This window comes from Paenibacillus sp. JT31N11 (assembly GCF_056269285.1).
On sequence record NZ_JBWDNQ010000010.1, the window covers coordinates 115,343 to 173,013 of the forward strand.

A 57,671-nucleotide genomic window follows, 5' to 3' on the forward strand; every position below is an offset into this window, starting at 1 on the left:
CTTGATTTTGACCCCGCGAATGCCGTCAATGGAATCAATAAGCAGATCTACAGCCATGCGGGCCAGCTGCTCCTTGTCGACATGAATGGTCGTCAGCTCCGGCGTGACAATAACGGACTCGCTAATGTTGTCAAAGCCGATCACAGAGATATCCTCCGGAATCCGGAAGCCAAGCTCGGTCAGCGTCTTCATTGCGCTGATCGCAATATAATCGCATTCGCAGAACAAGGCTGTCGGCAGCTTGCCGCCCTCCTGAATATAACCTTCCAGCTGCTTGCGCATTGCCTCCTGAGAAGAAAGTATCGTAGGCGCGACATAGAAGGTATGATCCTCCGCCACACTGAGCCCGCGCTCGGCCAGCGATGCCATAAACCCCCGCCTGCGCGCATCAAAATTATGAATGCGCACATCCGAAGCCACATAACCGATTTCGCGGTGGCCGATGTCGCACAAGTAAGTTCCCGCCTGATAAGCGCCCATCACATTATTGATTTCCAGAAAATGAACAGGCAGCGTCTCGAAGCAGGTATCGAGCACAACGAGATTCGGCCATTTGTCCGACAGATTCTCAACGCTGTGGCGGTCCAGATTCGTACCCAGCAGGATGACGCCGCTGGTCTGGTTCTCATCCGCAATCGACTGGACGTCGCTGTCGAAGGATTCCATATCCACAGAGGAAAATACCAGCGAATATCCCTTCTGGCGGCAGCGCTCTTCGATAAAATGAATCAATTCCCGAAAGAAAGGCTGCTGGTAATACTTCTCCAGGACGATTCCGGAATTGGAGAATACAAGGAACAGCAGGGATCGGCCGCTTCGATCCGCCGGCTGGCTTTTTGCTTTGAGGGTGTAGCCTTGGTCCCGGGCGATTTGAAGAATTCTCTCGCGGGTCTCCGGACCTATGCCGGGCTTGCCGCTCAGCGCGAGAGAAACGGCGGATTTGGATACCTGGGCCAGCTTGGCGATATCTTCCATTTTCACAACAGGTTACTCCATTCCTGATTAAGCTTTCGTTTATGAAGATTTAGTTGAGTTTAGTGTACAACGTTTTATGACAACTTTGCAAGATGGAACTAAACTAATTACGTGTTGTTTAGTTGATACAGTTTAATAAATGATCGAATTTACTAAATAATCGTATTGACGGAGCTAAAAACCGGTGATAGGATGAGTTTAAGGAGAAAGTGAAAGTGGTTTTGTTGAATCCGTAAAGTAGGAATGATGACTGTGTTCAGTTAAATTATTTAGTTATTTTTCTTAATTTTTTAATTTTGTTTAGTGGATCTGTGGTAGGAAAGTTATTGGATACCTCAGAGAGCATTCCGTACTTGTAATGCTCTGAAGTTTACTGGAGATGAATCTTTCTCCGCGCCAAGGTTACTGCATGGCATCATAAGCAGAAGGAGACCGCCATTAATGAAAAAATTAAAGCTGGGTTACGCGCCTACCCGCCGTTTCGTGTTTAGCGCCGAGGATGCCTTCAAGTATAAGGTGCTTATCCGCGAGAAAATACAATCCTTCGGCATGGATATCGAGATTGTCGATCTTGAGGGGCTGAATGAGGAAGGGCTTCTGTACAACGATAATATCGGGGCCGATCTGATAACCGACCGGTTCCGTCAGGAGAAGGTGGATGCGGTATTTTTCCCGCACTGCAATTTCGGGACCGAGGATACGGTTGCCCGTGTGGCCAAGGCGCTTGGCAAGCCGGCGCTGCTCTGGGGACCGCGTGACGAGGCTCCGCTGGAGGATGGCATGCGTCTGCGCGATACCCAGTGCGGGCTGTTCGCGACAGGCAAGATTTTGCGCCGCTTCAATGTCCCTTACACCTATGTGACCAACAGCCGGGTGGATGATCCGGTATTTGAGCGGGGCTTCAAAAATTTCGTCGCCGCCTCGAACGTGGTCCGGCATTTCCGCTCGCTGCGGATTCTGCAGATTGCCCCGCGACCCGCATCGTTCTGGACGATGATGGTCAATGAAGGCGAGCTGCTGGAGCGCTTCGGCATCGAGATCCATCCCATTACGCTGGTGGATATCACAAGAGCCGCACAGCGCCAGGAGAAGAAGAACAGCAGCGAAATGCTGGAGGCTGTGGACTTCATCCGCTCCCGGATGGATATTACCGAGGTGACTGATGATGATGTGCGGCGCGTGGCTGCGCTGAAGGTGGCGATGAAGCAGTTTGCCGTCGAAACCGGCAGCAGCGCAATCGCGATCCAGTGCTGGTCTTCTCTGCAGGAAGCGATCGGCATCATGCCGTGTCTGGCCAATGCGCTGCTCACCGATGAACAGATCCCGGTTACCTGCGAAACGGATATTCACGGTGCGATTACCTCCATCATGGTGCAATCCGCAGCTATGAACGAGGCGCCGACCTTTTTCGCCGATCTGACGATCCGCCATCCGGAGAATGCCAACGGCGAGCTGCTGTTCCACTGCGGCAACTTCCCGGTCTCGCTGTCCGTGGAGGAGAAGCCGAAGCTGCGCAAGCATTTTCTGTTCGACGATCATTCTCCGGGGACCCATGAGGGCGAGATCCGCGGCGGCGATATGACGCTTGCCCGCTTCGACGGCGACCATGGCGAATATTCGCTGTTTCTGGGCAAGGCGCGCGGAATTCAGGGACCTTTTACACGGGGATCCTATGTCTGGGTGGAAGTCAACGATTGGCCGCTGTGGGAAGAGAAGCTGGTTACCGGTCCTTATGTTCATCATTCCGTAGGTATTCATGCGAACGTCATCCCGCCTCTGTATGAGGCATGCAATTATATTCCAGGTCTGACGCCTGATCCGGTGGATCCGACGGAAGCGCAAATCCGGGCGTGGCTGAGAGGAAGTGTCTAAAACATGACAGCAACACTGGAGCTCAAACGCAAATCGCTGCAGATCCGCATGGACCTGCTTCGCATCATCCATCGGGCCAAAATGGGGCACACAGGCGGGTCGCTCAGCAACACGGATGTGCTGACAACGCTTTATTACAGCGTCATGCGGCATGATCCGAAGAATCCGAAATGGCAAGGCCGCGACCGTTTTATCGCCAGCAAGGGCCACTCGGTGGAATCATTGTGGTGCATACTGGCCGATCTGGGCTATTTTCCAAAAGAAGAGCTTGAAACCTACTGCCAGTTCGGCACGCGGCTGATCGGGCATCCCAACAACAAAGTGCCGGGTATCGAGATGAACACCGGCGCGCTGGGGCATGGCTTATCCGTCTCTGTCGGCATGGCGCTGGCAGGAAAGAAGGACCAGCGGGATTACCGGGTGTTCTGTCTGATGGGCGACGGGGAGCAGGCGGAAGGCTCCGTGTGGGAGGCGGCTATGGCAGGCGCGCATTACGGGTTGGATAATTTGATCGGTATGGTGGACCGCAACCGTCTGCAGATTAGCGGCAGCACGGAGGATGTGATGGGGATGGATCCGCTGGACAACAAGTGGGAAGCTTTCGGCTGGCGGGTGGAGCAAATTGACGGCCATGATTTCGGACAGCTGCAGCGTTCGCTTTCCCAAGCACCGCAGGAGAAGGGCAAGCCAACCATGCTAATTCTCAACACGGTCAAAGGCAAAGGGATTTCCTTCGCCGAGAACCGCCCGGAATGGCATCACCATGTGCCAAATGACGAGCAGCTGCGGCTGGCTATTGAAGAGCTGGAGTCGGCGCTTGGCGCGCTGGCCCCGGAAACAGAAAGGAGCGGAGCCCATGCAAACCATTCCTAATCGTCAGATTATGTGCGAAACGCTGCTGGAGCTTGCCCAAGAGGATCGGGATATTATGGTGCTGGCCAGCGATTCGCGCGGATCGGCCGCTATGGCGCCGTTCGCCAAGGCCTTCCCCGAGCAGTTTGTGGAAACAGGCATCGCCGAGCAAAATATTGTCGGCATCGCGGCAGGTCTCGCGCACAGCGGCAAAAAGCCTTTCGTTACTTCGCCTGCCTGCTTCCTCAGCATGAGAAGCATCGAGCAGGTGAAGGTTGACGTGGCTTATTCCTCCACGAACGTCAAGCTGGTCGGCATTAGCGGCGGCGTCAGCTACGGAGCGCTTGGCATGTCCCACCATTCCCTGCAGGATTTCGCGGTCATGCGGGCGATACCGGGACTTACAGTTGTGGTTCCGGCTGACCGTCACGAGACGAAAGCGATGACCAGGGCATTAGCCGGCCATGAGGGCGGGGCTTATGTGCGCATCGGGCGCAACCCCGTTGAGGATGTTTATGAATCGGACGATTACGAGTTCCAGCTCGGCAAAGCCGTGCAGATGAAGGCAGGCAGCGATATTACGCTGATTGCCGTAGGCGAAACCGTGCGCATTGCGCTGGATGCCGCTGCGCTTCTGGAGAAGGAAGGCATTCATGCACGCGTGCTCAACATGCACACGATCAAACCGCTCGATGAGGCGGCTATTGTGGCGGCAGCATCAGAGACGGGTGCCATTATTACGCTGGAGGAGCACAGCATCTTCGGCGGACTCGGTGCCGCCGTTGCGGAAGTAACCGCGGGCAGCAGACCCGTTCCGGTCCGGATTCTGGGAATTCCCGATGAACCGGCGATTGCGGGCAAGACGTCGGAAATCTTCGACCACTACGGCCTCAGTGCCGGTAATGTAAGATCGATTGCCCAGGAGATGGTGCAGGCCATGGTGAGCCAGGGATGACGGTTAGTCCGGCTGAGTATGAACAGGCGGGAGAGCCCTTGTACCTGCTGACCGTGGATCAGAGCACAACAGCGACCAAGGCGATCGTAACGGATCGCGGTGGAAGAATTGTCGGCCGCTGCTCGAAGATTCACAGGCAAATCTATCCGCGCGAAGGCTGGGTGGAGCATGATCCGCTGGAGCTGTATGAGAATGTGAAAGCGTCGATCCGGGGAGTGGTGGAGGAGGCGGGGGTCCCGCTTCATCTGATCGCCGGCATAACCATCACCAACCAGCGGGAAACCGCGCTTATATGGGACCGTGTGAGCGGACTCCCGGTCGGCAATGCCATCGTCTGGCAGTGCCGGCGAACGGCCGATTACTGCGACCGCTTGAAGCGTGAAGGTCATGAAGCTCTTGTGCAGGCCAAGACGGGACTGCCGCTTGACCCGTATTTCTCCGCCAGCAAATGGCGGTGGCTGCTGGAGCATGCCGATCCTGCTATTCCGAAGGAACGCCTGCTGGCCGGCACGGTGGACAGCTGGTTGATCTGGAAGCTGACTGGAGGCCGTGTCCACGCAACGGATTATACCAATGCGAGCCGCACGCAGCTGTTCAACATTCATACGCTGAGCTGGGATGCGGAGCTGGCTGCATTGTTCGGCATCCCGCTCGGTATGCTGCCCGAGGTGCGTATGAGTGACAGCGGATATGGATTCATTGCCGATGCGGCTTTGTTGCCGCTTGAAGTAGAGATGCCTATTGCAGGTGTGATCGGTGACTCGCAGGCGGCGTTGTTCGGACAGCAGTGTACAATGCCGGGAATGGCGAAGGGAACCTATGGCACAGGAACATCTGTCCTGATGCATATCGGCACGCAGTCGATTATGCCGGGCAGAGGCCTGGTACTGGCTGTTGCCTGGGGATTGAACGGCATCATTGAATACGCGCTGGAAGCGGTGATTCATTCAACGGGCGACTGTCTGAACTGGGCCCGCGACCAGATGGGGCTTTATCAGACCTTTGAAGAGCTGGAGCAAGCCATCACTTCTGTAGACGGGGCAGGCGGCGTGTACCTGGTGCCGGCTTTTGTCGGGCTTGGGGCGCCGCATTGGAATCCGCATGCCAGGGCCGCGATTATGGGGATGAACCGCTCGACAGACCGGCGGCATATTCTAAGGGCTGCTCTGGAGAGCATCGCGTATCAGGTTGCAGGCGCGGTCCGGCTGCTTGAGGAGGAGACGGGAATGCCGCTCAGCGAGCTGCGTGTGGATGGCGGCGCTACTGCCAACGGTCTCTTGATGCAGCTTCAGGCGGATCTGCTGGATGCTCCTGTCGCCCTTCCGGAGGCGGCGGAATTATCCGCTCTGGGCTCTGCCTATATGGGCGGCCTTGCTCTCGGGTTCTGGTCCGGTTCCGATGAGATAGCCGCCTTCTACCGGCAAAATCAAATCTTTGCCCCGCGGATGGAAGCCGATAAGCGCCGGGAGCTGATGGGCGGCTGGAACGCCGCAGTAGCGGGTGTCCTCGCAGCCGAAGAGGCGGACCGTAGCAGCGGTGCAGCGCCGCAGTAACTGGGCAGCTGGCAGCCGAAGAGGCAGGCTGTATCGCGTAGCCGCCGCAGGCTGGGCAGCTGGCAGCCGAAGAAGCAAGCCGTAGCAGCGGACTTCAGCGGTAGCTGGAGCGCTGGCAGCCGAAGAAGCAGACCGTAGTGCGTAGCGGCCTGCCGCCCCACTGGCTGGCCTGCTGGCAGCTGAAGAAACAAGCCGTAGCGGCGGACTGCCGCAGTAAGAGGTATGCTGGCAGCCGCAAAAACATGCTAGAACGTTGAAGCGCCTTCTGGAGGCTGAGTAAGTGGCCGGTAAACGTTGAAATGCCGCAGTAGTTGGCGTACTGACGGCCGAAGAAGCAAGCCGAGGCGGCGCACCACACTGTGGTGGAGAAAAATAGCTTTTGTCTAGATGATTTATTAGCTTGTATTCTTGAATGCGATACGAAGCCAGCTGTTTGCCCGGTAAGTCGGGTAAGCGCAGATCGGGATGAAGTCCCGATCTGCTGGAGAATCCACTCAAGCGAGCAAGCTTGGATAATAGTGGGGAGTATTCGCCACAACACGGTTTTTACTTCTTGCGGTGGAGATTGCAGAGGTACAGTGGCTGCAAGGAGGATTTTCCTTGCTGGAGCAGCCTTTTGCATCTTTCAAGCACTATATGCCAGATGCAGTAAGGTTTTTTCTTCTTACACGGGATACCCGAGGGCTGAGGTGCACATAAGAAGGATATTCCTTATTAGAGCAGCAATTTGAGCTTTGCGACTACTGTCATTGCAGACAGTACCCCTCATCCAAGTTCTGAACGTCGATATTGTCCAACGTTTGATTTTGATGTTGATTTTTACAATGATTAAAAAGCGGAGCGGGCGGAAGCATTCTGGAGAAACGAAGTGTTCGTTTGTCCACGGGATATCCACCATTAGAGGATTCATACATTCAAGGAAATCTGGGGACAACAGTGATCACCGACAGGTGACAAGCTATTCACCTGCTTGCAGCACATGCGGATTTTGTAAGAAGCTTCCGTATGCGCAGCTATGTTTTTTATTCCCTGGTTTTCCATAAGTATTGCTACTGTTAAGACATTTGTTTGTTATTGCTGTCCTTATGAATTTTCCAATTGAAGGCCAGAATTGTGAAGAGGGGAATGGATCATGATGAACTTTCCGTACGAGGTTCCGGAGTCCAAGAAAATCCGCCTGATCGTCAATACCGATGCTTACAATGAAGCCGATGACCAATACGCGATAGCCCATGCGCTGCTGACGCCGAGATTCCGGATTGCCGGCCTGATTGGCGCGCATTTCGGCACCCGGAGCGCAACCTCCATGGAGGATTCCTATGGGGAGATTCAGAAGATGCTGAAGATCATGCAAATGGAGCAGCAAGTCGGCGTGTACAAAGGGGCGGAAGCCGCTCTCCCGGATGAAGTGACAGCGCTTCCCTCCGAAGGCTCCGAGCTGATCATACGGGAGGCCATGAAGGATGATCCCGCTCCGCTGTTTGTGATTTTTCTGGGCCCACTGACCGATATGGCCTCTGCCTACCTCCAGGAGCCGCAGATTGCCGGGCGACTGACTGCGGTGTGGATTGGAGGGGGCGTCTATCCCGAGGGATCGGATGAATTTAATTTGGGCAATGATATTGCGGCGGCCAATGTGGTTTTCCGATCGCCGATCCCGCTGTGGCAGGTGCCGAAAAATGTTTATTCCATGATCCGTGTCAGTCTGGCGGAGCTTGCCGTGAAGGTCATGCCGCATGGAGAATTAGGCGCTTATTTGTTTCAGCAGCTGGTAGAGTTTAATATGAAGTGGGGAGACAAACCCTCCTGGCCCAAAGGCGAGATGTGGATGCTGGGCGATTCCCCTGCTGTGTCGCTGCTGTTGGATGATCATGCCTTCGAATATGATCTGCGTGAAGCACCGTATATCCTGCCGAATATGCGTTATGAATTCGGTCATGGCGGCAGAGACATTCGTGTCTACCGTTATGTGGATGCCCGCTTCACCCTTGAGGATCTGTATGCCAAGCTGGAATTGTTTCATCGGTACAACAAGCTGAACGCTTAAGGAGGACTTTCTATTATGCCCATTCGGGTTACAGTTTGCAAAACGGAATATGCCACCAACCCTCTTGGGCTTGATGTTCTGGAGCCGCGCCTGTTCTGGCGCGTAGCCGCCACTCAGAATGCCACGGTTCAAAGCGCTTATCAGGTGCTGGTCGCCGAATCGGAAGATAGCCTGAATCAGGATCAGGGTACGATGTGGGACAGCGGCAAGGTGGCCTCCAGCGAATCTATCCATATTGTCTACAAAGGCAAGCCGCTTCAGGAGGAAGGCCGTTATTACTGGAAGGTCCGCGTTTGGGACGGCAAGGATCAGCCTTCAGAGTGGAGCGTAATCTCCTTCTGGACGATGGGCCTGCTGTCGCGTGATGCCTGGAAAGCCAAATGGATCGGCCGCAAAGCGCAGCCTGATCTGGAGTTCCAGCCTTCGCCCTATTTGCGCAAAACCTTTACGCTGCGGGGCAAGGTGCGCCGCGCATCCGCCTATGCGACAGCGCTTGGCGTATACGAGCTGTTCATCAACGGGGAACGCGTCAGCTCGCTGTTCGCGCCGGGCTGGACAGATTACGATACCCGCGTTCAGGTTCAGACCTATGACGTCACTCATCTGCTTGAGGAAGGTCCCAATGCCGCAGGCGTCATTCTCGGAGACGGCTGGTATGCCGGCACGGTTGGCTTTCTGGGCAAGCATGTTTACGGCGAGCGCCCTTTTGGCCTGCTGCAAATTAATATTGAATATGAAGACGGCACCCGGGAGAGCATCGTAACGGACGGCACCTGGAAAACCTCGAGTGGTCCCATTGCCTACTCCGATATGATCAAAGGTGAAACCTACGATGCCCGCCAAGAGCTGCAGGGCTGGAGCTATGCGGATTATAACGATGCGATGTGGGAGCAGCCGGATGTGCGCTCCGGCTACAATGGACTGCTCGTATCGGCTGTAGAACCTCCCATTCGGATCACCAAGACGATCAAGCCGGTTGATATCTGCAAAACGGCAGCCGGTACTTACATTTATGATATGGGTCAGAATATGGTCGGCTGGACAGAAGTGAAGGTGAAGGGCAAACGGGGCACGAAAATCACGCTCAGCCATGCCGAGATGCTGAATCCGGATGGAACCTTGTATCTGGATAACCTTCGCGTGGCGGTGCAGCAGGATCATTATATTCTCAAAGGAGAAGGCGAAGAGCGTTATGAGCCGCACTTTACTTTTCACGGCTTCCGCTATGTAGAGCTGATCGGTTATCCCGGAGAGCCTGGGGATGATACGATTATCGGGAAAGTCATCCATTCCGATACTCCGGAGAATGGACGTCTGGAGACGTCAGACCCTATGATCAATAAATTATATTCCAATATTACCTGGGGCCAGCGCGGCAACTTCCTGTCGGTGCCGACGGATTGTCCGCAGCGCGACGAGCGGTTGGGCTGGACGGGCGATGCCCAGATTTTTGCCCGGACGGCTTCGTACAATATGGACGTCTCGCGCTTTTTCACCAAGTTTATCGGGGATATGATCGATTCCCAGCAGCCGTCGGGCGCATTTACGGATGTCGCTCCGGATGCGGGCTGGATCCGCCACAAAATGTGGAATACCCGCCTGAACTGGTTTGCGCCGGATAATGCCGGTTGGGGAGACGCCGGAGTCGTTATTCCATGGACGCTTTATCTGATGTACGGGGATGTCCGCATTCTGGAAACCCACTATGACGCCATGGTGCGCTGGGTGGAATATTTGCGCCAGAGCACGGATAACCTGATCCGGCCGGATTATGCGAATTACGGCGATTGGCTCTCGATCAAGGCGGACACGCCGAACGAGGTGCTGGCTACGGCTTACTTCGCGTATAGTACCAGACTGCTTGCGAACATTGCCGGCGTGCTTGGCAAGCACGGGGACGAGAGACGCTACAGCTCGCTTTTCGCGGATATCGGCGAAGCCTTCCGCGGCGCATTCGTGGATGAGGAAGGCCGCATTCACGGCGAAACGCAGACGGTATACGTGCTGGCGCTGCAGTTTGGCCTGCTGACGGAGGAGCTGCGGCAGAAGGCGGTCCGCCATCTGGTTGATAATATCCGGAGCAACGGCGACCGTCTGTCGACGGGCTTCCTCGGAGTCGGTTACCTGCTGCCGGCATTGACGGATAACGGACAGCTGGATACGGCCTATACGCTGCTGCAGCAGGAAGCTTTTCCATCCTGGATGTATTCCATCAAGCATGGCGCAACGACGATTTGGGAGCGCTGGGACGGATGGACGGAGGAGAGCGGATTCCAGACGCCGGAGATGAATTCGTTCAACCATTATTCGCTTGGCTCCGTCGGCGAGTGGATGTTCCGGTATATGGGCGGCATTGAAGCCGATCCCGGTAGGCCGGCCTTCCGCCACACGATCATACGTCCGCAGCCGGGCGGGAAGCTGACCCGGGTCAATGCCCAATACGAATCCCTGTACGGTACAGTGGCGACAGAATGGCATTTGAACGAGGAAGGGCATTTCCGCTTGTCCGTGCGGATACCAGCCAACACAACGGCTTCCGTTCATGTGCCGGGCCGCAATATCCGTCTGGTGGACGCTCCCGATGCCATTGGCGCACCGGCGCTTGGCGGACAAGCGCTTGGACTGGCAACGGCAGACCGCGGACCGGATGCCGTAAGCAACAGTCTGGTTGGATGCGAGCTTGTAGCCGAATCCGAAACCGGCTCGGAATATCATATCGGCTCGGGACAATTTACTTTTTTAAGCGAGCTGAACAGCATTTAAGGCAGAATAGTTTGAAACAAGCCAGAGTCTTATAAAGAGGATCGCAAGCGTAAGCTGCGCCGCCTGTTTGGGCTCTGGCTGTTTTTTTCGGAATGTATAAGTTTGAGAGGACGGCGACAGCCGTTTCTTCCAGATCGTTGTGACAGCGGTTTCTTTTCTTGAAGGAGGCTTCCCCCCATGCTGAATCTAAAGCGGGAACGGTGGCTGTCGGGTCGAATCCGCCCCTTCTTTTCCCGGCTCCGCACGCGCCTGCTGCTTAGTTATTTTGTCATCATTTTATTATGTATTGCCCTGGTGGGCGCGGTGTCCTTCTATATCTCCTATCAAACGATGGCGGAGCGGGTGGAGTCGGCCAGTCTGCAGATTATTCGCCAAATCGAGAACAATATGGATAATGATTTTCACAGCAAACGCAATATATTGCTGGCTCCTTATTACACGCAGGAATACATCGACGGCATTAACGCCTACAGGGAAATGAGCGAGGAAAACAAGTTTCTTTTCCGCCAGGAGCTGGGCAATTTATTCCTCAAGAGCTTTAACATTACGCCGATCCGCGATTTCATCCGCTTCCAGATCTATTACAGCGGGGGCGAGCTGATGGGAGCTTCGGATGATTTCAAGCCGGAAAGCGCCGCACAGGTGCGGAATTCGGAATGGTATCTGCGCACCGTGATGAAGGACGGAGAGGTGTTCTTCAGCGGAGAGGTCGGAGACAGCGCGCCGGGCGCCGCCAAGCAAACTGCATACTCTTCATCCATTCTCATTCGCGACTTCTCCAATCCCGACCGGTTCATTGTGGTCCGTGTGGAATATGCCGCTGATCTGTTCAGCAGTATCGGGCAGAATGACGGGCTTTCGCCGCACAGCAGCATTCTGATTCTGGATGAAAATAACAAGCTCGTGTACGCCTCGGCTGACAGCTCGCAATATGAGTCCGATACCGCTCTTCTCAGCCGGATGAACGATGATACGGGGAAGTTCTGGTATAAAAAAAACGGCAAGGACGACATGCTCGTCTCGTACACCCGTTCGGCCTACTCGGACTGGAAAGCCGTGCTGGTCATGCCGCGCAGTGACATTACCGGTCCGCTCAACCGGATCAAGACAACCGTTATCGCTACCGCCATTATCGCATTTGTCGTTACCTTTCTGATCTCGCTGCTGTTCGGACGCAGCATAACAAGGCCGATCCTGAACGTCTACAAAACCGTAAACCGGATCAAGAGAGGGGACTTCTCCATCCGTCTGGAGGTGGGGCGCAATGACGAAATCGGCAGAATCGCCAGCAATTTCAACGCGATGCAGGATGAGCTGCAGCATCTGATTGAAACCAAATACATGAACCAGATCAAGCTTCAGGAAGTGGAGCTGGCCATGCTCTATTCGCAGATCAATCCCCACTTCCTGTATAACACGCTGGACAGCATTCGGGCCATGTCCGATTACTATAAAGTCAATGATATCGGCGAGATGGCCCAGGCGCTCGCGGATATGTTCCGCTACAACACGAAAACCGGCGACGAAATCGTCACGCTCCAGGAGGAGCTGGTGCAGATTGACGCCTATATGAAAATCCAGGGTATCCGCTTCGAGGACAAGATTGCTTACGAGCTGGATATCGAAGAGGATGCATACCGTTTCCCCCTGCTAAAAATGACCCTGCAGCCGCTGGTGGAAAATGCCGTCTTCCACGGCATCGAGCGCAAGCGGGGCAAAGGCACCATCCGCATCTGTGCAGCAGCTGCGGGGGAGCGGCTCCGCCTCACGGTCAGCGACGACGGAGTCGGCATATCCGAGAAGCGGCTGGGCGAGCTTCGCACCAGGCTGGACTACCCGCTTCATCAGGAGCCGTTCACAGCCTCGGCGGCTGAAGGAGGAATCGGAATCGGCAATGTATACGCCAGATATGCGATCCGTTATGGCGCTCTTTTCGAGTTCTCGATCGAAAGCAGGAAGGGGACAGGAACAACGATTACTCTGTTATTCCCCGAGGCTTGACGGAGGCATCGGGGAAATAAACAGCTGCCGGCCTCCGGCAAAGGTAAGAATATTCAACATTTTGGGTCAAAATCGTGGATAGGGCGGGGGAAAGCGCTTCCTTATAATGAGGATGTAAGCGATCTCAACTATCGAGAGGGTGTCCAAATTGAGAAAAATGAAGACTGCAGCAGCATTATTGACGATTTGCCTTGTTGTCTTGTCGCTGGCCGCTTGCGGAAGCAGCAATAACAACCAGCAAAACAATGGCAATTCGGCAAACGCTTCCAACGCACCGGCAAACAATGCGGCAGGAGCGGATGAAGGAGAGAAGGCGAAGGATCCGGTTACGCTGTCCTTTGTAATCTCCAACACAGAGGATACGGTACCGTATACGAAGATCTTCGAGGCTTACGAGCAGAAGACCGGCAACAAGGTGGAGCTGCAGGCCCTGCCCGGAGGCGATTATGACAATCTGATCAAGACGCGATTCTCCACCGGCGACTTCCCCGATCTGTTTCTCATGCAGCCGGGAACGAAGCAGTATGTCAAGCTCAGAGCTGACGAGACCTTGAAGGACTGGTCGGGCGAAGCGGGCGTGTGGGATAACGTTATCGAGTCGATCAAGGAGTTCCAGACGGATACGAATGGCAAGGTTTACGGCGTGCCGTTCGGCAATACCGGCATGATGGGTGTATTTTACAATAAAGATGTTTTTGCCAAAGTGGGCGTTGCGCCGCCGAAGAATTACGCCGATCTGATTGAAATCGCCAAGAAAATCAAAGCGGCGGGCATTACGCCTTTCTATGAAGGGGTCAAAGACGGCTGGCCGTCGCAGGTCTTTTATTTTACAGGCTGGGTGTCGGATGTAGATCCGGCCGTTGGCGACGAGGGTGTCAACAAGCTGAACGCCAATGCGCTTAAGCTGAATGAAATTCCCGAGCTGAAGACGCTGTTCGAGAAACAGAAGGAATTGAAGGATCTGGATCTGTTCCAGAAGAATGTCATGGCGGGCACCTACGATGAGCTGCAGAATGAAATGGGCGACGGCAAGGTTGCGATGGCGTTCATGCTTGACGGCATTGTGCCTCAAATGGAAAAGAAATTCGGCAAAGAGTTCGTTACGGACAAATTGGGCTTCTTCCCGTTCCCTTCGGATACGGATGAAGGCACCGCCATGATTACGCCTCCGAACCAGCTGATGGTTCCGACGAAGTCCAAGCATTACGATGCGGCTGTGGATCTGGTGAAGTTCATGATTGAGAAGGATAGCGTCAATATGTTCTATGCGAACCACCCGGGCATTCCGATCTTCAAGGATGCGACAAGCGTCTTGTACCCGGTGCAGGAAACGGTGCAAAAGTTTATCGATGACGGAAAATCGAAGGTGAATGTACAGAACCGTCTGACCGCCTCCTTCGGTGATTTCGCCAAAACGCTGCAAAATTTCTTCCTGAGCGGCGATGTGGACGCAGCGATCAATGAGTTCTCCGACAACTATCAGAAGGATGGCAAAGCCAAACGTCTGGCAGGCTTCGAATAAGCTTCACCCTAGAGCAAATTAACGTCCCCCAAACATAAAAGGAACAGAAGGCGACTTGGGCCGACAGCTGTGCAAGCCCAAGTCAGCCTCAGCCTAATGAAAGCAAAGGAGGGGGTGGCATGGAGAGACGCAAATACCCGCTTTATTTTGTTTATCCGGCGCTTGTCATCTTTCTGATTTTCTTTATCGTGCCTACTCTGTCAGGCGTGTATTACAGCTTTACCGATTGGAATATCAATGCGGATACGATCAAGTTCATCGGCTTTGACAACTACACGGCGCTGTTTCATGAGCCCCGGCTGAAGACGGCGCTGCTCAATACGCTTATATTTGCGGCTGCGGTGACGGTGCTGCAGAATGTGCTGGGCATCGCGCTGGCACTTGTCATGAACGAGAAGCTGGCTTTGCGCAATCTGCTGCGGATGGTATTTTTCATGCCGTATGTGATTGCGCCGCTTATTATCGGATATATTTTCCGCGCGATTTACCACCCGGAGCATGGGATCGTCAATCAGATACTGGATGCGGTTGGCCTGGATTTCCTCATGCAGGATTGGCTTAATGATCCCAAATATGCCTTGTTCTCCGTTGTTGCCACCGATCTGTGGCGAGTTGCCGGGTTCTCGATGGTGGTATATCTGGCCGGTTTGCAGTTTATTCCGAAGGATCTGACCGAATCGGCCTCGATTGACGGGGCCAACTACTGGAGCCGCTTCCGGCATATTGTATTTCCGCTGCTGGCGCCTGCGTTTACGGTGAATGTGCTGCTGTCGCTGATCGGTTCCATGAAGGTGTTCGAGATGGTGATGGTGCTCACGGACGGCGGTCCGGGCTACTCGACGGAGGTATTCAACACGTATATCCGCAGAATGTTCAGTCTCGGTGAATTGGGATCGGCAACGGCGGCTAATCTTCTGCTGTTCGTCCTCGTAACCGCGATCGGTGTTCCCGTGCTGATGGCGATGAAGAAAAGGGAGGTTGAACTGTGATGCAAAGAAGCGGAAGGCTGATCGCGCTTGAGGTTGTGGCCATCCTGCTGGCGCTTGTTATTTTGCTTCCCTTTATTATGATTCTGATCAATTCGGTCAAGGATATCCGCGAGTCCGCGCTGTTTGGCTTTAACCTGCCGGGCAAATGGGTGTTTAAGAACTATGCGGATGTCTATGATCAGGCGAATATTCTGCGGGGCTTCAAGAACAGCGTGCTGATCTCCGGTCTCGTCATTGTCTGCGTGAACCTGTGCGCTTCGATGGCGGCGTTTGTGATTCAGCGGCGCAACAGCCGATTTCTGCAGGGCGTCTATTACGCTTTTATTATGGGCCTCATCGTCCCGGTATCGATCATCCCGACCATCAAACTGATGGGCGATTTGCATATCAAAGGCACGTATTTCAGCATCATTATGTATTACACGGCTGTCCTGCTGCCCTTCTCTGTGTTTCTGCTGGTCGGCTTCATGAAGTCGATTCCCCGGGAGCTGGATGAGGCGGCTCTCCTGGAGGGCTGCGGATTTTTCCGGCTTTATTTCCAAATCATCCTGCCGCTGCTGGTAACGATTCTGGTCACGGTCACCATCGTGGTCATGGTCTCGGTGTGGAATGATTTCTTCGGGCCGTTCTATCTCGTAACGGACAGCACCAAGTGGACGATCGTCCTTCAAATATACAACTTTGTCTCCTTATACAGCACGAACTGGGGCATTGTGTTTGCTTTTATGGTCATCGTCGTTGCGCCGGTGCTGATTATTTATTTGCTGCTGCAGCGTTTTATTATCGACGGACTGACAGCCGGGTCATTGAAAGGCTAGCCGCCAAGGGAGGAGCAGGAGATGCGCAGTGTAATGGTTGTGGATGACGAACGCTGGATTCGCCGGGGCCTGATCCAGTCCATCCCTTGGGAGCGGCTGGGTCTTGAACTGGCCGGAGAGGCGGGCGATGGCGAGGATGCCTATCAGATGGCGCTTGAGCTTGCGCCTGACTTCCTGTTTCTGGATATGCGGATGCCGGGATTGGACGGCAAAGAGCTGCTTGGCATGCTGAGCCGCGCCCTGCCCAGGCTGCTCACGATCGTGGTCAGCGGCTATTCGGATTTTGAATATACCAAAGAAGCGATCCGCCACAACGCCTTTGATTATTTGCTGAAGCCGGTGAAGAAGGATGAGCTTGCTGGCGTGCTGGAGAAGGCTCTGGCGCAGCTGGAGCAGCTTGACCGGCAGGAGCAGATGCAGCGCAGGGCAACAGACGGGCAGCTTGAAACCTGGCTGTCGCAGGCGCTGTTCCATGAGGATGCGACAGCCGCACAGGAGCAAGCCAGAGAGGAAGAGACGGATGAGGGGATTCCCGCCTGCTGGAGGGAAGGGGAATTTGCCGTTTGGGTGGGCAAGCCGGACCGCTATACGGATGATAACACTGATCCGCAGCGTCTTCTTGCCTGTATGGAGGAAAAGCTTGCTCAATCGCGCGCTTTCTTCTTCGGCGGCCAGTGGGCCTTTGCCCTGACCCGGTCTGCGGGAGGAAGCGGGGAGCTCGTGGCCACAATAGCCGCCGGCCGGCTGTCTCAGCCGGAGCTGTCTGTGCTGCTTGCGGATGTGCAGAGCAGGCTGAAGCAAGCCTGCGGAATCAGCGTAAGCTTCGGCGTCAGCGGGAAGGCGGACCGTCCGCAGCAGCTTCGGCAGGCTTACCTGCAGGCGCGAAAAGCGCTGGCGGACAAAAGGCTTGGCGATTGCGGCGTTGTGCTCCCGGCGCGGGAGACCGCAGCTGCCCGGGCCTTCGTTTACCCGCATCACCTGGAGCAGAGCTTTCTCCTCGCGCTGCAGATCGGCAATGGAGAAGCCGCCCGGCAGGAATTCGAGAAGCTTTTCGCCGCCTTGTCTGGACCGGAAATGACGGTCGGGCAGCTGCAGCGTGGAGCATCCATTCTGATTCATTCCATTGAGAAGCAGCTGCAAACGGCGGAGAAGAGCCTGGCTGAGCTGTGCGGCAGCTTTTCGCTTGCGTTGTCCGAATTGTTCCAAAGCCGCAATGACGCTGCATCGGTGAAAGCCGTGTTCACCCGGGAGATTATACCGGCGGTACTGCATTATTATGAGCAGCAGGGCGACAACCAGGGAGAGAAGATTGTCCGCGAGGTGGAGAGGCTGATTCAGACCCATTATGACCAGACGCTTTCACTGCAGCAGATTGCCGAGAGCCGCTACCTGAACCCGGATTATTTGAGCAGGCTGTTCAAGAAAACGACAGGCAGCAATTTTGTCGACTATCTCACGGATACCCGTATCCGCAAATCGATCGAGCTGCTGCAAATCCCCGGCTACAAAAACTATGAAATCGCACAGCTGGTCGGCTACGAGGATTACCGCTATTTCAGCCAGATCTTCAAGAAGAAGACGGGCAAAACCATTGGCGATTACCGCCACTCGGGTTCACATTAACGACAAGGAGGCAGCAATGATGAAAACACGCCAAATACCGGATACGCTGATGCTGGAGGAACGCGCCGGCCATGCCCTGAATGCCATTATGGGAATGGCGGACGAGGACTTTAACGGCATACCTTTTTTTGCCGCCAATCTAATGACCGATCCTGCCAACCTGACACACGGGGATTGGGATTACGGATCCTCCCACGGCCGCATGATCGATGGATTTATTCTGGCCCGGCATATGTCCGGCGAGACGATTGGCGCAGAACAGGAGGCGCAGTACCGCGCTAATTTTCTCTCTTTCTTCCATGAGGACGGCCTCAGCTACAGGCAGGTGAATCCCAATGGAAACTGGGAGCCCAATGCCAATCTGATCGATCAGCGAGCCGTCATTTTGTCCCTCACCACCTGGTTCATGGAAACAGGCGATCCCAAGGTTAAGGAAGTGGCGGATAAGCATGTGGCGGCGCTGAAGCGCATCGCGATCAAGGAACGGGATGTGTGGTACTATCCGGCATCCGAGTACAAGGAAGAGGGCTGGCCGTCCAAAAACGCCATGCTGCTGCGGCTTGCGCCCGATCCGGCGGCATTCTGCGGCAGGCTTGTCATGCCCCTGCTGAAATATCATGAGCTGACCGGCAACCAGGATGCCTTTGAGCTGTGCCAGTACTTTACCGCGCTTATTATTCAGCGCAGCGGCGTGTTCAACGAGGACGGAAGCTTTAATGATGCGCTTGCCTATCGCAGCGGACATTTTCATACGCGTCTTGGCACGCTGGATGCCATCGCGCGATTTGGCGTGTTCACCGGCGATGCCGCGCTGATCAGCTGGGTCAACAAAAGCTATGAATGGGCATTAACCAAATGCACGGCTTTTGGATGGACCCCTGGGGACCTGAAAGAGCAGGCCTATGAGCATGAGACCTGCTCGCTGGTCGATCTGATCGCAACGGGCATCACGCTCGCCAAGAGCGGCTACACCAAATATTGGGGAACGGTTGAGCGTTTTATCCGCAACCACCTGACCGAGTCGCAGCTGCTGGAGATGGATTGGGTGAAGGAAGCCGACGATCGTTCCGGCGATGTTCCGGGATGGCTTACGCATCATAATATCGCCCAGCGTACGCGCGGCGCGTTCGCCGGCTATTCGGCGCCAAATGATTTCTGCTGCGATGTGAGCCATGGCCGGGGGCATACGAATGACTTGCAAATTTGCTGCCTCGGCTCCGGAACGCGCGGCTTGTTTATGGGATGGAGCAATACGATTACCGAGAAGAACGGTGCAATCAGCGTCAATTTTCTCTTGAACCGCGGCTCGGTATGGCTGGATGTGGACAGCTATTTGCCGCATGAGGGAAAGGTTGTACTGCATATTCACCGCGATCTTCCACGGCTCCAGATACGGATTCCAGAATGGGCAGGTTATGCCAAGGTGAGCTATGTGCGCGAGCGTGAAGGCAACGAGGCAGTCAGCGGCCGCGGCAGCGATTCCAGCATGTGGGTCAATGAGCATTTTCTAACGCTGGGGGCCGCGCAGGCCGGCGAGACGATTACGGTTACGTTCCCGCTGTCCTCGCGCACAACGATTGAGAACGCCATTGGCCAAACCTTCGAGACGCATTGGCGGGGCGACGATGTCGTGAATATTTCGCCGAAGGGAACCCAGCATCCCTTCTACAGCGGCCGCAAGGTATACGATGAGGCGCCGCTGAAGGAGGGCGATTACCGCCGACTGGAGCGGGAGTTTGTCTGGTAGGGGTGTTGGTCAAAGGATAATGGCGCTTATTGACGGAGATGCCGGCGATGCGGCCCGACCGGGACGCCGCGGTATGGAGGAATCGTCGGATAGTCCAGTGCGATGAGACTGGCAGCAATGGTCCAGTGCAATGAGGCTGTCACGGATAGTTCAATGCGATGAGACTGGCAGCAATGATCCATTGCAATGGGACGGATTGCCCGGTGCTGCGACAGGTGTTCTGTCCTGATGCGACAGGCTTGGGGCGATTCGTCTGAGATAATACCGACTGAATTCAGAAGCTTTCTGGACCGGACTGTAACAAATATGAGTCGCAGAGGCCAGAACCCGGTTATGCCCGGAGGTCCGCCTCACGCGCGGACTCGGGCAGCAGGAAATCCGCTGCATCAGGAGAGGGGAACGACAGGGATGAGAACGGTTGTAGCTATTTATACAGGCCAGGGTCTGGCCGAGCCGCTGAAGGCGGTTTTCAAGGAAATGCTGCCGGATTGCCGGCTGGTTAACATTATCGACGACAGTCTGATCGGCGATGTGGTGAAGGCGGGACATGTCCCGCCCGGCGTCGCCCGGAGGCTGGTGCAGTATTATCATAACGGGGAAGAACTGGGCGCGGACGTGATTCTGAACACCTGCTCATCCGTCGGTGAAATCGCGGATGACGCCCGCAAACTAATCGGAGTGCCAATTGTCAAAATCGACGAGTCGATGGCGGCAACTGCCGCCGCAGGTTATGACCGGATTGCGGTGCTGGCGACGCTGCCTTCCACCCTGGACCCGACGCTTCGCCTGATCGGCAAGCAGGCGGAGCTTGCAGGCCGATCCGTCACGCTTATCAGCGGACTCGCCGAGGGAGCCTTCGATGCTCTGGTTGGGGGACAGCCCGAGGAGCATGACCGCATTTTGCTTGAAACCGCCATTCGGGTGTGCAATGAAGCCGATGTGCTGGTGCTGGCGCAGGGCTCGATGGCCAGAATGGAGAAGTCACTCACGGATGCTACGGGCAAGCCGGTGCTATCCAGCCCGCGCCTGGGTGTCCAGCAGGTGAAAGAGGTGCTTGACCGGTTGGATGAGGAAGAGCGCCATGTCTGAGGATATGAAGGAACATCATGTAAGCAGCGACCGTGTCACGGCAGTCTATCTGGTCGAGACGCCTTATTCGCTGGAACGGGCAGCCGAAGTGATCGCAGGCGAGCAGTCGACAGGCACCTTCACGGCAGTGCCGGGAGAAACCGCGCGGCTCAAGGAGCTGCATGGAGCAAGAATCGAGCGTATAGAGCCGCTGGGCGAGAGCGCTCAGCCGTCGCTGCCCGGGGCCAAGCTGCCTGCCGGACATGACGGCAGGTATAATCGCGGCCTCATCAGCGTATCCTTCCCGCTGCATAACTTCGGGCCTTCGATTCCCAACCTGATGTCGGCGGTTGCGGGCAATCTGTATGAGCTGCAGGAGCTGTCCGGCCTGCGGCTGATGGATCTGGAGCTGCCGCAGGCGTTCGCGGACCGCTATCCGGGGCCGAAATTCGGCATAGCCGGAACCCGCAGGCTTGCCGGCGTCTATGACAGGCCGATCCTCGGCACGATTGTGAAGCCGAGCATTGGCCTTGCCATGGAGGACCTGCAGCAGCTTGTCGGCGACATGGCCTTGGCAGGAATGGATTTTATCAAGGACGATGAGCTGAATGCCAATCCGCCCTATGCTCCGCTCCCAGTGAAGGTGAAGGCGGTCATGGAAGCGGTGGAACGCGCTGCCGACAAGACGGGCCGCAAATTGATGTATGCCTTTAACATCACCGGGGATATCGAGGAGATGCGCCGCCACCACGAGGTCGTGGTGGAAGCAGGCGGCAGCTGTGTCATGGTCAGCATCATGAGTGTCGGGCTTGCGGGCCTGGCGCATCTAAGCAGCTACAGTGAAGTGCCGATCCATGGCCACCGCAATCAGTGGGGGTTAATGACCCGCTCGCCGCTTCTGGGGATGGAATTTACAGCATTCCAGAAGCTGTGCCGGTTGGCCGGGGCCGATCATCTTCACGTCAACGGATTAAACAGCAAGTTCTATGAGAGCAATGAGTCGGTTGTCCGTTCGATTCAAGCCTGCGCGGCCCCTCTTCTGGGTGGCTATGAGACCATGCCTGTCGTCTCCTCTGCCCAGTGGGCGGGCAGCGCTCCGGCAACCTATGAAGCGATCCGGTCCGTTGATGTGATGCATCTGGCCGGGGGAGGCATGCTGGCCCATCCCGATGGTCCGGCAGCCGGATTCCAGAGCATGAAGCTTGGCTGGGAAGCGGCGGTGCAGGGCATCGGACTGAATGAGTATGCGCTGAAGCATCCGGCGCTGAAGCGGGCAATCGAGAAATACGGAAGAAGCTGAACAGCAGTATGGTGCAGCGGCAGCAAGGAGGCGGCCTTGAGCGTATGAACGAAGAGAAGGTCCATGATGGGCGTCAGAAACAACGTAGTGGTCAGGAGCGCACCAGTCAGCTGGAAGCGCAGGAATTACGGCGGGAAATACAAGGGAGAAGGACTACAGGCATATCCGGGGAATCGCAGACGACGGATACCTTTCTGGGAACGCGCACGACAGACAAGTTCGGGGATGTCCGGATATTGGACGCGACCGGGGAATCGCAGACGAAGGACATCTTTCTGGGAACGCGCACGACAGACAATCTCCGGGATGCACGAATTATGGACCCATCCCGGGACGCCCGGATTGCGGATGCATCCTCGCGGATGCAGACGACGGTCACACCTCATGAGGCATGGACAATCGGTATGTCCATCGATACCGGCGGGAAACAGCGCCGCCGGCTTCTCTGTTATTATGGCGATGATTTTACCGGATCGACGGATGTACTGGAATCGCTGTTCCGGGCTGGCCTCGAAGCGGTGCTGTTTCTGGAACCGCCCACGTCTGAACAGCTGAAAGACGGGCGCTTTGCGAAGATGGATGCTTTTGGCGTTGCGGGGGTGGGAAGGTCGCTCACGCCGGTTGAGATGGAGCGGGAACTGAACCCGATCTTCGAGACGCTGAAAGCTGCGGGAGCAGCCGTCGTGCATTACAAGGTTTGCTCAACCTTCGATTCCTCGCCGCATGCCGGGAGCATCGGTAAAGCGGCCGAAATCGGACGCGGGGTATTCGGCGGCCGTTATATTCCGCTGCTTGTAGGCGTTCCTTATTTGAAGCGATATACCTTGTTCGGCCATCATTATGCGGCGGGGGGCGGGACGGTCCATCGGCTGGACCGGCATCCCACGATGTCGCGGCATCCGGTAACACCGATGGATGAGGCCGATCTTCGTCTGCATTTGCAGCGGCAAACGGAGCTTCCCATAGCGCTGATGGACATAACTGAGCTTGAAGGTCCGCTGCCGCAAGTGCGCGGGAATATGGAGTGCAAGCTGGCAGCCGGGCAGCCGGCCCTTCTTCTCTTCGATGTGCTGGATGAGCAGCGGCTGGAAACAGCAGGCAGGCTGATCTGGGAAGAGGCAGGCAGGCTGCCGGCCGATGAAAGTCTTTTTGTGATCGGTTCCTCCGGCGTGGAATACGCGCTTGGCGCATGCTGGAAGACGGAGGGACTGCTTCCGGAGCAGGCATCCAGAGAGGACTGCGCGCAGCCGGTCGACAAGCTGCTCGTTGTATCGGGCAGCTGCTCGCCTGTAACGGAAACGCAGATCAAGCACGCGCTGGGGGCGGGTTTTGCCGGAATCCGCGTACCCGTGCATGAACTGATCCATCCCGGACGGGCTGAAGCGGCGCGGGAACAGCTGATGGAGGAGGCCCGCAGCCTGCTTGCAGGCGGCGGCAGCGTCGTGCTTTACTCCGCTATGGGCCCAAGCGACGGCAGCATCGGCGAACTGCGGGAGACGCTGGCGGAGCTTGGGATTCGCTCCGAGGAGAGCAGCCGCCTGCTCGGAATGGAGCTGGGCGTGCTGGCCAAGCGGCTGATCGCCGAAACGGGATTGACCCGTCTGTTGATCGCCGGGGGCGACACCTCGGGCTATGTCATGCGCGAATTAAACATCTCCGCTCTTGAATGTATGGCCGCGCTGACGCCGGGCGGGCCGCTGTGCCGGGCTTACTCGGCGGATCCGGTCTATGACGGGCTGGAGCTGGTGCTGAAGGGCGGTCAGGTCGGCGGCGAGCGTTTTTTCGAGCAGGTTCTGCATGGTCGTTAATGACGGTTTAATGAAGGGCTGACTAGACGCCTCCCGTATGGGAGGGGCTATCGGCCCTTTATCTGATAGTCCGGAAGAAACTCGCTTCGCCGGCAGAGGACGGCGGTAGCCGATTGTCTGCTTGTCACCGTTGTGAGGAACATCTCTGCTATGAAAGGACGGATTTAGGATGGATATGACGAAGAAACCGCTGCCGGACTGGGCGAATCTGGCCGTGCAGCAGCGCGGCAGGGTGGAGCCGCATGCGGATTTGATTCCTTATGAGTCGCTTGATACAGCGCTTCAGGGGAAACGCGAGGCTTCCGCTTATTTTCAATTGTTGAACGGGAACTGGCGGTTTCATTATGCGGAGTCTCCTGATATGGCGCCGGAGGATTTTATGGCCCGGACTTATTCCGATAACGGCTGGTCCGAAATTCCGGTGCCGGGTAACTGGCAAATGCATGGCTGGGGGATTCCGCATTACAGCAGCTGCCCGTACCCGTTCCCCGTAGATCCCCCGCATGTGCCGGCAAATAATCCTGTCGGCTGCTACCGCACGGCTTTTCGGGTGAAAGACAGTTGGGCGGACAGGAAGATCCGTCTTATGTTCGAAGGCGTGGATTCAGCCTTTCATTTGTGGATCAATGGAGAGCCGGCGGGATACAGCCAGGGAAGCCATTTTCACAGCGAATTCGATATAACCCGCTTCCTCGTTCCCGGCGACAATATTCTTGCCGTGCAGGTCTATCAATGGTGCGATGGAAGCTATCTCGAATCACAGGATAAATGGCGGCTGAGCGGGATATTTCGCGACGTGTACCTGCTTGCTTTGCCTAATGTGACTGTTCGTGACGCCTTCGTCCAAACCCGGCTGGATGAATCTCTGGAGGAGGCGGAGCTGACCATAAGGCTGAATGTGGCCGAACTTGCGGCTGGCAGCGAATATAGCACAAACGGCTGGACGCTGCAGCTGGCACTGCTTGACGCCGGACATCATCCAGTCGTGTCACGCAGCGAGGCTGTTCAGTTCCCGGACGGAGAGAAAGAGCTGATCATCCCGATCAGCGAACCGGTCTCTGCGCCCAGGACTTGGACGGCCGAAACGCCGTATCTGTATACCCTGCTGCTATCCTTATTCGATGCTGGCGGACTGCTGAAGGAAGTGAAGCGGATTGCGGTCGGTTTTCGCGATATCCGGATTAAGGACGGCAGGCTGCTGGTGAATGGACAATCGGTAATCATCAAAGGCGTCAACCGCAATGAGTTTGATTCCCGCCGGGGTTATGTGACCTCGAAGGAATCGATGATTCAGGATATTGCGTTGATGAAGCAGCATAATATGAACGCCGTCCGCCTCTCGCATTATCCCAACGACACAAGGTGGCTGGATCTATGTGATCAATATGGCCTTTATGCCATCGATGAGACGGATCTGGAGACGCACGGGTTTCATTTTATCGGCAATGAAAGCTTCCTGGCGCAGCAGCCGGAATGGAAGGAAGCCTTCATTAGCCGTGCCAAAAGGATGGTCGAGCGTGACAAAAATCATCCGTCCGTCATCATCTGGTCGCTCGGCAATGAGTCCGGCTACGGGCCGAATCACGATGCGATGGCGGAATGGATCAGGGCCTACGATCCCACCCGGCTGATTCATTATGAGCGCGCTTATGAAGCTCCTGTCGTCGACATTGTAAGCTCCATGTATCCGGCGGTCGGGACATTGATTGAAGAAGGGCGCAAGAGCGACAGCCGTCCTTTTCTCATGTGCGAATACGGTCACGCGATGGGCAATTCAACCGGCAATTTGAAGGAATACTGGGAGGCGGTCTACACCTATCCGCGGCTGATCGGCGGGCTGATCTGGGAGTGGACGGATATGGCGGTCTTGCGGAGCGGCGAGAATGGAGAGGAATGGTACGCTTACGGCGGCGATTTCGGGGATGAGCCGCACAGCGGCTCCTTCTGCCTGGACGGGCTGCTGTTTCCGGATCGGAGTCCGAAGGCTTCCATTCTGGAATACAAGAAGGTCATTGAGCCGGTCAAAATCAAAGCAGTGGACGCGGCGGCAGGCCTCATCCTGATTCACAACCGGTACGACTTCCTTACTCTGGAGCATTTGCAGGGCGAATGGATGCTGCTGCGCAGCGGCGTTGTCCTGGAACAAGGCGAGCTTCCCCGTCTGCATACTGCTGCGGGCGCGGAGGAGCAGGCTGTTCTCCCCCTGGCTTGCACCGACTTCGACCCCTCTTCTGAATATTGGCTCCATGTCCGTTTCACCCTGCGCAGCGATACTTCCTGGGCACCGGCGGGACATGAAATTGCCTGGTCGGACCTGCCCATCGGCCCAAAAGCGGCCGAGCTCACAGCAACCGCGAAGGAATCCGCCGGCTGGCCGCAATTTGACCCCGCAACCGGCGAGGCAGCCGCCGAAAAGTTGCAATTCAGCGTTGCATCTGTGCAGGCTGCCAATGCTAAGCCGCAACCCGGCTCAGTATCCGTACACGAGCTCGCCGAGAAGCCGCAATCCGGCTCAGTATTCATGCAGTCTGGCGCTAATAAGCCGCAATCCGCCTCATCAGCTGCCCCTGCTGCAAACAGGCTGCTCTCTGTCAGCGAAACTCCCCGGTCTGTGTCAGTGGAAGGGGAGAATTTCACTTGGCGCCTCAGCAAGCTGGATGGTTCCATCCAGTCATGGGATTACGAAGGACATGCGCTGCTGCTGGCTGGTCCGAAGTTTAATTTCTGGCGTGCGCCGGTCGATAATGATGTTCACTTGGCAAAAGAATGGGTCAAGGCGGGCTACGACAGGCTCATTACGTGGGGGCGCGGCACGGAGGTGCAAATCCGGGAAGACGGGACGGTCCGCATTCAAGTTGAAGGCGTGGTTGGCGCAAGGGGAGAACCGCCTGCTTTTCACTCGATGCTCGTTTATACCCTCTTCAGCAGCGGGGAAGTTCATCTGGAGGGTGCAGTTGAGCCGAAGAAGGAAGGGCTACCGCCGCTTCCAAGGTTCGGGCTGGAGCTGAGAATGCCCGGCGTGTATGATCAGTTATCATGGCTTGGCAGAGGACCGCATGAATGCTACTCCGACCGCAAGGAGAGCGGCAAGCTTGGCCTTTATGCAGGCACGGTAGAGGAGCAGTTCGTCCCCTATATCAAACCGCAGGAGAACGGAAACAAGTCCGAGGTGCGCTGGGCGGCATTGACCAGTGCCGGGGGGAGCGGCCTGCACTTCAGCAGTCCGGGCTATTTGGATATGAGCGCGCATCATTATTCCACGGAGGACCTGACCCGGATCCGGCATGTTCATCTGCTGACAAAGCTGGATGAGACGGTCGTCAAGCTGGATATGGCGCAGAGTGGAATCGGCAACCACAGCTGCGGTTACGCGCCGACACTGGACGCTTATCTGATTCAGCCGGGCAAGCAGAGCTTCGAGGTACAGATCAGGCCTTTGCCTAATCAAAGCGGAGTCTGAATAATCCCCGCTTAAATCGCGCCGCCGCGTTTATGCAGATACCGGTACAGAAGCACGCTGATCAGCGTGCACAGCAGCGCGCAGAGGGCGATGAACAGATATCCGGCCTGCAGGCCGCGCAGCAGTCCCATGCCGGAGCCGTCCTCCTGCGTGAACAGGTCCTTGGTCCATTCCGTGATTCCACCGATCAGCAGATTGCCAATGATGCTGGCGATGCCCATCATCGTGACGGTGAAGGTAATGGCCGTATCGCTGCTGCGGGAGTAGTACCGCGCCAGGTAAGCCATAACTGTCGGATAGATCGGGGCGATGCCGGCGCCGGCCAGCGCGAACAGGAACGCACCCGGCTCGCCGGCCGCAATGGCTGCAATGGTGCAGATTCCGGAGCTGCCGGAGAAAATGATGAGCGATCGTATGAAGCCGATTTTGTCGGTTACAGGCCCAAGCACAAGCCGCGCCGCCGTAAAACAGATAAAGAAGGCGGACAGCATGCCGGCAGCGGCCGTAGGGGTCCAGTCGTAGGCTTTCTCCAGGAAATTAACCAGCCAGCCGCCGACGGCAAGCTCCGAGATGACCCCGAACGAGAGGATGCCGACAACCAGCCAGGCTGCGGGATCTTTCATGTAGGAGGCGTAGGAGACTCTATCCTCTACCGGTACGGTGTCCCTGGGGAAGGCCGCGAACAATGCGGGTATCATCGGGATGATGGACAAAGACATCATGACCAGATACATGCCGCCCCAGCTCAAGGTCATATCGAACAGATGCAATCCCATCAGCATGGATGCGAATAGTGGAGCCACCACCGAGCTGAGACCGTAGAAGAAATGCGAGAGATTCATCATCATGCCGGTATTTTTAATGAATATGCGCGCTGTTAAGAGAGCAAGTCCGATCTCCAGTATGCCGTTGCCGATATACATCAGAAAATAAGAGGCGGACAATGCCGCATAGCTGTGGGAGAGAAACATGAAGACGCCGGACACGGCCATGGAACCAAAGGCCAGAAGCATCGCAAAGCGCAGTCCGAGTTTATTCGTCAGCACAATCGTAAAGCTGCAGGCCAGCAAATAGCCGAGCGAGTTCAAGGAAAGCAGCAGCCCGATTTGCCATTCATCGAGAGCGAAATCCGCCTGCATTCCGGGGAGAGCGGGTCCCTTGCTGTTCTCCGAGAAACCGAAGACCAGGAAGCCGACAAAAACAACAAGCAGCAGCAACAGGCTGTTCCAGCGTTTGGCTGGCTGTGTTCTGGATTCTTCTGAGTTCACGAAGCAGCCTCCATCATCCATGATAGATAATTCCGGTGTACAAGCTTGCGATCCGAACAGGTTAGGTCAGTGACATGGAATCTATCGGCTATTGTAACATGAAAGGCCATATAGCTCTATGAATAAGATGCGACAAGGAAAGAAAATAAAAAGTTCCGATGAAAGGGATTACAAATAGCAGCCGTATTTAACTCTGCCGCCGCAAAAACAGCCTGTTTTCCCGCATATTCCGGTCCATATCGGGATGGAAGCCTTTTTCCCGGCCAAAATCACTTGGAGAAAGGAAATAAAAGCGCTTTCCGCTGTGATACAATATTAGGTATTGTTTACATTGGAGAGGGCGAATGTTGATGCAGCCGAGCACGCGGTTCAGATTGAATTTCTCAAGAGGTACAGGTATCGAGCCCCAGTACAGGCTGAATAATGAAGCGATTACCGCTTTGTTCGTACACGGCTGCTTCCAGTTCGGGGCCTCGATGTCGGGGTTGTTCCTGAATCTTTACCTATGGCGCCTGACACAGGACCTGACGGTTAACGGCACATACAACATCGTGGTTTACCTGTTTACTCCGCTTGCGTTCGCAGCAGGCGGATGGATTGCCAAGCGCAAGGACAGAATGGTCACTTACCGCCTCGGCATTGCGACGATCGCCGTATTCTATCTGCTTGTGGTTATCGCACAGGAGAAAGTCGCGGAATATTACATCCTGTTCGCGATCTTCAATGGTATTGCGGGAGGATTTTATTGGACGGGGTATCTGGTACTGATGTATGACGTGTCGAACGAGAGCAACCGACTGCGCTTTCTGGCCATCAACATGGTCGTGTTCAGCACCGCAGGACTTATCGGGCCTGCGCTCGCAGGCTTTATTATACAAATGAACGAGGGGCTTCAAGGCTATATCCTGACGTTCCTCATCGCTTCCATCATGTTCATTGTGGCTGCCATTGTCAGCTTCCGCATCAAGGCTTCTCCCTCGCATCACAAGGCTTATCATTTGCGTCTGATGGGCCTCTTGATGCGCAAGGAAAGACTGTGGCTGCAGGGGCTGATCGCGTTTTTCGTCATGGGCCTATTCCAGGGGATCATGCTGTTTTTGCCGAATATATTGCTGCTGCAAACCGTGGGCAGGGAAGACTGGGTCGGCTACTTAGGGGTGTTTTTCTCATCGCTGACGGTCATTACCGGATATATCATTTCAAAAAAGGCGAAGAAGGAGCAGGCCCGCAAATATGTGCTCATGACCTCGACGGGCGTGCTCATCGGCGCTTCCTTCCTGCTGTTTGAGGTGCATCTCTGGACCGTTATGCTGTTCATGATCATGTTCTCAATCTGCAATCCGCTGGTGGGCAATTCGCTGACCTCCTATTATTACCGGCTGATCGGCAAGCTGCCGCTCAAGGGCCAGCTGCGCGTCGAATCCGTGGTGATGAGGGAGGCTTTTTTGAACGCCGGGCGGGTGGTCTCCATTACGCTGCTAATTGTATTATCCAAGGATCTGGACTCCGTATGGCTGCCGATTGTGCTCGTCAGCATGGCCGTCCTGCAGTATGCCATGTATTGGCTGATCCGCGAGGAGTCCGAGCCCAAGTCCAATCAGGTTCGCACACGAAGAAAGTCAATGTAAAAAAGGACGGACTCAGAGCGAAAAGGATTCCGGCTTTGAGCCGTCCTCCGGGCCGGCCTATTGGCCAGCCATCCACTCGAGCAGCCGCGGCAGCTTGATCCACAGCTGAAAGTGGCTGTTTACATATAGTGCGGCTTCATAGGAATCTCCCGGACTGTACAGATCGGGCATCGTCTCCGGCAAAGGCATCAAGCCAAGCAAATAATCCGGCACATGCCTGTTTGCTTTCCGCGCATTCCGGTAGAGCATCTTCAGCCTGGCCGACTTGCCATGGCGCAGAAACTCGAGAATGATGCGGTCATAGGCGAAGGAAGCGTCAATATCGTCCTCATAGGTCTCCAGCAGCCGCTCCGCATCATCCAGCCGCTTCCTGTCCAGATAAACGGCCAGCAGCAGATATCTGGCTCCCACGCTATCGTTCGGGGACTGCGACAGCAGATCTTCGAGATGATGGACCGCTTCTGTCTTATTCTCCAATTCCCAGCACAGCTCGGCATAGGCGAATTTGATCCGGATATAGGGACGCGTCTCGTCAATAAGCCAGAAATCCCCCCGGTTCTCCGCGATAAATCCTTCACCCAGATCAAGCTCCGCTGCTTGCAGACCATGCCTCAAATAAAGATAAGCCTGCTCCGGATCGGAAGTGGCCCCCGCCAGCAGCAAATATGCGTCGGCACAATACGGGTTCAGTTCCAGCAGATGCTGAATAAGATCCAGCCGCTGCCTGCGATTCGGCTGCAGTTCGGCCCTCTGGAGAAGCTCGTCCGCCAGCTTGATCGATTTCAGCGGCAATGCATCTCTGGATTTCTGCGAAAGCGGCGGTAGCTGGAATACCTCATGATCAAGGTCTTCATGGTCCCCATTCTCGTATTCATCCAGCATATCGCCATAATGGTTCTCGGCAAATTCATTGAGCTCCTGGAACCGCTTGGAGATCGTTGCAACCGATACCTGATATTTCTTCGCGAGCTCCGCTTGCGTGATTATAATCCCGTGCGCCTCGCAGACCAGGTATTCCAGCGCAGCGCAGTAGGCTCCGAATTTGCGGAAAAGGGGCTTCTGCACATTGGAGAATTCGTTCCATAGACTGACCGCTTCAATAATGTGCTGCTCCTCAAAATACGGCTCCATCCCGTCCGTGAGATGATGGGCCAGCATGGGGTACAGGGCATTATGCCATACCATGTCTTCATCTATGAGCGAATGGATTTCGGCTACGGACAGGTGATAATCAAGATCCGGCTCCGGGAGGGCTGCCTCCAGTCCCGCGCGCTCCGCGAGCTGGTCCTTCTCCAGACAGCAGCGTTTATACTTTTGTCCGCTTCCGCAGTAGCAGGGATCATTTCTTCCCGGTTTTGACAAGATGCTTCACTCCAAACGATTAAATTTAAACAGGCAGATATACGGCTATATGAGCAGGATGACGGCATGCGGCTACTGCGAAGTATATTTGCTGCGGTATTGACGCGGCGTCATTCCTGTTTTTTTCTTGAATAGAGTCTGAAAAAATTTAATATCATTATAGCCTACCTGTATGGAAACTTCACGGACAGACGCAGCAATTCTCAGCAGCTCACAGCTTTTGGCGATCCGCAGCGACTGCATATATTCCGTAAAAGACTGGCCGACGGACTGCTTGAACAACCGCTGAAGATGGCTGACGCTCACATGAATCAGGGCAGCAAGCTCCTCCAGCTTCACATTCCCGTGATAATGCGAATGGATATGCTTGAAAACGGGCTCCAGCTTGCTCACGGTTGACGAAGGGAGTCTTCCCTGCTGCTCGCAGCGGTACAGTACAGACAGCAGCTCAAGCATCTGTGCGCTCAAAATCATTTCACTGCCGCAGAGGCGCAGCGAGTATTCCATAAACAGCTTTTCCATCATGAAAAGAATCTCATCCTGATTGTCTTTGTAATAGTAATAGGGGTATGGATCGAGATGAAACATCCGCTCAAGCCCGATGGTGGAGGGAATGGAATCCTGAAACCGGCGGATAAAGGACCGCTCAAACAGGCAGTTATAGACAATCAGACGCTGATCCTGCTCCTTGGACATAGGGCGGAATACATGGGGAGTGCCGATCGCAATAACAAAAATATCGCCGCGTTCAACATCAAGCCGCTCGTTCCCGATGTAATGGACCCCTCTGCCTTCGGCAATATAGGCAATCTCTACAAAGTCATGGACGTGCAGGGGCAGCGTGAAGGATTCCCTTTCTCTGGCTATGAATAGAGGGAGCTGGTCTCTCCAATAAAAGGAGCCGTTCAGGATCGCCGGTGTGCCTGTCATGCCGCGCGCATCTCCTTAAGCAGGATGGAATCTACCCCTAATTGTAGCATAATCGCCGGTATGTCCGCTTCCTCCTCTGCTTTATAATGATAAGCAAAATCCAAACAGGAACCCGTCAGGAGGATTACCCATTTATGCTGACTGTGCATCATTTGAGAGTGAATGGACATAAGGAGCCGCTTGTGGGATCGATAACGGTGCAATCCGGTTCTCATGGCGTCTGGGCAGCGATTCGAGAGGTGCGGGATCGGAATCCGTACGACTATATGTGGCAGCAAGCTATGAACGGCTGCTCAGCGGTTCGGGAGATATATGGGAGAAGGAAATCTCGGACAGCAACAGGCTGCAGATGGACTACAGCGGTCCTTCCCTCGAAGGACGCAGGCGGTACTGGTGGCGCGTGGCGGTAACCGACAGACAAGGCATTCCGGCACAATCTGAAATTGCCTTCTTCGATACCGGGCTCCGTCAGGAGCAGTGGAAGGCCAAATGGATTTGGCGTCCGGGCAAGCGGATGATCAATGATTTTGTCTACTTCCGCAAGGAAATCAATCTTCGCAAGCCGGTGGCCTGCGCCAAAATATTCGCCTCCGCGCATAACGCGGCCCAGCTGTTTGTGAACGGAGAACGAATCGGCGGCAGCGGATCTCCGGCTCCGACCAATCCCGGCAAGCGCAAATATGTATTGGCCTATGATGCCTCCCATTTGCTGCACAAGGGACGCAATTGCCTGGGAGCCATTGCTCATTACCTCGGCGGAGACGGCCAGAATTACGTCAATGGGCTGCCTGGCTTCTGTCTGCAGCTGGAGGTGGATTATATCGACGGCACCTCGCAAACCTTCAAGACCGACGCTTCCTGGCAGGTTCTGGCCGATCCGCCGCACCGGGCGGGGACGAAATATCAGCAGAACCGCCGGATAAGCGCGATTGAGGATGTGGATGCCCGCAAGCTGCCGCCACGGTGGAGCACGGCGGGAAGGGGCGGCAGTGAGGCTTGGTTGAAAGCCAAGCCGGCTCCCGCTTCTGTGCAGCGGTGGGTCCGTCAATGGCAGGAAATCCCCGAAGGAGCGGTCGAGGAACTGCTGGTTCCTGCGATTGTCCGGCCCTCTCATATCCGTGAGCATCAGCAGGCGCAAGTATTCGATGTTGGGCGCATTATCTCCGGCTGGCCGCTTATCCGGCTCAGAGGCATTGCGGGGGTTACGCTTCGCATCCGGTATTCGGAGGATCTGGACGAACAGGGCTATGTCAAACACAATGTGTCCAATGAAAAATCAGCTTATTATTACGATCAATATACGATGCGCGGAGACGTAGAGGAAAGCTGGCAGCCGGATTTCTCCTATAAGGCTTTCCGGTATCTGGAGGTGAGCGGATATCCCGGGGAGATTGCCGCAGGCGAGAATCTCTGGGCCGTGTCCGCCCATACGGATCTTCAATATGAAGGGAGCTTTGACAGCTCAAGCTCCCTGTTGAACGACATGTACGAGGCCTGCATCCGCACGCAGAAGAATAATGTGCTGGGCCAGGTCGTGGATTGCCCGCACCGGGAGCAGGCGCAATATCTCGCCGATTCGGACCTGCAGGCCGAGGCGCTGCTGTTCAATTTCGACGCCCGCCACATTCTCGAGAAGGTGGAGGGCGATTTTGCCGATTCACAGTTTGCCGACGGCACATTCCCGTTCGTGTATCCTTCCAATAACGGGCATCCGGATTTTAATTTGCGAATACCGGAGTGGGATCTGCACTATAACACACTGCTGTGGAAGATCTATTTCATTTATGGGGACGAACGCGTACTGGCGAAGTATTATGGAACGGCCGAGCGGATGGCGGATTATTACCTGGGCATTCTGGACCGGGCGCTTGGTCTGGTTCCGGTTGACAAGGGCTGGCATATCAGCGACTGGCCTTATCCCACCGTCGATCATGAATCGGAGGTGCTGACCGTGCAGAATATGAAGCTGTACGCTGCCCTCAAGGTACTTGCGGACACAGCTTGCCTGATCGGCAGGGAAGAAGACGGCATCTATTATAGCGGGCAGGCAGAGCAACTGAAGCTCAATATCCTGGAGTACTTGTATGACCGCGGCAAGCGGCGGTTCAGGGATGCGTTGGGGTCGCAGAGTACGCATCAAGGCGTAAACGGTCTCGGGATATACCTGGAGCTTGTCCCGGAGGAAGACAAGGCTGCTCTGATTGAAGCCATCGCCGCGGAGAAGCGGGAATTCAGAACGGTGCTTGGTCTGCCGCTGCTGCGGGCCCTGTTCGAGAACGGCCGGCAGGAAGCCGCATACGGAATCATTGATAACCCGGAATATCCGGGCTGGGGCTATATGATCAGCCAGGGAGCCAGGACGATGTGGGAGGGCTGGGAGGATATCGAATCCCATTCGCATGCCTGGAACGGATATCCGGCGCGTCTGCTGCAGGAGTATGTGGCAGGCATTCAGCCCGCGGAGCCAGGGTTCGCGCGTGTTCGGATCAAGCCATATCTGGCGCCGGAGCTGACCTACGCTGAAGCCTCTGTTCCCACGATACGGGGAAAAGTCAGGGTGCGGTGGGAGCGTTTGAATAAGGGAATCCGGCTTATTGCGGATATGCCGCCGGCCATGACAGCCGAGATTGAATGGGATGCTGCAGCAGATGGCGGGCTTGACAGCATTCGGGAAAGTGAAGGCATGGTATGGAAGGAAGGCAGGTTCAGCGCCGGGGTTCCCGGCATCCTCAGCTGCGACAAACGCGGTGAGCAGATGATGTTGAAAGTGGGTTCGGGCCAATATGAGTTCATCATCGAATAGGCGACTTTTACCCTGAAACCATTGACATTGGCAGTCGATTTCCTTATGATTATGATAATCATTCTCATAATCGGTTGTTAAGTTCATCCAGTATCAAGGGTGCTGTTAACACGCAGGAGGAGGCTCTTCTCATTGGAGCATGCAATGGACTTTTCACTGGCGAAAGCTTATTTCCAGATTTCACCCGAGGGTGCGGAACATCCGGAAGTTTCCATGGATGCCGCCGAACTGCTTATACCGGAACGGATGCAAGAGATGATTGAGGTTGGCGGCAGGCTTGTTCGTGCGACCAAGCCTGCTCTGACCGCGTCATTCATCGGTTTGAGTGTCTTTGGCCTTTGCTCGACAATTCAGCTGTTCCTTGCCCAGTATAATCGGCTGCTTGATTTGTCGCTGGATAATCTGACCTTCCAGATGTCCAATCAGGATTATGCCTCCGTCTCCTATAAGATCAAGGAGCTCCGCTGGATTGATGTCCCGGAGACGCGGCAGAAGCGCGAGGACTTCCTGATTCGTGAATTAACATCCTATTATCAGCAAACCGTTAATCCCTTCATCAAGGCTATCGCCGCAGCCGCCGGGGTCAAGCCCGAGCTGATCTGGAATCAGTTCGGAGCCCGCAATGTCTATATGCAGGAATATATCCTGAAGATGGAGACACGCCCGGAGGTGCTTGCCCGCTTCAACCATGATTACAAGCTTCAGACCGAGCTGCTGGGCGCTGAGGTATTCAACCTCCGGCGCAATCCGTTTTATCATATCCCCCGGTATATCGAAAGTCCTTACAAGCCCGGAGAACAGATAATGATGCGTTCTTCGTGCTGCATGTACTACTGTCAGGAAGATGGCCAGATGTGTTATACCTGCCCGCGTCTCACAAGCGGTGAGCGTAATGAAATGAAAGAAAAGATAATGGCAGCAGCCAAATAAGCCCGGGGTGAGCTTCGCACCCGGCAGGTATTGCGATGCTTATCCATTATAGTCTTCCAGTCAGCCCCAGCGCCGTGCGCTCTTCCCCTGCTAAAAAGCAGGACGATGAGCTCACGGCGCTGTATTAATTTGGACGTGCTTCTAGTAAACTAGAGAAAAAGCCCAGGAAAGGAAGGAATCTTTTGCCCCAGTTATCCGTAAGAGGAATAGAGCCGCAGTCAATGGCGCTTATCAGCGGGCGTTTGGTCGAGGAACTGGCTGCTATTTGCCAGTGCGATACCAATAATTTCACGATTGATTGCCTGCAGATCACCTCGGTGTGGAGCGGGGAGCTTGTGCCCACTTACCCGTTCATTGAGGTGGCCTGGTTCGATCGGGGTACGCAAGTGCGGGATCAGCTGGCCAGGGCCGTGACCCGCCATGTTCAATCTCTTGGTATCCCGGAGCTGGAAATCGCCTTTCGGGTATATCGGGAGAATGAGTACTATATCAATGGACTGCCCTGTGTGTAACCTGCCTGTTTTTGAACAAAAAGGGTGAGCCCTGAAGAAAAATGGGCCGTACGGTGCGAATACATCGCGTCTTACGGGTCTTTTTTTCGACCTCAGCAAAAGCGGGATCATTTCTGAAATAATAATTGATATTCTAGGGGGGACAACATCGAAAATTGTCGAATCAATAGGTACATAGTAACTAAGCGAGGTGCAGGATGAAACCTATATTGAAACGGGTGCTTATTGCCTTGGTTCTTGTCACTTTCCTGATTCCGCTGATTTCTATTGTTACAGCGGCTGGGAAGGAGATGAAGAAGCAGCCGTTCACCATTATTACCTCATGGGATCAAAAATGGGGGCGCGGCTTCGCATCAAGCGATTCGTCTAATACAATCAAGGCCGCAGACGCGAATACGGAGGGAGAATGGAGACAGGTCCATCTGGCTGACAATAACCTGTCGGTCCACTCCAGGGATGATAGCAGTATTATGATGAACATCAAGCTGCCTGCGCTGGGAAAGCATGACGGCTTATACATAGATAAATTTTATGCCAATCGGATCCGGATCTACGAGGGCGGCCATCTCATCTATACAACGGATTATGATTTTGTATATGACGTCAATCGAATCCTGCTGCCCCTGAGCCCGCAGACCTCAGACACATTCATTCAGATCCGGGCGGAATCGGATTCCGAACGGGTAGGCGCCGCATCGAAAATTATTGTTGGCGATTATCAAAAACTCGAAGAAAGCTATGTACGGGAAAATTTATTCGATTTATTTCTCGGCTGCGCATTTATCTTCGTCTCGCTGATCATGATGGTAACAGCTATCTTTCTGAGCCGGCAGCAGCGCAAAAACTGGCTTTCCTTGAGCATTATGATTCTGTCTATCGGTATTCTGATGATTTGCTATGAGCCGTTTCTGTACACCTTCTACGGACAATACGGCATGTTGTTCGTAAGCTCGTTTGATGTCGCCCTGCTGCTGTTTCTGCCTTCCTTGATCAGCTTTTTTGAAAATATGTTCGGCCCGGGCTACTACAGCATATTCAGCAAGCTGCGAAAATTTCAAATGGCTTACTCCCTGTTTGTGATGATTTGTCTGGCTATTGATCTTGCGACCGATTTGCGGTTTCATTCGATTTATTTTTTCTTTTCGGTCCAGGTGCTGGGTCTGATTATGGTTGTTCATTTCCTGGCCATTGTGATCTCGACCATCATTTATGCTGTGAAAGGCAGTAAAGAAGCTCTGATCCTTTCCGTTGGAATTGGAATATTTGCGGTAGTCGGCATTGGCGAGCTGCTGTGGTTCTATCTGATTACCGAATTTTACGATTTCAAGTTCTGGAGGTTTGGCGTTGTCGCCTTTGTATGCTCCCTGATTATTCTGCTTGGCCGTAAAATGGCCCATACCCACAATAAAACCGTGCAGTATTCCAAAGAACTGGAGATCTACAGCCAGAAGCTGCAGCTCTCGGAAAAGACAGAGGTCATCAGCCAGCTCGCGGCATCGGTCGCCCATGAGGTGCGCAATCCGCTTCAGGTTTCCCGTGGTTTTCTGCAGCTGCTGCAGGAGCGCTCGGACAATATCAGGGAGCAGGGCTATATGAACTTGGCCATTGAGGAGCTGGATCGCGCATCCGTCATCATTACCAATTATCTCTCCTTTGCCAAGCCTCAGCTGGATACGGTTGAAATCCTTAATTTATCCGAGCAATTGAAGCATGTGGAGGGAATGCTGTTTCCGCTGGCCGACTTGCAGGGGGGACGCCTGGAGATCCAGGTGGGGCCGGAGCTGTATGTAACGGGAAATGCGGGAAAACTCATGCAGATCTTTGTGAATCTGATCAAGAACAGCATTGAAGCTACGGGTGAGGACGGTCTTATCAAGCTTTGGGCATATGAGAAAAAAGGAACGGTCTTCATTCATCTGGAGGATAACGGAGAAGGCATGGATGAGATGATGCTGGCGAGAATCGGCGAGCCCTACCTGACGAACAAGTCCAAAGGAACCGGGCTCGGGATGATGGTAACCTTCCAGCTGATCGACCATATGGGCGGGGAGCTGCACTTCAACAGCAAGAAAGGGCTGGGGACAGAAGCAATTATCAAGCTGCCAAGCGCATCCGCCAAATAAAAAAAGCGTCATAGTGAATGCTATGACGCATTGGTTCTTATCCATTATAGAGCAGTCTCTTTACTCTTCACCACATCGAGGCGGCATCGTCCTCTTCGCCTTCTGCAGGAGCGGGAGGGATGACCAGATAGAATGATTTCGGTGTTTCTTCCACGACGCTGACTTGGATATCGTCAGGTACGTCAATGTTGAAGGATTCCTGAATGGCTGCTTTCGGATCTGCAAGCAATTTTTCCTTGAAAGCCGGATCTTTCCAGGCTTTCTCAATAATTTGGTTCAACAATTCTTGTTCAGCCGACATGTTCATCATCCTTTTCATTGGCATAAAATACTCAGGAAAATTGTACCATACTTGTTCGACATATTCTACTAAATTATGAACATATTTGACTATTTTCCTTATATATCAACAGTCTTTAGTAGGATAGCGAACATATGCACCTCGAACGTTTGGTCCGGGCTCATAAACCATTGTACAAGCTCATCTTCACGATCAGCGGGCAAGGGATGGCCATAATGGTATCCGGTCACGAGCTGCATATAACGGTACATCAAACGCTTGGTATCCAAAGCATCTGCAGCCGCACGGTAGCGGAAGAGATGCTGGCTGGCGAATCCATGAAACCTGGCCTCCAGCGCAAGTGAGTCCTTCAGCCGCAGCAGTCTCGTACGGCGGAGCGGCCGGCGCATCTGACTGTAAAGAGAGCTGAACAGCGGCAGACTTTCCGACCAGCGGGTTTCTTCGGCATCCTCGATGTCGATGATGATGATCGTGGAATGCGGATGCGTCCGATCCCGCAGCCACCGCATGAAATGGCCCTGATCCTGCAGATGGGCGGCTACCAGTCTCACGAGCACCAGATCGTAGCGGTGATCGCTTTCATAGTTTTCATAAGAGCTGTGGACGAACGACAGATTCGGTGTCTCCTTAAGCCTGGCATATTGGTAGATGCCTTCGTCCAATTCCAGGCCGGTGCATTGCCAGCCCGGATAATGCCGGCTCAGACGGGACAAATATTCCCCATTGCCGCAGCCTACATCAAGCAGCCTGAGCGTTTCGGATCCGCCGTACTGATGCAGCAGAAGTTCCATTTCCAGATTGAAAAAAAGATCGGTCGTGGCCGTCAGCATTTGATCAAACCATTCTATCCTTGCCATTCTATCATGCACCTGCCGTATTATTGCTCAATAGTCTGTTTCTTCCTTTATCGGCAGGATGAACCTGATTTTGAAGGCCGTTTCCTTGCAGCCGGCCGGCAGAAACAAGCAGGACACAATAAAACTGCGCCCGGCGGTTCCTATTCCGCTGGCAGGCGCAGTCCTATGTGTTTTGTCACAAATTAGAAACGCTTCAAGTATTCTTCGAGCGTCACATCGGCTTTGGTGATTTCTGAAGCGATAAAAACACCCACATAGCGGATATGCCAAGGCTCATAGGAGTAGCCGGTAAGCTTTTCCTTGTCCTTCTGATAACGGATGATAAAGCCGTATTCAGCAGCGTGAGCCTTAAGCCACTTGCCTTCCTTGGTGGTGCCGAAGCTTTCTTCCAGGCCGTAGCCGACGCTGGCGCTGGATACATCCATGGCAAGACCGGTCTGGTGCTCGCTCTGGCCGGGATGGGCGCTTGTTTTATTGGCTTCCTTCTCGCCTTTGAGATCCGCATTGCGGTCGAAGATCGCTTTTTGGGTCGCATACGATCTGTAGCCGGAAACGGCCTTTAATGTGATGCCATCCTTCTTGGCGCCTGCGAACAGCTTCTCAAGCGCGGTTGCTGCGACCTTGCGCAATTGTTTCTTGGGGTTGTTCCCGGAGAAGGAGAATGCAACCTTGGGTACGACCAGATCATCAGGCACATAGGAGGATGGCAGGTTCCGGTACTTGTTTACCAGTTCCACGATGCTGCTTGAGTTGGTGATGACGCTTTGTCCGGAAGCATTCTTCTTGATCGTCAGACTGGGCGCGTTGGCGTGCATATAGCTGTTGAAGGTCGGGTAACCTCCGTAACCGCTTGCTGCGGAAGCCGTTTTGGCAGATGCAGCATCTGAGCTTGCATAACTTTTAGACTGGCCAAGAGCGGAAAACACTAGCGCGCCACCCAGTGTACCAAGTAATATAAAGGATAATACCCTTTTATTCGTTTTCATTTCATTTCCTCCTACAATGTTCAGCTGATATCCATAGTAGACGGTTAATATATCGAGACAATGTGCAGACTGTTTCCGACTTGTAAACAAAACGCAAGAATGGAAGTCTATCAAGCAGGCTATTATGGAAATGTTGTCGAATACAAGCAAACAACGACTCGGAGACATGAGGTGCTTCCCCCATGAAGGCCATGCCTAAAGCGATGGTGATTGTTATTGTCCTCTTATCTTTGCTTTCACTTATACCTCCAAAAGCGTACGGTGAAGCGAAAGCAGATCGAATCACTATCCAGGTATGGGAAATGAAATGGGAGAGTGATGCAAGCCATTATTCACCGGAGACTGTGCTCGGAGAAGATGGCTGGCTGCCCATTCAGGCGGATGATCCTGTAACGGTCAAGCCCGATGAGGCTACAGGAGCCTGGATCAAGATCGATTTGCCGGAAATCGCTGATCGTTCCGGGATTTATATTAAGAAGATGTTCGGCCAGAATGTGCAGGTCTATCTGGACTCCAAGCTGATCTATGACAACAAACGCTCCTACAGATACGATGATTACCGGCTGCTGCTTCCACTGAGCGCGGAGGATACGCGGAGGAGCCTGCTTATCCATACGGAGACGACGATGAAATCCCTGGGAATCTCCGAGGAGGTTGTCATTGGAGACTATCAGCAGCTGACCAGCCGGTTTTTTAAGGTAGATATTCTGGATGTTGTATTGGGCAGCTCATTCCTGTTTGTGTCCATTGTCATGCTGACCTGTTCCTTTTTTCTAAGCAGGCAGCTGCTGCCTGCATGGTATTCCCTCAGTACCGTGATCATTTCCATCGGATTGTTCATCATCATTTATTCACCGTTCATGTACACCTATTACGGTGCCTACGGCACTGCATATATCTTTCTTTTCGATGTCGCGATGATTATCTTTATGCCGGCATTGACCTACTATTTTGAGTGCATGTTTGGCAGCGGACCGTACGGGATTATCCGCAAATTCCGGAGAGCCCAGGTCGTTTATTCGCTCGTGAGCCTGTTCTCTATCGCTTTGTACGATCTCTACCCCAACGTCTTCTACCCGTTCTATCATATCTTCACCGGGACTCTGCTGGGCATATCGCTCATCATCCAGTTCATTCTCATCGTCGGGATGACCGTCGTGTATGTGGTGAAAGGGAACAAAGATGCGATCATCATATCGACGGGATTTTCGCTGTTTGCGGCTTTGGCAGTCTCCGATCTTATATTCTATTACACCAGGGACAGCCAGTACACCTTATATTTATGGAAATGGGGAGTTGTCGCTTTCATCTTCTCGCTCATTGTCCTTCTGGGGAAAAGATTCACGCAGAATCATGAACAGATCGTCAGATATTCCAAAGAGCTGGAGATGTACAACTATCAGCTTCAGCGTTCGGAGAAAATGGAGGTCATCAGCCAGCTGGCCGCGTCCGTGGCCCATGAGGTCCGCAATCCGCTGCAGGTAACGCGCGGCTTCCTGCAGCTGCTGAGCAGCTCCAACCAGAACGAGAAGGAACGGAGCTATTTGAAGCTGGCGATTGAAGAGCTGGATCGTGCCGCAACGATCATTACGAATTATTTGACCTTTGCCAAGCCGCAGCTGGAGCAAATTAAAGTGCTTAATTTGGCAGAAGAGCTCTCGCATGTAGAAGGAATACTGGTGCCTCTGGCCAATCTGCAGGGCGGCAAAATTGAGATCAATGTCCCCGCCAACTTGTATGTCTGCGGGAATTCATCGAAATTGAAGCAGGCGGTCATCAATCTGATTAAGAACAGCATTGAATCGCTGCGCGGCAATGGACGGATTCATCTTTGGGCTTATGAGAAAAAAGGGGAAATCATCATCCATATCCGCGATAACGGTGAAGGGATGGAGGAGAATATGCTCAGACGGCTTGGAGAGCCGTATTTCTCCAATAAGTCGAAGGGTACCGGGCTTGGCCTGATGGTCACCTTCCGGATCATTGAGCTGATGGAGGGCAAACTGGAATTCAAAAGCGAAAAGGGCGTGGGGACCGAAGCGATCATCCGGTTTCCAGCGGCCTCCGAAAAAATGGAAAGCGCCATGTCCTAAAAGCAGGATATGGCGCTTTTGCTGTTACTGGTTAATGAATTTCTCAAATACGTAGCCGAAATCCTTTTCCTTGTAGTCCTTATGGGTCTCAACAAGCCACATGAAGGCAGCCTGGTTGATTTCCTTGAACTGCTCCACGAGATTGCCCTGCACATTGGCGATCCGGCTCAGCGTGCCTGAAGTCATATCCAGACTTCTGTTCGCGTAACCCGCAATGATGTCATTCTCGTAGGTGACTTCCTCGATTTTGATCAGTGCTTTGTACAGATCCTTCAGCTCTTCAATATGCTTCTTGTTCACATCGATGGAGAAGTGTTGTGAGCCAAGCGTAAATTTGATCTCCACATCGAGATCCACCGTACCGGCGGTCTCCAGCAGCACATGAGTAAATTTATGAATGCTGTACGGGTAGCGGCGAAGTGTGCGCTTCTTGCTGATGGCGCTCGTTCCGTCCAGATGGATCAGCGCAAGATTGGTAAAACAATATTCATCTGTCTTTGATTTGATCAAAAAGTATATTTTCTCGTTTTCCTCATGCAGCACATAATCGTCGGAATCCACTTTGTCGTAATCCTCTGGCTTGATGACAGCTCCAATGTCGCTGATTCCCAGCAGATCGGCCGCAACTCGTTTAAACATAACCTCATCCCTCTCCCCGTGATGATCGTGTATTACCCTTCAATATTATACAGGAAATTGGAAGAATGAGGGGCAGAAAATACTCTTCCGAAGCAGCGATGCGGATGGAAATCCCGCTTTCACATCGCCGCCCTGTCACCCTGTACAAAAGCCCGCATGCCGGATTCCATCCGGCACGCGGGCTTATGAGAAACTGTTAGGTAAAGCAAATCAGAAGTTAAGGGCCAGTCCTACCAAACTTCTTCGGTAAGAGGCTGCTGGTTGATGCTGTCAGCCGGATTCGGTGGGATAATAAGATAAAAATGGCTTTGGGTTTCTTCCAATGTCGTTAACTGAATGGCAGCCGGAACATCCAGATTGAAAGCTTCCTGAATCGCTGTACGCGGATCAGCAAGCAGCTTCCGTTTAAATTCTGCATCGTTCCAAGCTCTTTCGATAATTTGTTCCTGTAGAACTCCTTTTTCGACCATCGTAGTCATAGAATCACCCTTTTTTTTAAAATAGTAGATTACAATCCTTATATTACCATTAGAAATAGGAAAATACTACTACTGTTTAATAGGTTTAGAGAGCCAGTCGACAAAGCCCCCTCTTACCAATGAGCGTTTGCGCGCTGAGAAGCCGTTGTCAGCCCGTATCAGCTGCTCTACGAGCGATTCATGGAAGGCAAACAGAAAAGGCGCTTGAAAAGGACCCTGCTGAAGGTCCGTATGACGCTCTGATGCCATCTGGGCAAAGCGGCCTAGAGCGCCGTTCAGGCTGATCGCCTGTTTCACCTCAAGCGCGGCAATCGGGGAATCGGCTGCCAGCTGCTGCTCCCTGCGGATAAAGGATAGCAGGCTGTTGCCGCTGCCTTCGGCAAGATCGTTCTCCCAGTCGGCCCAGTCATCTACCATCTGGAGCGTCGTAAGCACCCTGTCGACGGTATCCGACACGGCGGGGATAAGCGACCCACGGCCTGTCAGAAGCAGTGCTCCGGTACTGGCCAGCTTGACCGGGCTCGCCTTCATCGCTAATGCCCGGTCGGAATAGGGAGCTTGTCCCTCGGTGGCCACGGCAACCGCCCAATCCTCAATATAACTGCGAAAATAGTGCCAGAACGGTGAGGCGGGCGGAAATGTTTCGCGATAAATGTCGAGGAAGGCTACATACAGCAAATTGCCAAGCGCAAGCTGTTCCTTCCAGTCGGCTGGAGAGGTGTCCATCAAATCATCCTGGACAAAGAAATAGAGCATAATATACACATTGGCCAAAGAGAGCCTGCGGCATATTTCCGTGTCCGCGCCGGTTGCTTCCTGCAGCCAGAAAGGCAGCAGATAGCAAATATAATTTTTGGTGCTTTCCGGCACCAGGGGGTTGTATTGGCCCAAATAATCCAGCCCTCGTGCCGCCAGCGGCTCCGGGAAAGCGGAGACAACTGCTTCGGCATTCCCGAATACAACCGCAAGTTCCCCATTAAACGACGTTTTCCAGTTCATCTTTGCGACCACAACCCTATGAATGATTTTTTGTACTTTCTGGTCCCTCTTAATTGAGTATAACCTAGTCCATAATACCTAACAATATCCTTTATTTAAAAATCGTGGAAGGCTGGAGGGGGCTTGCCGGCAGGTATATCACCATTGTGAAATCAAATTATACCCGGGCGCAGGAGTTGTTCTCCGGGTTTATTTCGGGCTACAATAGAGGACAACTGACGGTATGGCGAATGAGATAGGAGGGGACCGGATGGATGAGGCTTTGTTAACGGAGCGCCTGGAGCAAGCGCAGCGGGAAATTGCGGCATTAACGGAGGACAAGCAGCGGCTTGAGCGTGAAGTCGCCAAACTGCGGGGCCTGCTTCGACTGAGGCAGCAGGATGCCATGTCCTCGAAACTGAAGGATGCATTGAGAGAATAATTCGCGGCTCCATGGAGAAACTTGTAGACATGCTATGCCCAAATCCATTAATAAACTGGAAAGAAAGCTGAAAAAGAGCTACAATATAACCAGTACACAACAGATGAGGTGATATCGTGTCAGAGGAACAAACAACACCGAATGCTGAAGAGAAGCAGGAGCCCAAGAAAGTATCGCTGGCTGATGCCGTGAAGCAGAAGCTGGCCCAGAAGAAGCTTGAACAGGCAAACGGCGGCAAACAGAAGTTTGGCCCAGGCGGAGACCAACAAGTAATGAGAAGCCAAAATACAAAAAAAGTGAACAACCAGCGCAAGAAAATGGGTGTATAAGAAACACCGGAAGAAACCGGGGCAATGGATGCCCCGGTTTCTTTTTGACCTTATAGCCTTTACAAGCTGCATGCCTATAAATTTCTATAAGGTTTGAGGGAAGGAACTAACTCTGCAGACAAAGGATGGCGAAGCCGGTTCCTCTTCATGATCGTCATGGATTCATGGGTGCTGAAAAACTTCATATGGTTGATAAAATCAACATCGTATATACTAAGAGCATCATCATCTTTTGATAGAGGAGTTGAAATTGGCGGCAGCAGAAGCAGTATCACAGATGAAGGAGGGAAATGGCGTAAAGTTTTCGAGCGATTGGCAGCGTTTACAATGCCTGTACCGGAGCCAGAGTCTTGTCTTGCCTGAGCTTGGGGTTTTGGCATCAGCCGGCAGTCAGTGTATGTGTTGGACTTGTGCTTTAAGAACCACAGAAATAACCCGCTATAAACAACCCTCAGAACTTATAGAAATCTATCTTGATGTGAAAGGCTATAAATTCTATAAGTTTAAAAAGAGGGGCTGACGTTTGCGGACATCGCGTCAGTCCCTCTTCATTGAATGGCTTAAGTCCCGGCTGAGTTCGTACAGCGCCGGAATTGGACAGCAAGCGCTATTCTTTTCCCCCGGCTATCCATTTGCGGTATATCGTCAAGCTGTCCAGCAAATAATTGGATTCGTCCTCGGTCAGCGATTCTTTAAACACGCTGCCGGAGCCGCGGTCCTTGGCCATGGGGTAAGTCATCTCCCGGCCAACCAAATCATCGAGAGTCACCGCAAAAAAATCCGCGATCCGGATAAGCGTCCCAAGATCAGGTTCATTAATATTATTTTCATATTGGGAAATGGTCGATTTGGCGGTCTTCAAAAAGGAAGCGAGCTGTTCCTGCGTCATGGACTGGGCCTTGCGCAGCTCGCGTAAACGCTTGCCGATCATTGTTATCAACTCTTTTAATTGAAATGGTCGTCATCATTATCTTTAATTGTACACGGATAACCCCATTTATTGGCGAAGGAAGGGGTTTATTCACGATACATGTTATTGTGTCTTGAAAATGAGTGAAATAACCGCTAAAATAAGGAAATAGTTCATGTAATATGAATATGGGCTTGGGATTATTCAGGGGAGGAAAGCAATTTATGTATTGGACGGGAGGCGTTCATCCATTAACGGCGCTTGTCGCTGCCATTGTATTGTCGATTATGCTGTATATTATGCATCAAAATCAGCGAAAACGAGAAAAGCTTATGATATATTGGATTGAAGAATCACAATCCGAGCTGATCTGGCGGGAAGAATTCGACAAGCAGGGAGGGCGCGCTCCGACGATGGAAATGCTGACGGATTATTGTTTGGACAAACCGGGTGCGGTCAAGGAGTACCCGTTCGGTCCAGGGACCATGGTGGTCAAGGTGGGAGGCAAAATTTTCGCATTTCTCTCGGGACAAGCGATTTCGCTCAAATGCGATCCGGTCATAGCGGAGAATCTGCGTGAACAGCATGAGGCGGTGACGCCGGGATATCATTTGAATAAGAAGCATTGGAATTCGATCCGCGTGGATGGATCGCTCACCAGTGAAGAGATCAAGTCCATGATCGATCATTCTTACGAGCTGGTATACAAGGGCCTGCCCAAAGCGGCGCGGGAGCAGATGGGTTCAGGAGGGAAATGAACTTTTTGGTTAGGGATAATAGCGGATCGGGCAGAAAGTGGAAGCAGGTTGGTCCTGCTTCCGCTTTTGCTGTCAGAGGGGGACTATCCGTTTATTTATTTTTCCTCGGCCGAGTCCGGCCCCATCCATTTTTTCACTTTAAACAAGCGCCATTGTCCGTCAAAGTCATGCACAAGCGTGGCCCAATCAATGCCTCCGTCATACAAGGTCGGAAATTCCGCATTCACGGCGCTGGTGGGGATATTCTCCTTCGGCCGGGGAATAAGAATATAGTCGATATCATTGCCCGGCGGGTCTTTCACGGCCTGCTTGAACAAGTAATCGCTGGTGATCAAATATTTGCGCGGATACCGGCTGCTCACGATGATATTGTAAGCGGAGTAGGAGTCCGCCAGAACCGTCGCATCCGGATAATGCTCATCCATATAATCGGCGATCTGACGTTCAAAGGTCTGCGCGGCATAATGCTCGTTGCCGGTTTTGATATGGAGGAAGGTGTTCTCGTCCGGTGCAATCTCGGGATCGGTCATGGCATAGGAAAGCAGCACTGCCGTGCCGAGCATAGCGGCGGTCAGGACTGTGAACGCCAGACGCTGCCGTGCGCCCTTGCCAAAGTGCTGGAGCTCATAAGGAATCCAGGCGACGGTGACGGGAAACACATACATGAAGTAACGGAACCAGCCAAATGATGATTCCCGCAGCAGCAGCAGGTATTGCAAAGCCGGGACAGCTGCGAACAGCAGCAGCAGAATAAGCATATCCCAGCGAAACAGCCGGCCGCTGAACAGCCGCAGCAGCATGATCGAGAGCAGGGGAATGGCGAACCAGAGCGTCTTCTTCAGCACAAACCCCAGAGCAAGAAGAGGGCTGTGGAAGATTTCCTGAAAGGCGGCATCATTCTGAAGCGCTCCGGATTGCGCCACGTTGGAATACTCCGAATTTAGAAAATAAAGCGGGTTCCCCATAATAATATAGTTGAAGAAGATCCACAGCAGTCCTGAGAACAGGGCGGGGAGCAGCAGCAGAATCCAGGTCGCCTCGACCTTATAAAGCTTTTCTTTCAGCGTCCCTCGTTTCTCCACTGCGGATACCCGCATCCACAAGACAGCAATAACCACTCCAAGTGCAAGCGAGACCCCGAAGGGAACGGCTTCATAACGGGTCCAGAAGGCCAGAGAAAGCGCGAAGCCGGCAACGATCAAGGCGCTGGTCTGACGGTTCTTGAGCCATAGGGAGAACTGGATCACGGTCATCATGAGGAAATAGACATAAGGCGCATCGCTGAGCCCGTTAGCGCCGAACAAAAAGATAAAGGGGTTCAGGCTGTACAGCAGCGCGAACAACGTGCTCATGTGAGCGGACAGCCCGAAGCGCCGACCGGCGTTGTAGAGCAGCGTCGCCGTAAGGCCCGCGAATACCGAGGACTGAATCACAGCAGCAATACCGGCGGTGGCGAGCGCCGGAAATAAAGGATAAAGCGTCAGCATGCCCACCTCAAGCAGGCTGGGCAGCGGATTCCATACGAATCCGATCGCACCCAAATGGGGATCGCGGCTGTAGAGCACATAAAATGCATTGGCTACCCGGCTGATCGCATCGGAATGCATATAGCCTATTATGGCGGTTATATAATAGCCAAGCGCAAATTCAGCGCCGAAAATAAGAATGAACAGCAGCAGCGGCAGCGCACGCTTGGAGCGGATCACAGGCGGCAGCCTCCCTTCGGGTCAGGTTGTCAGGGGTAATCTCAATCTTGTTTTCTCGTCCGGTCTGCTGCCTCCTGCAGGCAGATTCGGAACTAACGGAAGGTCCAGTTCCGGTTGAACAGATAATTTTGTACGGGTACGACAACCGTAACCAATACCTGACCAAGCAAATAGGGCAGGTGAAGCCACTCTACGGCGGCATACATAATAAGCGTATTCAGACACAGGCCGGAGCCGGAAACGATGCTGTAACGCATGAACTGCCGGTAACCGGCTTGTTTGCCGTTCTCCGTTTCCTGGAAGGTCCACTGCTTGTTCAGCACAAAGGAGACAGCCAGCACGACTGTGAAGCCCAGTACCGATCCCGCAACGGGATGGAAGCCGGCCCATTCCACCAGAGCTGCAAGCAGAGCGAAATGAAGCGCTGTTCCCAGCAGGCCCACAACGGCGTATTTAACGATCGAGTGCTGCAGCAGCGAACGCATCGCCCGAGTCCCCCGTTTCGTCCCACGTATAGGCAAGGGCGTTCTCGTGTTTATCAGCGATGAGGTAGCGGGGACGGCCCTTCACCTCATGATAGATAGCGGCAATATATTCTCCGATAATGCCAAGGGAGATCATCAGAAAGCTGCCGATCAGCAGCAGCAGCAGAATAACGGTCGTAAAGCCTGTGACGGCTGTGCCCTGCAGCTTCTGGACAAGGGTGTTGATTCCAAGCGCGATGGACCCGACCAGAAACAGCGCCCCGATAATGCTGACCAGACGAAGCGGAATCGTGGAGAAGGATACAATCGCCTGAACGGCGAGCTTGATCAGGTTGAATAAATTCCAGCGGCTTGCTCCTTCTTCCCTTGCGGGCACCGAGAAGGACACTGTTGTCCGTTTGTAGCCCAGCCAGGCGGTCATGCCCCGGAAGAAGGTTACCCGCTCGGGCATCTCACGCCAGGACTCCACCACTTTGGCGTCCAGCAGCTTGAAATCGGAGGCGCCCTGCAGCTTATAACCGGATAGGTAGCTCAGCAAGCCATAGAAGACCTGCGCGCCGAGTTTTTTGCCTGCTGCTTCTTCGCCCCGGTTTTCCTTGACGCATTCGATGACTTCAAAGCCCTCCTCGCGCCACAAGCGCACCATCTGGGGGATGAGCTCAGGAGGATGCTGCAGGTCGCCGTCCATCACAATGACCGCGGCGCCTCTGGCATGCTCCATTCCTGCACAGAGCGCCAGCTCCTTGCCAAAATTCCGGCTGAGCCGGATCGTCGTCAGCTGGGGCAGATCCGCCGACAGTTTGACCAGCTGCTCCCAGGTCCGGTCCCTTGAACCGTCATCAACCACGATCAGTTCAAAGCTTGCGGCAATGGACTTTAGCGTATCGGCGATGATCCGGAGCGAACGGGCGATATGAGCGGCTTCATTATAGACGGGTACGATGACGGACAACTCGGGCAGGGATCGTTTCACGTCGGTTATGCTTCCTCTCTCGCCTTGCAATCAGGCGGCTGGTAGTTTTGCAAATCATAAAGAATGGCATCTAGCCCGCCGAATCCAAAGACTTGCCTGTTTTGGAGGGAGCGGGGGACCCGGTCAGCCCGTGCTCTGTCTTTTCCCAGTAAAAAGGGTTGGTTACCAGCTGCCAGGCTGCCTTGAGCGCAGCGATACTCATGAGCACCCAGTAAACCGGTGTCAGCAGAGCGTACCGAACAAGCTTGTACGAGAAGATCCGCTCTTCGTTGCTCTCCAGCTCATGGATGACCCAGTACACGCCGGCCACATTGCTGAAGATAAACAGGAAGTTGCCGATATAAAATTCGATGCTGGCCAGATAGTAGATGAAGCCTGGGAAAAAATCGCCAATGACCGAAAGCTCCCAGCCAAACCAGAGTATGAGCATTATCCAGAATATCGGATTCAGGAGCGGCAGCAGCGGCGTAGCCAGTATCATCACCTGGAAGCCGATGAACCCTTTAAAGCCGATCTCGCGAAAAAGCTTGACCGGATTGCGCATATGCACAAGCCAGGTCTGCATATAACCTTTGATCCATCGGGATCGTTGACGAATCCAGCCGCCTGTTCTGCTGTTTGCTTCCTCCCAGGTCCGTGAATCCACGATAGCGGTTTTGTAGCCATGCTTGTACAATCGGATGCCAAGATCGGCATCCTCCGTTACATTGAACGGGTCCCAGGCACCCAGTTCCTTCAGTACGGACATCTTGAAATGATTGGATGTTCCGCCGAGCGGAATCGGCACATCCAGCTGCATGATGCCGGGAAGCAGCAGCTCGAACCACATGCTGTATTCCTGCGTGAACCAGCGTGTCAGCAGATTCTGGTCACTGTTGAAATAGTTCAGCTTGGCTTGAATGCAGGCATAATTGTCCGGGCATTGCTTGAAGGTCAGAAAAACCTTCTTCAGCTGATCGGGATCCGGCTGGTCCTCGGCATCGAAAATAACGACATATTCGCCGCGGGCGCGAATGAGTCCATAGTTGCACGCCTTCGGCTTGGTTTTGGGCAAGCCGTCAGGCACGACCAATACCGTATAATAGGCTGGCAGCTTCATCTCCTGCAGAATCGTGCGCATCTCATCATCATCTTCCTCGATCAGGAGGCGCACATCGAGCTTGGCTTTCGGATAATCAAGCTGCTCCAGATTATGCAGCAGATGCGGTAATACCCGGGCTTCCCTGTACATGGGAACCAGAATCGTATAGACCGGCAGCTCCCGCTCATCGATGGCCGCAATATCCTCGGGCGTGAAGCGGAACTGGGAGCCGCGGCGGGAACCGTACATAATAACCGTGAATTTGAAGATGGACATCACAAAATAAAAGAGCTGGACGATCAGATTCAGCGTGAGCAGCGTTGCCCAGAAACGGACGAGCAGACCGATGACGGCAATCAGGCCAATGACAATAAAGCCGCCGATCTGCGTCCTTGTAAATGTGGTAATCGCCGAATTATGCGGCTGTTCATCGGCAAGCTTCGAGGTACTCTCGTGAAGCATCTCGGAGCCGTAGACCTGCAGCCAGAAGCGTTCCATCTCATCCTTGGTGGCCAAGACCTGCTCGATCGGCAGGCCAAGCAGCCGCTGTACCTCGGCACTCTGATCCGCAGTCAACGGCCCGCTGACCGCAACGAGGAACCGGTTCATATATTGGTGAATGACGATGACCTCATAGCTTCGGGCAAGCGCCTCCGATAAACGTACGGGCGTGTTGATGCTGAGCTCGCTGCCGATCCGGCCGATATTATTTTGCGTGGCGATCGCCCTGTAGAGCGTCTCCGGCTCGATCAGCTGAAGCGAAAGCAGAATGTCACCCAGCAGTCCTCCGCTTTTGATCTGGAAGGCCAGCGCTTTCTCGAGATTTTCAGGCGTAACAAGACCCGCCTCGATCAGCAGGTCCCCGAGCTTGCCTTTGCGCGGCTGCTCGTGGAAGGTCTGCTGAAGCTGTGCTTCAGCAATGAATCCCATATCTATGAGTATATCGCCAAGCCGTCCGCCATGACTGCTCTGCGAGGCCATGGCCGCCTGGAGCTGGGCTGCGCTGATCAGCCCGTCGCGGACAAGCTGATCGCCCATGCGAAGCACTGCCGCCGGCTTGTCCGATGATGCCGCCTGCTGCGAGTAAGCATCCTCTTCTGCAGACGGACGGGACTGCCCTGCAGCTTGAACAGCTCTCAAATCCTCAATGCGGGCATGGGTCAGCTCCAGCCGTTTGGCCAGCTCATCGGCTTCCAGTTCAAGCCGCCTGACAGCCAATGCCTGTGCTTCGCGCTGACTGGACAGCAGCAGCTTCTTCTCATCCATGGCTGCCTTTTCACGTGCAAGAATATGCTTGGCGAAGCTTCTGTTAACGCCTGTCCACTGAGTCCTCAGCCGTATCATAGCGGCTCATTCCCTTCGATCAGCTGACGTTCCAGGGCGAGCGCATCCGCCAGCCCGGCCCGCAGCCGTTTCACCTCAACTTTCTTCGCTGCAAAAAGAATCTCGTAATCAATCCGCTCTTTTTCATGCAGATCTTGCGTAATTTCCTGTTCAAGCCTATATAGTTCCAGCTGACGCTGGACATCTTCAGGACGATAGCCAAACAGGGACCGGCGGTATTTCATTTGAACCTCCTAAAGCTCTTCCTCGCATGAGGCATAACAGAGCATTGTATACAAATCATTTGATTCCCGGAAAGATAACAGCGGCAAGTCCGGCATCAGACCGGGGTCACCCTGATTTCGAGCAGATCACAGCTGGTGTCAGCCTGGAAGACACCGCCCGGCAGCGGCTGGACATTCTGTCCTTCCGAAAGAGCCCGGTTTTCCCCGGAATAAAGATAAGAGCCATTGCCTGTCAGCAGTACCCATGTGATGGCTGCCGTCTCCCGCGCTGTACAGTCTATCTGTCCGCCTGATATAACATGAAGGCGTTGTGTCCGCGCGGCGATGTGCCCATCGGCAACGATCATATCCACTGTCCGGGTCCAGCCATAGCTGGTATCTCCGCCGGCATCCCGGGCTTGTCCCTGCATAAGCTCGAGAAGCGGCTTGAGCCCGCCGGAGGCATGTTTGCCTGCCACTAGAATGCCATCGTGGCCCGCAACGACAACAGCATCATTCACTCCGGTAACCAGCACCGGAACAGGCAGCTCGTTGATCACATTCGTATTCATGCAGTTGTGATCCAGCAAGCCTGCTCCATAAATCGCATTATCCATCGAATGGGACAGCGCATCCCAGGTCCCCATATCCGACCAGATGCCATCGTATACGAGAGCGGAGAGGCTCGTCTCGCGCTCCACAACTTCATAATCGAAGCTGATGGCGGGAAGAAGAGCATACTGCCCGCGCAGCTCGTCATAATCCGTTGGAAGGCCGCGTTTGCTGATTTCCTTGATCATGGAGGACAGCCTGAATGCGAATACGCCGCAGTTCCACAGGGCGCCCTGGTTGATCAATGCAAGGGCATGAGCCTCTTCAGGCTTTTCGATGAATTCCCGGATGGCAACAGGTTCTCCCGGCTCCCCTGTCTGTTCCTCCGGCAAGATGTAGCCGAACTTGCCGGAGGGAGTGGACGGACGAATGCCGATCAAGCCCAGCCGGGCAGATTCCGATTGAATCAGCTTATCCAGCTCAAACAGCTTCTGATAAAAAGTCAGTTCCGTATGATGATCAACGGGGAGGACGATAACCGTCTCATCCGGGGATGTTTTCATTTCTGTGGCCAGATAAGCGCAGCTGAGCAAAATGGCAGGATATGTATCTTTTCTTTCCGGTTCAACAGTGGATTTAATATGTGTCCCGAGCTGCTTGTGCAGAAGCTCCACTTGCCGGGCGGATGCTGCGACAACGACCTCATGGTCGAGTCCGAGCTGCTTGAGGTGGTTCATCGTATGCTGGACCATGGAGATTTGCTGCCCATCCTGGTCCTGAAGGAGCTGTAAAAATTGCTTGGATCTGCTCTCGGATGAAAGAGGCCATAGTCTTTTTCCGGAGCCGCCGGAAAGTAAAATAATTTTCATGTTGCCTCCATCGCACTGGAAATAATAGTAATTATAATAAATAAAATAGAAATATAGCATTATTAAAATATTAAATGGAATTAATAGGCGTAGTATAGATTGAAATCATTGCATAATTCGTAAATTAAAATTATTTCAGCTGCAAGTATGGGATTAGAAAGGATGGAGGGATACTATTATAAGTAGTTCTTATTTCCTAATTCTGGAGCTGAAAATCGATAAAATATGCTTTATTCTGACAGCAACAGGTTAATTGTATCTCATTTTTCTAATTAAAAAAAGAAGCGATTGAAATAATCAATAGTGTAATTTAATGGTAAATATTCGCAATGGCGATTTGTCAGAAGCTTATTCAAATAAATACAGGGCACCAGCCAGGAGGAGCGCTGCACAGGGAAGAGGCAAACACGGGATCCTCAACGGCCAGATTGGCAAAATAACTGCTTAAAATATGGTTGCCGCTCACGGAACCGTTACGGAAGCTGCGTCTGGACTCACCTTTCACATGAAGATAGTAATAGATATTTTCTGATTTGGGAGGCTGATAAATGAGCGGGGGGAGATGCGGGACAATATCAAATACATTTTGGATGCGGATGTTTATGGGGACGTGCTTGTTGTAGTAGACGGCGAATGAAGGCGAACCGACGCGCGGAGCTCCGAAGGTATATACAACCAGCTGATTATGGGAACGGTTGGTGACGATGTCCAGAGCTGCCAAGGTGGCGAGCGCTCCTCCAAGGCTGTGTCCCGTTATGAAAAGCGGTTTACTGTCCTGAAGACGATCAAGCAGGCTGAAAATTTGATCTCTGGCGGACATATAAACGTCCGTAAATCCTTTGTGGGTGAGACACTCTTCATTGACGGGCTTGAACACCGTCTGCTGCGCAATCAAATCGGTTACCCAGTCCGTTGCGGAGCTGGTGCCGCGGAAAGCGAGCACAGCGGCATGATCGGATTCAATAAGAAACCCGAACGGCTCCCCGATATCGCTGAATACAGCGGCATTGAAGGAGCCCACCACACGGTAGGTGGCGGGAACCAGAAACAGCTCCTGAGGATTCTCATACTGCATATAGGTCTGTCCGCAGACGGCTGCCAGAAAGATAGCGGTGTGAAGATTCATCTCTCCGTTATAGTCCATTGCCTTTCACTCTCCCTACCGTAGTGTATGCCCATACAGGCCGATAGGTTTATGCGGATGCAGATGAAAGCAGGCAGTGGAGGAAAAGGAGAAGCCGGGAAGATATCCTTTCTTATTAATTGGACAAAAAGAGATCTCTCCTTGGTGCCATGGTTGATGGAGCTTCCATGAACACAAGAAGAGATCTCTGTTCAAATATAAGACTTTGGCCGATAATCATTCAGCGAATCAGACAGATGTGTTTCTTCTTCCCGTGATGAGGGAGATGACGAACAGGACGATGAAAATAAAGAACAGGACCTTAGCGATTCCAGCTGCGGATTCAACAATTCCCCCAAATCCGAAGATAGCCGCTATTATCGCAACAATGAAGAAGATGGCTGCATATCGCAACATATGAAACACCAATCCTTTCCTATTATGATCGCACTCATTGAGCAGGTTCCATGGGAGCCAAGGGGCTGCTTGTCCATTCTGCTGCCGGCAGGACCCTTGCTCGTCCATGTCTGATCGGACTTTAACCGCCTTGTGTGTGGTTGAAACATAAGATTCAAACTGGATAGGCGGGGGTAAACGAATGTAACAAGCGGTTGCATGCTGCGCCGCAGATCCCCCCATAGCTAAAGATGCAGAAAACCGGATCGGCTTGCAAAAAGCACGGATGACTTTCGTAAACAATTAGGAGGAATAAGTGTATGAGCGGAACTGATATTGCGATGATTTTAATAGGGTTGTCTGTAGCTGTTTTGGCTATCTTTCTGGTCCAGACCCTCAAGAAGGTCCAGACCTCCCTCGATGCGGCAGGCAAAACGCTGCAGGAGGTCCAGCTGGCGGTTCATGGATGGAAGGATGACATCGGAGAGCTTGTCGGCAGCGCACGGAAGCTGACAGACCGCGTGGATGAGCAGATCGGCTCCATTGAGCCGCTGATGGCTACTGTCCGCGAGACGGGAGAGGCGCTTCATGAAGTGGCGGGCGTCGCCCACAACTTCTCTTCCCTCTGGTCTGCAAAGCTGCGCAGACGGGCGGAGGCCGCTGCTGTGAAGGATGCCGCCAAGGCGGCCCGGGATGCAGAGGCCAAACGCAATGCGGCATATAGTGCCGTAAATACCGGCGCCGGGCTTACAGGCGGGGAGACAGCAGGCATGCAGACTGCCGTGACAGCAGAAGGAGCATCAACGAATTGGATGGAGGAGGCTCCGCTGGATAAGAGCGGTTATCTCCACACAACCGCTGAGCCGCAATCCACACCGGCCTGGCTGGCATGGATGGAAACGGGAGTTCACGTAGCCAAACTGATTGCCAGGCGTTAGTGGCGGAAGCAGGCTCGAGAGGTTATGATAAGACAAGGACGTAAGTAGGATAATGAACGGAACAAAGATGAACGTTCGGCTAGGAGATGGAAGATGCGAATTGTTGTCGTTGACGATAATCCGATGAATATTACGGTTGTACAGGAAATTCTCAAGCGTGCCGGCTACACCAATGTTTGGGCGGCGGCTTCCGGAACAGAGTTATTTGGCTTATTGGGATTGAACGCGCAGGGCCAGGAGCCGGAGGATTCCGCTGCCGACGATAACGGAATCGATCTGATTCTTCTGGATATGATGATGCCGGGGGTGGATGGAATCAC

46 protein-coding genes (2 of these 46 running past the window's edge) are annotated in these 57,671 nt (G+C 53.7%); 27 read left to right on the forward strand and 19 right to left on the reverse strand.

All coding sequences use genetic code 11. The annotated features are described in order from the left end of the window. Window positions 1-981, reverse strand: the 5' portion of a protein-coding gene (locus AC0YNV_RS27950; protein WP_475770979.1) for a LacI family DNA-binding transcriptional regulator. The gene continues 75 nt to the left of window position 1, outside the view; only the first 981 of its 1,056 coding nucleotides appear in the window; it begins with the start codon at window positions 979-981; its stop codon lies beyond the left edge, outside the window. Between the two features lie 435 nt (window positions 982-1,416). Here AC0YNV_RS27950 and AC0YNV_RS27955 point away from each other — a divergent pair, with 435 nt between their 5' ends. The 16 genes from AC0YNV_RS27955 (at window position 1,417) to AC0YNV_RS28030 (ending at window position 27,353) form a co-directional block, all read left to right on the forward strand. Next, window positions 1,417-2,847, forward strand: coding sequence for an L-fucose/L-arabinose isomerase family protein (locus tag AC0YNV_RS27955; RefSeq protein ID WP_210045223.1), 1,431 nt, complete (start codon window positions 1,417-1,419; stop codon window positions 2,845-2,847). A 3-nt stretch (window positions 2,848-2,850) separates the two neighbouring features. Continuing rightward, entirely contained in the window at window positions 2,851-3,720 is an 870-nt protein-coding gene (locus tag AC0YNV_RS27960) for a transketolase (protein ID WP_475770980.1), read from the forward strand. Then, window positions 3,704-4,654: a transketolase family protein gene (locus AC0YNV_RS27965; RefSeq protein ID WP_475770981.1), complete on the forward strand. Its 951-nt coding sequence runs from the start codon at window positions 3,704-3,706 to the stop codon at window positions 4,652-4,654. Before AC0YNV_RS27960 ends, AC0YNV_RS27965 begins: the two co-directional genes overlap by 17 nt. Then, window positions 4,651-6,207 carry an FGGY family carbohydrate kinase gene (locus tag AC0YNV_RS27970; protein WP_475770982.1) on the forward strand — a complete coding sequence of 519 codons (1,557 nt, stop codon included), beginning with the start codon at window positions 4,651-4,653 and terminating at the stop codon, window positions 6,205-6,207. Before AC0YNV_RS27965 ends, AC0YNV_RS27970 begins: the two co-directional genes overlap by 4 nt. A gap of 1,132 nt (window positions 6,208-7,339) precedes the next feature. Beyond that, a complete protein-coding gene (locus AC0YNV_RS27975) occupies window positions 7,340-8,254 on the forward strand; it encodes a nucleoside hydrolase (protein ID WP_475770983.1) in 915 nt (304 codons plus the stop codon). Window positions 8,255-8,269: 15 nt separating this feature from the next. Beyond that, complete coding sequence (locus AC0YNV_RS27980) at window positions 8,270-11,017, forward strand: family 78 glycoside hydrolase catalytic domain (protein ID WP_475770984.1); 2,748 nt, start codon at window positions 8,270-8,272, stop codon at window positions 11,015-11,017. 177 nt (window positions 11,018-11,194) lie between these two features. After that, window positions 11,195-13,018, forward strand: a complete 1,824-nt coding sequence (locus AC0YNV_RS27985; protein WP_475770985.1) for a sensor histidine kinase — start codon at window positions 11,195-11,197, stop codon at window positions 13,016-13,018. 157 nt (window positions 13,019-13,175) lie between these two features. Continuing rightward, complete coding sequence (locus AC0YNV_RS27990) at window positions 13,176-14,540, forward strand: ABC transporter substrate-binding protein (RefSeq protein ID WP_379113622.1); 1,365 nt, start codon at window positions 13,176-13,178, stop codon at window positions 14,538-14,540. 119 nt (window positions 14,541-14,659) lie between these two features. Further along, entirely contained in the window at window positions 14,660-15,529 is an 870-nt protein-coding gene (locus AC0YNV_RS27995; RefSeq protein ID WP_475770986.1) for a carbohydrate ABC transporter permease, read from the forward strand. Beyond that, window positions 15,529-16,347 (forward strand): carbohydrate ABC transporter permease, encoded by an 819-nt coding sequence (locus tag AC0YNV_RS28000; protein WP_210045215.1) that lies wholly within the window; start codon window positions 15,529-15,531, stop codon window positions 16,345-16,347. The genes AC0YNV_RS27995 and AC0YNV_RS28000 overlap by 1 nt, the downstream gene beginning before the upstream one ends. A gap of 21 nt (window positions 16,348-16,368) precedes the next feature. After that, window positions 16,369-17,970: a response regulator gene (locus AC0YNV_RS28005; protein WP_475770987.1), complete on the forward strand. Its 1,602-nt coding sequence runs from the start codon at window positions 16,369-16,371 to the stop codon at window positions 17,968-17,970. A 16-nt stretch (window positions 17,971-17,986) separates the two neighbouring features. Next, on the forward strand, window positions 17,987-19,717 hold the full coding sequence (locus AC0YNV_RS28010; RefSeq protein ID WP_475770988.1) for a glycoside hydrolase family protein: 1,731 nt from the start codon (window positions 17,987-17,989) through the stop codon (window positions 19,715-19,717). Between the two features lie 408 nt (window positions 19,718-20,125). Beyond that, the gene (locus AC0YNV_RS28015; protein ID WP_475770989.1) at window positions 20,126-20,806 is read left to right on the forward strand and encodes an aspartate/glutamate racemase family protein; all 681 of its coding nucleotides are present in this window, start codon (window positions 20,126-20,128) and stop codon (window positions 20,804-20,806) included. Further along, window positions 20,799-22,085 (forward strand): ribulose-bisphosphate carboxylase large subunit family protein, encoded by a 1,287-nt coding sequence (locus tag AC0YNV_RS28020; RefSeq protein ID WP_475770990.1) that lies wholly within the window; start codon window positions 20,799-20,801, stop codon window positions 22,083-22,085. Before AC0YNV_RS28015 ends, AC0YNV_RS28020 begins: the two co-directional genes overlap by 8 nt. Window positions 22,086-22,129: 44 nt before the next feature. Beyond that, entirely contained in the window at window positions 22,130-23,893 is a 1,764-nt protein-coding gene (locus tag AC0YNV_RS28025; protein WP_475770991.1) for a four-carbon acid sugar kinase family protein, read from the forward strand. Between the two features lie 169 nt (window positions 23,894-24,062). Beyond that, entirely contained in the window at window positions 24,063-27,353 is a 3,291-nt protein-coding gene (locus AC0YNV_RS28030; RefSeq protein WP_475770992.1) for a glycoside hydrolase family 2 TIM barrel-domain containing protein, read from the forward strand. A gap of 11 nt (window positions 27,354-27,364) precedes the next feature. Here the strand turns inward: AC0YNV_RS28030 and AC0YNV_RS28035 are convergent, their stop codons facing one another. Continuing rightward, window positions 27,365-28,621 carry an MFS transporter gene (locus AC0YNV_RS28035; protein ID WP_475770993.1) on the reverse strand — a complete coding sequence of 419 codons (1,257 nt, stop codon included), beginning with the start codon at window positions 28,619-28,621 and terminating at the stop codon, window positions 27,365-27,367. 344 nt (window positions 28,622-28,965) lie between these two features. Between AC0YNV_RS28035 and AC0YNV_RS28040 the strand changes: the two genes are divergently transcribed. Beyond that, window positions 28,966-30,249 carry an MFS transporter gene (locus tag AC0YNV_RS28040; RefSeq protein ID WP_475770994.1) on the forward strand — a complete coding sequence of 428 codons (1,284 nt, stop codon included), beginning with the start codon at window positions 28,966-28,968 and terminating at the stop codon, window positions 30,247-30,249. A gap of 57 nt (window positions 30,250-30,306) precedes the next feature. Here AC0YNV_RS28040 and AC0YNV_RS28045 read toward each other — a convergent pair whose 3' ends face one another. Both AC0YNV_RS28045 and AC0YNV_RS28050 read right to left on the reverse strand, forming a co-directional pair. Then, window positions 30,307-31,611 (reverse strand): SEC-C metal-binding domain-containing protein, encoded by a 1,305-nt coding sequence (locus AC0YNV_RS28045; RefSeq protein ID WP_475770995.1) that lies wholly within the window; start codon window positions 31,609-31,611, stop codon window positions 30,307-30,309. 72 nt (window positions 31,612-31,683) lie between these two features. Further along, the gene (locus tag AC0YNV_RS28050; protein WP_475770996.1) at window positions 31,684-32,541 is read right to left on the reverse strand and encodes a helix-turn-helix domain-containing protein; all 858 of its coding nucleotides are present in this window, start codon (window positions 32,539-32,541) and stop codon (window positions 31,684-31,686) included. A 220-nt stretch (window positions 32,542-32,761) separates the two neighbouring features. Here AC0YNV_RS28050 and AC0YNV_RS28055 point away from each other — a divergent pair, with 220 nt between their 5' ends. From AC0YNV_RS28055 to AC0YNV_RS28070, 4 genes are all read left to right on the forward strand, one after another. After that, entirely contained in the window at window positions 32,762-35,344 is a 2,583-nt protein-coding gene (locus AC0YNV_RS28055) for a family 78 glycoside hydrolase catalytic domain (protein WP_475771101.1), read from the forward strand. 132 nt (window positions 35,345-35,476) lie between these two features. Next, a complete protein-coding gene (locus AC0YNV_RS28060) occupies window positions 35,477-36,274 on the forward strand; it encodes a hypothetical protein (RefSeq protein WP_475770997.1) in 798 nt (265 codons plus the stop codon). A 182-nt stretch (window positions 36,275-36,456) separates the two neighbouring features. After that, window positions 36,457-36,786, forward strand: coding sequence for a DUF1904 family protein (locus AC0YNV_RS28065; RefSeq protein ID WP_475770998.1), 330 nt, complete (start codon window positions 36,457-36,459; stop codon window positions 36,784-36,786). 197 nt (window positions 36,787-36,983) lie between these two features. After that, window positions 36,984-38,909: an ATP-binding protein gene (locus AC0YNV_RS28070; RefSeq protein ID WP_475770999.1), complete on the forward strand. Its 1,926-nt coding sequence runs from the start codon at window positions 36,984-36,986 to the stop codon at window positions 38,907-38,909. Window positions 38,910-38,976: 67 nt separating this feature from the next. Here AC0YNV_RS28070 and AC0YNV_RS28075 read toward each other — a convergent pair whose 3' ends face one another. From AC0YNV_RS28075 to AC0YNV_RS28085, 3 genes are all read right to left on the reverse strand, one after another. Further along, window positions 38,977-39,210: an NHLP leader peptide family RiPP precursor gene (locus tag AC0YNV_RS28075; protein ID WP_475771000.1), complete on the reverse strand. Its 234-nt coding sequence runs from the start codon at window positions 39,208-39,210 to the stop codon at window positions 38,977-38,979. A gap of 98 nt (window positions 39,211-39,308) precedes the next feature. Then, window positions 39,309-40,067 (reverse strand): class I SAM-dependent methyltransferase, encoded by a 759-nt coding sequence (locus AC0YNV_RS28080; protein WP_475771001.1) that lies wholly within the window; start codon window positions 40,065-40,067, stop codon window positions 39,309-39,311. Between the two features lie 182 nt (window positions 40,068-40,249). After that, window positions 40,250-41,053, reverse strand: coding sequence for a M15 family metallopeptidase (locus AC0YNV_RS28085; protein WP_475771002.1), 804 nt, complete (start codon window positions 41,051-41,053; stop codon window positions 40,250-40,252). 182 nt (window positions 41,054-41,235) lie between these two features. Between AC0YNV_RS28085 and AC0YNV_RS28090 the strand changes: the two genes are divergently transcribed. Then, window positions 41,236-43,146: an ATP-binding protein gene (locus AC0YNV_RS28090; protein WP_475771003.1), complete on the forward strand. Its 1,911-nt coding sequence runs from the start codon at window positions 41,236-41,238 to the stop codon at window positions 43,144-43,146. A 24-nt stretch (window positions 43,147-43,170) separates the two neighbouring features. On the opposite strand, the gene AC0YNV_RS28095 is transcribed toward AC0YNV_RS28090, so the two are convergent. The 3 genes from AC0YNV_RS28095 to AC0YNV_RS28105 all read right to left on the reverse strand — a co-directional run bounded on the left by AC0YNV_RS28095 (window position 43,171) and on the right by AC0YNV_RS28105 (window position 45,263). Further along, window positions 43,171-43,785, reverse strand: coding sequence for a PH domain-containing protein (locus tag AC0YNV_RS28095; protein ID WP_210045201.1), 615 nt, complete (start codon window positions 43,783-43,785; stop codon window positions 43,171-43,173). A gap of 230 nt (window positions 43,786-44,015) precedes the next feature. Further along, window positions 44,016-44,264: an NHLP leader peptide family RiPP precursor gene (locus AC0YNV_RS28100; protein WP_475771004.1), complete on the reverse strand. Its 249-nt coding sequence runs from the start codon at window positions 44,262-44,264 to the stop codon at window positions 44,016-44,018. A 69-nt stretch (window positions 44,265-44,333) separates the two neighbouring features. Beyond that, the gene (locus AC0YNV_RS28105) at window positions 44,334-45,263 is read right to left on the reverse strand and encodes a class 1 isoprenoid biosynthesis enzyme (protein ID WP_475771005.1); all 930 of its coding nucleotides are present in this window, start codon (window positions 45,261-45,263) and stop codon (window positions 44,334-44,336) included. Between the two features lie 250 nt (window positions 45,264-45,513). Between AC0YNV_RS28105 and AC0YNV_RS28110 the strand changes: the two genes are divergently transcribed. Together AC0YNV_RS28110 and AC0YNV_RS28115 are read left to right on the forward strand one after the other, a co-directional pair. Continuing rightward, the gene (locus AC0YNV_RS28110; protein ID WP_475771006.1) at window positions 45,514-45,684 is read left to right on the forward strand and encodes a hypothetical protein; all 171 of its coding nucleotides are present in this window, start codon (window positions 45,514-45,516) and stop codon (window positions 45,682-45,684) included. A 116-nt stretch (window positions 45,685-45,800) separates the two neighbouring features. Beyond that, window positions 45,801-46,013: a hypothetical protein gene (locus tag AC0YNV_RS28115; RefSeq protein WP_210045197.1), complete on the forward strand. Its 213-nt coding sequence runs from the start codon at window positions 45,801-45,803 to the stop codon at window positions 46,011-46,013. 607 nt (window positions 46,014-46,620) lie between these two features. On the opposite strand, the gene AC0YNV_RS28120 is transcribed toward AC0YNV_RS28115, so the two are convergent. Beyond that, window positions 46,621-46,944 (reverse strand): helix-turn-helix domain-containing protein, encoded by a 324-nt coding sequence (locus AC0YNV_RS28120; protein ID WP_475771007.1) that lies wholly within the window; start codon window positions 46,942-46,944, stop codon window positions 46,621-46,623. Between the two features lie 392 nt (window positions 46,945-47,336). Here AC0YNV_RS28120 and AC0YNV_RS28125 point away from each other — a divergent pair, with 392 nt between their 5' ends. After that, a complete protein-coding gene (locus tag AC0YNV_RS28125) occupies window positions 47,337-47,681 on the forward strand; it encodes an MmcQ/YjbR family DNA-binding protein (RefSeq protein ID WP_475771102.1) in 345 nt (114 codons plus the stop codon). 95 nt (window positions 47,682-47,776) lie between these two features. Here the strand turns inward: AC0YNV_RS28125 and AC0YNV_RS28130 are convergent, their stop codons facing one another. From AC0YNV_RS28130 to AC0YNV_RS28165, 8 genes are all read right to left on the reverse strand, one after another. Continuing rightward, entirely contained in the window at window positions 47,777-49,387 is a 1,611-nt protein-coding gene (locus tag AC0YNV_RS28130; RefSeq protein WP_475771008.1) for a glycosyltransferase family 39 protein, read from the reverse strand. Between the two features lie 92 nt (window positions 49,388-49,479). Then, on the reverse strand, window positions 49,480-49,872 hold the full coding sequence (locus AC0YNV_RS28135; RefSeq protein ID WP_475771009.1) for a GtrA family protein: 393 nt from the start codon (window positions 49,870-49,872) through the stop codon (window positions 49,480-49,482). Next, a complete protein-coding gene (locus tag AC0YNV_RS28140) occupies window positions 49,841-50,845 on the reverse strand; it encodes a glycosyltransferase family 2 protein (RefSeq protein ID WP_475771010.1) in 1,005 nt (334 codons plus the stop codon). Before AC0YNV_RS28140 ends, AC0YNV_RS28135 begins: the two co-directional genes overlap by 32 nt. A gap of 70 nt (window positions 50,846-50,915) precedes the next feature. After that, complete coding sequence (locus AC0YNV_RS28145) at window positions 50,916-53,270, reverse strand: glycosyltransferase family 2 protein (RefSeq protein ID WP_475771011.1); 2,355 nt, start codon at window positions 53,268-53,270, stop codon at window positions 50,916-50,918. Continuing rightward, complete coding sequence (locus tag AC0YNV_RS28150) at window positions 53,267-53,494, reverse strand: hypothetical protein (RefSeq protein ID WP_475771012.1); 228 nt, start codon at window positions 53,492-53,494, stop codon at window positions 53,267-53,269. The genes AC0YNV_RS28145 and AC0YNV_RS28150 overlap by 4 nt, the downstream gene beginning before the upstream one ends. Window positions 53,495-53,589: 95 nt before the next feature. Continuing rightward, on the reverse strand, window positions 53,590-54,894 hold the full coding sequence (locus tag AC0YNV_RS28155; RefSeq protein WP_475771013.1) for a sugar phosphate nucleotidyltransferase: 1,305 nt from the start codon (window positions 54,892-54,894) through the stop codon (window positions 53,590-53,592). Between the two features lie 352 nt (window positions 54,895-55,246). Then, on the reverse strand, window positions 55,247-56,038 hold the full coding sequence (locus tag AC0YNV_RS28160; RefSeq protein WP_475771014.1) for a lipase family protein: 792 nt from the start codon (window positions 56,036-56,038) through the stop codon (window positions 55,247-55,249). 228 nt (window positions 56,039-56,266) lie between these two features. Then, entirely contained in the window at window positions 56,267-56,434 is a 168-nt protein-coding gene (locus tag AC0YNV_RS28165; protein ID WP_210045190.1) for a DUF1328 domain-containing protein, read from the reverse strand. 299 nt (window positions 56,435-56,733) lie between these two features. On the opposite strand from AC0YNV_RS28165, the gene AC0YNV_RS28170 reads away from it, so the two are divergent. Together AC0YNV_RS28170 and AC0YNV_RS28175 are read left to right on the forward strand one after the other, a co-directional pair. Continuing rightward, a complete protein-coding gene (locus AC0YNV_RS28170; protein WP_210045189.1) occupies window positions 56,734-57,351 on the forward strand; it encodes a DUF948 domain-containing protein in 618 nt (205 codons plus the stop codon). A gap of 93 nt (window positions 57,352-57,444) precedes the next feature. Next, window positions 57,445-57,671, forward strand: the 5' end (the start) of a protein-coding gene (locus tag AC0YNV_RS28175) for a PP2C family protein-serine/threonine phosphatase (RefSeq protein WP_475771015.1). Its footprint extends 937 nt past the window's final position; only the first 227 of its 1,164 coding nucleotides appear in the window; the start codon lies at window positions 57,445-57,447; its stop codon lies beyond the right edge, outside the window.

Excerpts from the sequence above, each read along its gene's own strand:
- AC0YNV_RS28100 (WP_475771004.1), bottom strand. The coding sequence starts at position 44,264 with ATGACTACGATGGTCGAAAAAGGAGTTCTACAGGAACAAATTATCGAA.
- AC0YNV_RS28125 (WP_475771102.1), top strand. The coding sequence starts at position 47,337 with ATGGAAATGCTGACGGATTATTGTTTGGACAAACCGGGTGCGGTCAAG.
- AC0YNV_RS28070 (WP_475770999.1), top strand. The coding sequence starts at position 36,984 with ATGAAACCTATATTGAAACGGGTGCTTATTGCCTTGGTTCTTGTCACT.
- AC0YNV_RS27975 (WP_475770983.1), top strand. The coding sequence starts at position 7,340 with ATGATGAACTTTCCGTACGAGGTTCCGGAGTCCAAGAAAATCCGCCTG.
- AC0YNV_RS28010 (WP_475770988.1), top strand. The coding sequence starts at position 17,987 with ATGATGAAAACACGCCAAATACCGGATACGCTGATGCTGGAGGAACGC.
- AC0YNV_RS28005 (WP_475770987.1), top strand. The coding sequence starts at position 16,369 with ATGCGCAGTGTAATGGTTGTGGATGACGAACGCTGGATTCGCCGGGGC.
- AC0YNV_RS28015 (WP_475770989.1), top strand. The coding sequence starts at position 20,126 with ATGAGAACGGTTGTAGCTATTTATACAGGCCAGGGTCTGGCCGAGCCG.
- AC0YNV_RS28170 (WP_210045189.1), top strand. The coding sequence starts at position 56,734 with ATGAGCGGAACTGATATTGCGATGATTTTAATAGGGTTGTCTGTAGCT.
- AC0YNV_RS27995 (WP_475770986.1), top strand. The coding sequence starts at position 14,660 with ATGGAGAGACGCAAATACCCGCTTTATTTTGTTTATCCGGCGCTTGTC.
- AC0YNV_RS28080 (WP_475771001.1), bottom strand. The coding sequence starts at position 40,067 with ATGGCAAGGATAGAATGGTTTGATCAAATGCTGACGGCCACGACCGAT.
- AC0YNV_RS27985 (WP_475770985.1), top strand. The coding sequence starts at position 11,195 with ATGCTGAATCTAAAGCGGGAACGGTGGCTGTCGGGTCGAATCCGCCCC.
- AC0YNV_RS28000 (WP_210045215.1), top strand. The coding sequence starts at position 15,529 with ATGCAAAGAAGCGGAAGGCTGATCGCGCTTGAGGTTGTGGCCATCCTG.
- AC0YNV_RS27980 (WP_475770984.1), top strand. The coding sequence starts at position 8,270 with ATGCCCATTCGGGTTACAGTTTGCAAAACGGAATATGCCACCAACCCT.
- AC0YNV_RS28145 (WP_475771011.1), bottom strand. The coding sequence starts at position 53,270 with ATGATACGGCTGAGGACTCAGTGGACAGGCGTTAACAGAAGCTTCGCC.
- AC0YNV_RS28095 (WP_210045201.1), bottom strand. The coding sequence starts at position 43,785 with ATGTTTAAACGAGTTGCGGCCGATCTGCTGGGAATCAGCGACATTGGA.
- AC0YNV_RS28040 (WP_475770994.1), top strand. The coding sequence starts at position 28,966 with ATGTTGATGCAGCCGAGCACGCGGTTCAGATTGAATTTCTCAAGAGGT.
- AC0YNV_RS28090 (WP_475771003.1), top strand. The coding sequence starts at position 41,236 with ATGAAGGCCATGCCTAAAGCGATGGTGATTGTTATTGTCCTCTTATCT.
- AC0YNV_RS28150 (WP_475771012.1), bottom strand. The coding sequence starts at position 53,494 with ATGAAATACCGCCGGTCCCTGTTTGGCTATCGTCCTGAAGATGTCCAG.
- AC0YNV_RS27960 (WP_475770980.1), top strand. The coding sequence starts at position 2,851 with ATGACAGCAACACTGGAGCTCAAACGCAAATCGCTGCAGATCCGCATG.
- AC0YNV_RS28155 (WP_475771013.1), bottom strand. The coding sequence starts at position 54,894 with ATGAAAATTATTTTACTTTCCGGCGGCTCCGGAAAAAGACTATGGCCT.
- AC0YNV_RS28020 (WP_475770990.1), top strand. The coding sequence starts at position 20,799 with ATGTCTGAGGATATGAAGGAACATCATGTAAGCAGCGACCGTGTCACG.
- AC0YNV_RS28165 (WP_210045190.1), bottom strand. The coding sequence starts at position 56,434 with ATGTTGCGATATGCAGCCATCTTCTTCATTGTTGCGATAATAGCGGCT.
- AC0YNV_RS28120 (WP_475771007.1), bottom strand. The coding sequence starts at position 46,944 with ATGATCGGCAAGCGTTTACGCGAGCTGCGCAAGGCCCAGTCCATGACG.
- AC0YNV_RS27965 (WP_475770981.1), top strand. The coding sequence starts at position 3,704 with ATGCAAACCATTCCTAATCGTCAGATTATGTGCGAAACGCTGCTGGAG.
- AC0YNV_RS27970 (WP_475770982.1), top strand. The coding sequence starts at position 4,651 with ATGACGGTTAGTCCGGCTGAGTATGAACAGGCGGGAGAGCCCTTGTAC.
- AC0YNV_RS28025 (WP_475770991.1), top strand. The coding sequence starts at position 22,130 with ATGAACGAAGAGAAGGTCCATGATGGGCGTCAGAAACAACGTAGTGGT.
- AC0YNV_RS28050 (WP_475770996.1), bottom strand. The coding sequence starts at position 32,541 with ATGACAGGCACACCGGCGATCCTGAACGGCTCCTTTTATTGGAGAGAC.
- AC0YNV_RS28075 (WP_475771000.1), bottom strand. The coding sequence starts at position 39,210 with ATGTCGGCTGAACAAGAATTGTTGAACCAAATTATTGAGAAAGCCTGG.
- AC0YNV_RS28110 (WP_475771006.1), top strand. The coding sequence starts at position 45,514 with ATGGATGAGGCTTTGTTAACGGAGCGCCTGGAGCAAGCGCAGCGGGAA.
- AC0YNV_RS28160 (WP_475771014.1), bottom strand. The coding sequence starts at position 56,038 with ATGGACTATAACGGAGAGATGAATCTTCACACCGCTATCTTTCTGGCA.
- AC0YNV_RS28135 (WP_475771009.1), bottom strand. The coding sequence starts at position 49,872 with ATGCGTTCGCTGCTGCAGCACTCGATCGTTAAATACGCCGTTGTGGGC.
- AC0YNV_RS28030 (WP_475770992.1), top strand. The coding sequence starts at position 24,063 with ATGGATATGACGAAGAAACCGCTGCCGGACTGGGCGAATCTGGCCGTG.
- AC0YNV_RS27955 (WP_210045223.1), top strand. The coding sequence starts at position 1,417 with ATGAAAAAATTAAAGCTGGGTTACGCGCCTACCCGCCGTTTCGTGTTT.
- AC0YNV_RS27990 (WP_379113622.1), top strand. The coding sequence starts at position 13,176 with ATGAAGACTGCAGCAGCATTATTGACGATTTGCCTTGTTGTCTTGTCG.
- AC0YNV_RS28105 (WP_475771005.1), bottom strand. The coding sequence starts at position 45,263 with ATGAACTGGAAAACGTCGTTTAATGGGGAACTTGCGGTTGTATTCGGG.
- AC0YNV_RS28085 (WP_475771002.1), bottom strand. The coding sequence starts at position 41,053 with ATGAAAACGAATAAAAGGGTATTATCCTTTATATTACTTGGTACACTG.